The sequence below is a fragment of the Pseudonocardia adelaidensis genome (assembly GCF_039543345.1).
Lineage (GTDB): Bacteria > Actinomycetota > Actinomycetes > Mycobacteriales > Pseudonocardiaceae > Pseudonocardia > Pseudonocardia adelaidensis.
This window is the reverse complement of sequence record NZ_BAABJO010000049.1, coordinates 1-49,979: the sequence shown is the minus strand read 5'-3', so window position 1 is coordinate 49,979 and position 49,979 is coordinate 1. Positions and strand designations below refer to the sequence as shown.

Annotated in this window: 47 protein-coding genes; 32 read left to right on the top strand and 15 right to left on the bottom strand. The window is 74.7% G+C overall.

Features of this window, described 5'->3' with window-relative positions; translation table 11 throughout:
* Positions 1–588: 588 nt before the first annotated feature.
* Positions 589–2,025 (top strand): type VII secretion protein EccB, encoded by a 1,437-nt coding sequence (gene eccB / locus ABEA81_RS39525; protein ID WP_345612747.1) that lies wholly within the window; start codon positions 589–591, stop codon positions 2,023–2,025.
* On the opposite strand, the gene mycP is transcribed toward eccB, so the two are convergent.
* Both mycP and eccD read right to left on the bottom strand, forming a co-directional pair.
* Positions 1,948–3,213, bottom strand: coding sequence for a type VII secretion-associated serine protease mycosin (gene mycP, locus ABEA81_RS39520; RefSeq protein WP_345612745.1), 1,266 nt, complete (start codon positions 3,211–3,213; stop codon positions 1,948–1,950). The genes eccB and mycP overlap by 78 nt on opposite strands.
* A 248-nt stretch (positions 3,214–3,461) precedes the next feature.
* Entirely contained in the window at positions 3,462–4,844 is a 1,383-nt protein-coding gene (gene eccD / locus ABEA81_RS39515; protein WP_345612744.1) for a type VII secretion integral membrane protein EccD, read from the bottom strand.
* Positions 4,845–4,971: 127 nt separating this feature from the next.
* Here eccD and eccCa point away from each other — a divergent pair, with 127 nt between their 5' ends.
* From eccCa to glmM, 7 genes are all read left to right on the top strand, one after another.
* Positions 4,972–8,796 (top strand): type VII secretion protein EccCa, encoded by a 3,825-nt coding sequence (gene eccCa / locus ABEA81_RS39510; RefSeq protein WP_345612742.1) that lies wholly within the window; start codon positions 4,972–4,974, stop codon positions 8,794–8,796.
* Positions 8,793–10,148, top strand: a complete 1,356-nt coding sequence (locus ABEA81_RS39505) for a type VII secretion-associated protein (protein WP_345612740.1) — start codon at positions 8,793–8,795, stop codon at positions 10,146–10,148. Before eccCa ends, ABEA81_RS39505 begins: the two co-directional genes overlap by 4 nt.
* 90 nt (positions 10,149–10,238) lie before the next feature.
* Complete coding sequence (locus ABEA81_RS39500; RefSeq protein ID WP_345612738.1) at positions 10,239–10,550, top strand: WXG100 family type VII secretion target; 312 nt, start codon at positions 10,239–10,241, stop codon at positions 10,548–10,550.
* Between the two features lie 11 nt (positions 10,551–10,561).
* Positions 10,562–10,849 (top strand): WXG100 family type VII secretion target, encoded by a 288-nt coding sequence (locus ABEA81_RS39495; RefSeq protein WP_345612736.1) that lies wholly within the window; start codon positions 10,562–10,564, stop codon positions 10,847–10,849.
* Positions 10,850–11,051: 202 nt separating this feature from the next.
* Positions 11,052–11,495, top strand: coding sequence for a 50S ribosomal protein L13 (gene rplM, locus ABEA81_RS39490; RefSeq protein WP_345612734.1), 444 nt, complete (start codon positions 11,052–11,054; stop codon positions 11,493–11,495).
* Positions 11,496–11,548: 53 nt separating this feature from the next.
* Positions 11,549–12,079, top strand: coding sequence for a 30S ribosomal protein S9 (rpsI, locus tag ABEA81_RS39485; protein WP_425570852.1), 531 nt, complete (start codon positions 11,549–11,551; stop codon positions 12,077–12,079).
* Positions 12,080–12,083: 4 nt separating this feature from the next.
* The gene (gene glmM / locus ABEA81_RS39480; protein ID WP_345612732.1) at positions 12,084–13,427 is read left to right on the top strand and encodes a phosphoglucosamine mutase; all 1,344 of its coding nucleotides are present in this window, start codon (positions 12,084–12,086) and stop codon (positions 13,425–13,427) included.
* Positions 13,428–13,955: 528 nt separating this feature from the next.
* Here glmM and ABEA81_RS39475 read toward each other — a convergent pair.
* A complete protein-coding gene (locus ABEA81_RS39475) occupies positions 13,956–15,137 on the bottom strand; it encodes an FAD-dependent oxidoreductase (RefSeq protein ID WP_345612730.1) in 1,182 nt (393 codons plus the stop codon).
* 84 nt (positions 15,138–15,221) lie between these two features.
* On the opposite strand from ABEA81_RS39475, the gene ABEA81_RS39470 reads away from it, so the two are divergent.
* Positions 15,222–15,488, top strand: a complete 267-nt coding sequence (locus tag ABEA81_RS39470; protein ID WP_345612728.1) for a hypothetical protein — start codon at positions 15,222–15,224, stop codon at positions 15,486–15,488.
* A complete protein-coding gene (locus tag ABEA81_RS39465) occupies positions 15,485–15,808 on the top strand; it encodes a hypothetical protein (protein ID WP_345612727.1) in 324 nt (107 codons plus the stop codon). The genes ABEA81_RS39470 and ABEA81_RS39465 overlap by 4 nt, the downstream gene beginning before the upstream one ends.
* 21 nt (positions 15,809–15,829) lie before the next feature.
* Here the strand turns inward: ABEA81_RS39465 and ABEA81_RS39460 are convergent, their stop codons facing one another.
* On the bottom strand, positions 15,830–16,669 hold the full coding sequence (locus ABEA81_RS39460; protein WP_345612725.1) for a dienelactone hydrolase family protein: 840 nt from the start codon (positions 16,667–16,669) through the stop codon (positions 15,830–15,832).
* A 67-nt stretch (positions 16,670–16,736) separates the two neighbouring features.
* Here ABEA81_RS39460 and ABEA81_RS39455 point away from each other — a divergent pair, with 67 nt between their 5' ends.
* The 8 genes from ABEA81_RS39455 (at position 16,737) to tsaD (ending at position 24,006) form a co-directional block, all read left to right on the top strand.
* Positions 16,737–18,182: an NAD(P)H-hydrate dehydratase gene (locus tag ABEA81_RS39455; RefSeq protein ID WP_345612723.1), complete on the top strand. Its 1,446-nt coding sequence runs from the start codon at positions 16,737–16,739 to the stop codon at positions 18,180–18,182.
* A gap of 77 nt (positions 18,183–18,259) precedes the next feature.
* Positions 18,260–19,432, top strand: coding sequence for an alanine racemase (gene alr, locus ABEA81_RS39450; protein WP_345612721.1), 1,173 nt, complete (start codon positions 18,260–18,262; stop codon positions 19,430–19,432).
* The gene (locus ABEA81_RS39445) at positions 19,429–20,532 is read left to right on the top strand and encodes an alpha/beta fold hydrolase (protein WP_345612719.1); all 1,104 of its coding nucleotides are present in this window, start codon (positions 19,429–19,431) and stop codon (positions 20,530–20,532) included. Before alr ends, ABEA81_RS39445 begins: the two co-directional genes overlap by 4 nt.
* Positions 20,529–20,993 carry a tRNA (adenosine(37)-N6)-threonylcarbamoyltransferase complex ATPase subunit type 1 TsaE gene (gene tsaE / locus ABEA81_RS39440; protein WP_345612717.1) on the top strand — a complete coding sequence of 155 codons (465 nt, stop codon included), beginning with the start codon at positions 20,529–20,531 and terminating at the stop codon, positions 20,991–20,993. The genes ABEA81_RS39445 and tsaE overlap by 4 nt, the downstream gene beginning before the upstream one ends.
* Positions 20,990–21,712 carry an HAD family hydrolase gene (locus ABEA81_RS39435; protein WP_345612715.1) on the top strand — a complete coding sequence of 241 codons (723 nt, stop codon included), beginning with the start codon at positions 20,990–20,992 and terminating at the stop codon, positions 21,710–21,712. Before tsaE ends, ABEA81_RS39435 begins: the two co-directional genes overlap by 4 nt.
* 115 nt (positions 21,713–21,827) lie before the next feature.
* Complete coding sequence (tsaB, locus tag ABEA81_RS39430; protein WP_345612713.1) at positions 21,828–22,490, top strand: tRNA (adenosine(37)-N6)-threonylcarbamoyltransferase complex dimerization subunit type 1 TsaB; 663 nt, start codon at positions 21,828–21,830, stop codon at positions 22,488–22,490.
* A 26-nt stretch (positions 22,491–22,516) separates the two neighbouring features.
* A complete protein-coding gene (rimI, locus tag ABEA81_RS39425; protein WP_345612711.1) occupies positions 22,517–22,969 on the top strand; it encodes a ribosomal protein S18-alanine N-acetyltransferase in 453 nt (150 codons plus the stop codon).
* On the top strand, positions 22,966–24,006 hold the full coding sequence (gene tsaD, locus ABEA81_RS39420; protein WP_345612709.1) for a tRNA (adenosine(37)-N6)-threonylcarbamoyltransferase complex transferase subunit TsaD: 1,041 nt from the start codon (positions 22,966–22,968) through the stop codon (positions 24,004–24,006). The genes rimI and tsaD overlap by 4 nt, the downstream gene beginning before the upstream one ends.
* A 346-nt stretch (positions 24,007–24,352) precedes the next feature.
* On the opposite strand, the gene ABEA81_RS39415 is transcribed toward tsaD, so the two are convergent.
* Positions 24,353–25,285, bottom strand: a complete 933-nt coding sequence (locus ABEA81_RS39415; protein WP_345612708.1) for an aldo/keto reductase — start codon at positions 25,283–25,285, stop codon at positions 24,353–24,355.
* Between the two features lie 197 nt (positions 25,286–25,482).
* On the opposite strand from ABEA81_RS39415, the gene groES reads away from it, so the two are divergent.
* The 7 genes from groES to ABEA81_RS39380 all read left to right on the top strand — a co-directional run bounded on the left by groES (position 25,483) and on the right by ABEA81_RS39380 (position 32,487).
* On the top strand, positions 25,483–25,773 hold the full coding sequence (gene groES, locus ABEA81_RS39410) for a co-chaperone GroES (RefSeq protein ID WP_345612706.1): 291 nt from the start codon (positions 25,483–25,485) through the stop codon (positions 25,771–25,773).
* Between the two features lie 90 nt (positions 25,774–25,863).
* A complete protein-coding gene (gene groL / locus ABEA81_RS39405; protein ID WP_345612704.1) occupies positions 25,864–27,486 on the top strand; it encodes a chaperonin GroEL in 1,623 nt (540 codons plus the stop codon).
* 101 nt (positions 27,487–27,587) lie between these two features.
* Positions 27,588–28,529: a MerR family transcriptional regulator gene (locus ABEA81_RS39400; RefSeq protein WP_345612702.1), complete on the top strand. Its 942-nt coding sequence runs from the start codon at positions 27,588–27,590 to the stop codon at positions 28,527–28,529.
* Positions 28,526–29,467 (top strand): hypothetical protein, encoded by a 942-nt coding sequence (locus tag ABEA81_RS39395; RefSeq protein WP_345612700.1) that lies wholly within the window; start codon positions 28,526–28,528, stop codon positions 29,465–29,467. Before ABEA81_RS39400 ends, ABEA81_RS39395 begins: the two co-directional genes overlap by 4 nt.
* A 166-nt stretch (positions 29,468–29,633) precedes the next feature.
* Complete coding sequence (locus ABEA81_RS39390) at positions 29,634–30,230, top strand: response regulator transcription factor (RefSeq protein WP_075942692.1); 597 nt, start codon at positions 29,634–29,636, stop codon at positions 30,228–30,230.
* A 514-nt stretch (positions 30,231–30,744) separates the two neighbouring features.
* Positions 30,745–31,317, top strand: coding sequence for a sigma-70 family RNA polymerase sigma factor (locus ABEA81_RS39385; RefSeq protein WP_345612698.1), 573 nt, complete (start codon positions 30,745–30,747; stop codon positions 31,315–31,317).
* 87 nt (positions 31,318–31,404) lie between these two features.
* The gene (locus ABEA81_RS39380; protein WP_345612696.1) at positions 31,405–32,487 is read left to right on the top strand and encodes an anti-sigma-D factor RsdA; all 1,083 of its coding nucleotides are present in this window, start codon (positions 31,405–31,407) and stop codon (positions 32,485–32,487) included.
* 67 nt (positions 32,488–32,554) lie between these two features.
* Here ABEA81_RS39380 and ABEA81_RS39375 read toward each other — a convergent pair whose 3' ends face one another.
* Entirely contained in the window at positions 32,555–32,941 is a 387-nt protein-coding gene (locus ABEA81_RS39375; RefSeq protein WP_345612694.1) for a DUF5319 domain-containing protein, read from the bottom strand.
* Positions 32,942–33,126: 185 nt separating this feature from the next.
* On the opposite strand from ABEA81_RS39375, the gene guaB reads away from it, so the two are divergent.
* The gene (gene guaB, locus ABEA81_RS39370; protein WP_345612751.1) at positions 33,127–34,638 is read left to right on the top strand and encodes an IMP dehydrogenase; all 1,512 of its coding nucleotides are present in this window, start codon (positions 33,127–33,129) and stop codon (positions 34,636–34,638) included.
* Positions 34,639–34,661: 23 nt separating this feature from the next.
* Positions 34,662–35,786 carry a GuaB3 family IMP dehydrogenase-related protein gene (locus ABEA81_RS39365; protein WP_345612692.1) on the top strand — a complete coding sequence of 375 codons (1,125 nt, stop codon included), beginning with the start codon at positions 34,662–34,664 and terminating at the stop codon, positions 35,784–35,786.
* Here ABEA81_RS39365 and ABEA81_RS42875 read toward each other — a convergent pair.
* Entirely contained in the window at positions 35,735–35,983 is a 249-nt protein-coding gene (locus ABEA81_RS42875; protein ID WP_425570854.1) for a DUF559 domain-containing protein, read from the bottom strand. The two genes, ABEA81_RS39365 and ABEA81_RS42875, sit on opposite strands and share 52 nt — an antisense overlap.
* A 105-nt stretch (positions 35,984–36,088) precedes the next feature.
* Positions 36,089–36,913, bottom strand: coding sequence for an SAM-dependent methyltransferase (locus ABEA81_RS39360; RefSeq protein WP_345612690.1), 825 nt, complete (start codon positions 36,911–36,913; stop codon positions 36,089–36,091).
* Between the two features lie 105 nt (positions 36,914–37,018).
* Here ABEA81_RS39360 and guaA point away from each other — a divergent pair, with 105 nt between their 5' ends.
* On the top strand, positions 37,019–38,566 hold the full coding sequence (gene guaA / locus ABEA81_RS39355; protein ID WP_345612688.1) for a glutamine-hydrolyzing GMP synthase: 1,548 nt from the start codon (positions 37,019–37,021) through the stop codon (positions 38,564–38,566).
* A 66-nt stretch (positions 38,567–38,632) separates the two neighbouring features.
* Here guaA and ABEA81_RS39350 read toward each other — a convergent pair whose 3' ends face one another.
* Together ABEA81_RS39350 and ABEA81_RS39345 are read right to left on the bottom strand one after the other, a co-directional pair.
* The gene (locus ABEA81_RS39350) at positions 38,633–38,845 is read right to left on the bottom strand and encodes a hypothetical protein (protein ID WP_345612686.1); all 213 of its coding nucleotides are present in this window, start codon (positions 38,843–38,845) and stop codon (positions 38,633–38,635) included.
* Positions 38,838–40,067 carry a PspC domain-containing protein gene (locus ABEA81_RS39345; RefSeq protein WP_345612684.1) on the bottom strand — a complete coding sequence of 410 codons (1,230 nt, stop codon included), beginning with the start codon at positions 40,065–40,067 and terminating at the stop codon, positions 38,838–38,840. Before ABEA81_RS39345 ends, ABEA81_RS39350 begins: the two co-directional genes overlap by 8 nt.
* A gap of 110 nt (positions 40,068–40,177) precedes the next feature.
* On the opposite strand from ABEA81_RS39345, the gene ABEA81_RS39340 reads away from it, so the two are divergent.
* Entirely contained in the window at positions 40,178–41,509 is a 1,332-nt protein-coding gene (locus ABEA81_RS39340) for an ATP-binding protein (RefSeq protein ID WP_345612682.1), read from the top strand.
* Positions 41,506–42,177, top strand: a complete 672-nt coding sequence (locus ABEA81_RS39335; RefSeq protein WP_142106547.1) for a response regulator — start codon at positions 41,506–41,508, stop codon at positions 42,175–42,177. The genes ABEA81_RS39340 and ABEA81_RS39335 overlap by 4 nt, the downstream gene beginning before the upstream one ends.
* 30 nt (positions 42,178–42,207) lie before the next feature.
* Here the strand turns inward: ABEA81_RS39335 and ABEA81_RS39330 are convergent, their stop codons facing one another.
* From ABEA81_RS39330 to ABEA81_RS39320, 3 genes are all read right to left on the bottom strand, one after another.
* Positions 42,208–43,299 (bottom strand): hypothetical protein, encoded by a 1,092-nt coding sequence (locus ABEA81_RS39330; protein WP_345612679.1) that lies wholly within the window; start codon positions 43,297–43,299, stop codon positions 42,208–42,210.
* Between the two features lie 320 nt (positions 43,300–43,619).
* The gene (locus ABEA81_RS39325; RefSeq protein ID WP_345612677.1) at positions 43,620–43,940 is read right to left on the bottom strand and encodes a hypothetical protein; all 321 of its coding nucleotides are present in this window, start codon (positions 43,938–43,940) and stop codon (positions 43,620–43,622) included.
* Positions 43,941–43,996: 56 nt separating this feature from the next.
* On the bottom strand, positions 43,997–44,290 hold the full coding sequence (locus ABEA81_RS39320) for a chorismate mutase (RefSeq protein WP_345612749.1): 294 nt from the start codon (positions 44,288–44,290) through the stop codon (positions 43,997–43,999).
* Between the two features lie 213 nt (positions 44,291–44,503).
* Between ABEA81_RS39320 and pcrA the strand changes: the two genes are divergently transcribed.
* Positions 44,504–46,834, top strand: coding sequence for a DNA helicase PcrA (gene pcrA / locus ABEA81_RS39315; protein ID WP_345612675.1), 2,331 nt, complete (start codon positions 44,504–44,506; stop codon positions 46,832–46,834).
* Between the two features lie 177 nt (positions 46,835–47,011).
* Here the strand turns inward: pcrA and ABEA81_RS39310 are convergent, their stop codons facing one another.
* Together ABEA81_RS39310 and ABEA81_RS39305 are read right to left on the bottom strand one after the other, a co-directional pair.
* The gene (locus ABEA81_RS39310) at positions 47,012–47,722 is read right to left on the bottom strand and encodes a M23 family metallopeptidase (protein WP_345612673.1); all 711 of its coding nucleotides are present in this window, start codon (positions 47,720–47,722) and stop codon (positions 47,012–47,014) included.
* Between the two features lie 289 nt (positions 47,723–48,011).
* Positions 48,012–49,016 (bottom strand): esterase/lipase family protein, encoded by a 1,005-nt coding sequence (locus tag ABEA81_RS39305; protein WP_345612671.1) that lies wholly within the window; start codon positions 49,014–49,016, stop codon positions 48,012–48,014.
* A 191-nt stretch (positions 49,017–49,207) separates the two neighbouring features.
* Between ABEA81_RS39305 and ABEA81_RS39300 the strand changes: the two genes are divergently transcribed.
* A partial coding sequence (locus ABEA81_RS39300) for an ATP-grasp domain-containing protein (RefSeq protein WP_345612669.1) occupies positions 49,208–49,979 on the top strand: 772 nt, incomplete at its 3' end.

Sequence of the window (49,979 nt, the reverse complement as noted above, 5' to 3'; positions counted from 1 at the left end):
CTGAGCGCACCGGCGAACCGGCCGAGTACGCCCGGTACGAGGCCGGCTCGCCGGCGCACTCAGCGAGAACCTGGATCCGCCGATATACGCACCGAACTTCCGACTCGGGACACTAGCGTCCCGGACCGAAACTCCGCGCGTTCCGCTGAACGCTGCAGTGGTGTCCACGGCCTCGACATCGACGTGACGGGTCTCAGCTCAGACTCACTCCTCACACGCCCCGACGAACGCGCCGGCCGAGACCGGTGCGCCGGGCCACCATGGAGACCGCCCGGGATCGGCGTCGTCGCACGCCCGATTCGGCAACACCATCCATGCCGGACGCCAGGTCCCGCTTCCGCCGATCACGCCTCATCCGGCCCCCGCCGCCACGACTCCCGCCACCACGAGCAGGACACCACCGCCGTGCCACCGCCGTGACGGGCTGATCGGTCGGGCGCCGCCGCCCCGGTCGCGGCGAGCAGCACCTCACCGCAGCCGGCACCACCGCGGAGTACTGCTGATCACCGTCCCGACCGTCAACGCCCTCCGGCCGAGGATTCCTCCGAACGCCCACGCCGGAGCGGGGCCCGCGGCTACCGTCGGCTCGTGTCCCGCCGTGCGAACGCCGTGCCGGCGCCGGCCACCCGCGACCAGGCCGATGCCTACCGCTTCGGCCTCCGGCGGCTCGAGGCGGCGCTGGTGCGGGGCGACCCGGTGCCGCTGCACGAGCAGATCCGGTCGCAGCGGCGCGCCGCGCTGGCCGGGGTGGTGCTCGGGCTGCTCGGTCTCTGCGGGGCCGCGGTGCTCGCGGCGGTGTCGCCGCAGCCGGACTGGACCCACCAGGCCGTGGTCGTCGGCGCGAGCTCCGGCGCCATGTACGCGGTGGCGCACGACCCGGACCGGCTCGTCCCGGTGGCGAACCTGCCCGCCGCCCGGCTCGTGCTCGCGGCGCTGCGGGCAGGCGGGAGCACCGACGTCGACCCCGCGGGCGCCGTCCCCGTCCGGGTCCCGGACCCCGTGCTCGACGGGGCCCCGCGCACGCCCGCGGCGGCCGTCCCCGGCGCGCTGGCCGTGCGCCCGGGTGGGCCGCCGGTGCCGCCGAGCTGGGCCGTCTGCGACTCCGTCACGTCCGACGGGGCGCTCGCGGGCACCACCGTGATCGGCGGTGCCGCGCCGCCTGCGCCCGACCGGCCCGAGGACGGCGTGCTGCTTGACGCGGGCGGGGCCACCTGGCTCGTCACGGCGGGCAGGCGGCACCGCGTCGACACCGCGGACGGGCGGGCGACCGCGGCGCTGGGGATCACCGGCCGGGCGCCGCGGGCGGCGTCGCCTGCCCTGCTGTCGCTGCTGCCCGAGGGGCCACCGCTGGTCAACCCGGCCGTGCCGGGCCGCGGCCTGCGAGCGCCGGACGGGCTGCCGGGCCGCGTCGGGGACGTGCTCGTCGCACGCCCTCCCGGTGGCGCCGCGCAGCACTACGTCGTACTCGCCGGCGGCGTGCAGGAGGTGCCTGCGGTGCTGGCCGAGCTGCTGGTCGCGGCCTCCGGGTCGCGCGAGCCGCGGCCGGTCGGCGCCGCGGACCTGGCCGGTGCGGCCGTCGTCGACGAGCTCCCCGTCGCCGGATGGCCGGACGTCGCCCCGCGGGTGGTGGAGGGCGCCGATGCACCCGTCCTCTGCTGGACGTGGGCCGCCGGTGGCGACCCGGCCGGCGCCGTCGGGACGGGCCCGGCGCTGCCGCTCGCGGGGCGGGTCCCGGTGCAGCTCGCGCAGGCCGACGGGCCCGGCGACCGGCTCGACGCCGCGGCAGTGGGGCCGGGCGGCGCGGTGCGGGAGACCGGCCCGGGCGGCGAGCCGGACCCCGGGCGGCTGTGGCTCGTGTCGGGCAGCGGTGTGGCCCACCGGGTGGCCGACGAGGCCACCGCGGCCGCGCTCGGGATCACCGCGGCCGAGCCGGCACCCGAGGGCGCCCTACGCCTGCTCCCGACCGGACCCACCCTGGACCTGGCCGCCGCGGGTCGGGTGGTCGACGTGCTCCCCGTCCCGTAGCCGCACCCGGCCCGGGCGGCGGAGCAGCACGACAGCAACGAAGGCAGCGGCGAGGAGGACCGCCGCCGCAAGCAGGTCCAGCGGGCTGTCGGGGGCCCGCGGCGCGTCGCGAACGAGCCGGGTGCCGGGGAGCTCGGCCACGAGCGCCGCCGCGTCCGCCGGCCCCTCCGGCGCGGGGACGAGCCGCGCGGGCAGGGCGGTGAGCGCGGCGACCGGGTCCACCACGCCGTGGCCCAGCGTGCCGCCGTCGCCGGGCGAGCTGCGCGCGGTGGCCAGGATGCGGTCCACGACCTCGGGCGCGGTGAGCTCCGGGAACCGCTCGCGGACCAGCGCGGCGAGCCCGGCCACCCACGGCGCCGCGAAGCTGGTGCCGTCCAGCCCGCCGGTGGTGCCGCCGCCCACGGCGAGCGAGCGCAGCCCGGTGCCGGGCGCCGCCACGTCGACCCACGGGCCGGGCATCGTGAACGGTGCCGGCGCGTCGCCGGGGCCGACCGCGCCGACCGTCAGCACGTCGGCGTCGTACCAGCCGGGGAGGGCGACCTGGTCCCGCTCGCCGGCGGTGCAGGAGCCGGACCCGACGTTGCCCGCGGCGGCGACCACCACGACGTCCGCCGCGGCGGCGGCCTGCAACGCGGCCTGGAGCGGGGCGCCGGCCGCGGCGGCGCGGGCCGCCGGCAGGCAGACGGCCTCCGAGATGTTGACGACGTCGGCGCCCGAGCGGATGGCGAGCACGACCGCCTCCGCGAGCGTGGTGGTGTCGCCCGCCGCGCGCCGCCCACCGTCCGGCGCGGGCACGTCGAACGAGGGGCTGGACTGCCGGATCGCGAGCAGCCGCGCCTGCGGGGCGATGCCGACGGGCGTGGCGGTGCGCCCGGCGCCGGCCGGGCCTGCGGCGATCAGCCCGGCGACGGCGGTGCCGTGGCCGTCGCAGTCCTCGAGGCCGTCGCCGCCGGTGAGGTAGTCGCCACCCCCGCGCAGCCGGGAGCCGAGCAACGGGTGCGGGGCGACCCCGGTGTCGATCACCGCGACCACCTGGCCGAGCCCGGTGGCGAGCAGCTGGAGGTCGTCGAGGCGCATCCGGGCGGCGACCGTGCCCGCGCCCGATGCGTCGGCGCGCGGCGGCGTGCAACGCCGGGTCGCTCGGATCCCCGGGGCCGGATCCGGCCGCAGCCCGCGGGGCGGTGCCATGCGGACGACGAGCGGCGGCCCGGGCGGCGCGGGATCGCCGGTGGGGCCGGGGGCGGCGGGCCACGCCAGGGAGGCCGGGCCGATCGGGGCCGGTGCGGCGTGCGGTACACCGGCGATCGGGGCGACCGCCGCGAGGGCCGCTGCCGCGAACCCGAGCCGGACCCGCGACCGCCGGTGATCGTTGCGAGACCGGACGGATCGTCCACGCCGGGGCGCCGAGCGCGATCGCGGATCGATCACCGACGGGCTCACAGCCCGCGGACGAGCCGGAAGAGGTCCATCGCGGCGAGTGCCAGCGGCACGGCGGCGGCGACGAGGACCATGTCGAGCAGGTCGATCGCGCGCCGCGACACCGGGGAGCCCGCCGGGCCGCTGCGCCCGATGGTGACGAGCCCGAGCCCGGCCACCGCGAGCAGGACCCCGACCGCGACCAGCCGCGGCAGCGGCTCGGGTCGGACGGCGGTGAGGGCCGCGAGCCCCGCAAGGCCGACGGCAGCGCAGCCGAGCAGCGTGCGCGCCGGCGCGGGGTCGGCGAAGCCGCGGGCCCGCAGGGCGAGCACCGCGACGATCACGCAGGCCAGCGCGGGCCCGGCCCACCCGCCCGCGGCCGCGGCCGGGAGCGCCGCCACGACGGCCACGGCGGCGCATCCGCCTGCCATCCCGGCGAGGTAGCCGCGGGCGAGGTCGGAGCGCTCGGCGAACTCGTCGGGCGGCAGGATGTCCGGGCCGTGGTCGGCCGCCACGAGTTCGATGCCGTCGGCAGGCACCACCGGGCGGGGCAGACCGGACAGGCGGAGCGCGACGCGGGGCAGCAGCGGCCCGACCACCACGGCGAGCGCCCCGACCGCCGCCGCGACCGCCGGTGGCGGGCTCCCGAACCGCGCTACGGCCAGCGCGCCCAACCCCACGGGTACAGCGGCCACCACGACGGCGACGAGTGCGGGTGCCACCACCCGGAGCGCGACCTGGGCGGCCGCGGCCACCGTGCCTGCTGCCGCTGCGGCGAGCAGCAGCCGCGCCGCCGGGGACGACCCGGGGAGCGCCGCCCACCCGGCCGCGACGGCGAACGGCACGGCCGCGAGCGCCGCGGTGCGCCCGGCGAGGTGGGTGTGGAGGCCCGGCTCCACGCGGGCCGCCCGCGCCGCGAGGCCCACCGCCCCCGCAGCCGCGAGTGCGGCGACCGCCGCCCGCACCGCCGCGGTGCCGGGACCGCCCACGGTGAGCAGGGCGGCCCCGGCCGTGGCGACCAGCAGCACCGCGGCGGCGGGGAACCTTCGGTCGTCGCCGCCCGTGCCCCCTGCACGGGAGGCGAGCGCGTCGACCGGGTCGTCGAAGACGGGCGGCGGCGGTGGCGGGACGTCCGGCGCGAGCCGCAGCAGCTCGCCGTCGGGCACCCCCAGCTCGGCGAGCGACGCTCCGGGTGGGAGCGGCGCGCCCGCCGCCGCCGTGAGCCGCCACGGCACCGGCCGCATGCCGAACACCGGCTCGCCGACCAGGTCGAGCATCATCGGGACCAGCTCGGCCACCGGCACGTCGGCGGGGAGCGCCAGGTCGACGGTGGCCCGCGGCGCGAGCACGGTGAGCCGGCGGTAGGGCGCGCGGTGTGCCGCCTCCTGGCCTGCGGTGAGCATCGTGGGTCCCCTCCGCGTCGCCGGCGCGAGTTCTGCGAAACGGCCCCGGCGTCACCCGTCGGCTGCCTAGCATCGCAGCGCCGATGGCCCAGTGGGGGCGTTTCGAGTGAACTCGTGGGGGCCGAAGATGCCGCGACCCGCACCACCCCCGATGCCGGGCGGCGAGCTCGTGCTCGAACCGCCACCCGAGCCCGAGCGGCTCGTCCCGGCGGGCGTGCTGCAGCGGGTGCTGCCCCTGGTCGTGCTGGTCGGTTCCGTGGGCTTCGTCGCCGTGGCCGGGGTGGACCAGCCGACCTCGTGGCTCTTCGGCGGGATGTTCGCGATCTCCTCGCTCGGGATGCTGCTCACCGGTAGCGGTCGCGCGGGCGGCGGCCGCACCGCCGACATCGACGAGGACCGCCGCGACTACCTGCGGTACCTGTCCGTGCTGCGGGGGCGGGTGCGCGGCATCGCGGCCGAGCAGCGCGCGGCGCTGGAGTGGTCGCACCCGGAACCGTCCGCGTGGCCGGCGGTGCTGCGGGCGGGCCGGATGTGGGAGCGCAGCCCGGCGGACCCCGACTTCGCCCACGTCCGCATCGGGCGCGGCGCGCAGCGCATCGCCACCCGGCTCGTGCCACCGCAGACCGGGCCGGTCGACGGCCTCGAACCGGTCACCGCGCTCGCGCTGCGCCGCTTCCTGCTGGGCCACTCGGTCGTCCCGGATCTGCCGGTGGCGCTGTCGCTGCGGGCGAGCGGGATGGTGTGGCTGGAACCGGCGGGTGGGGCCGGCATGGACCACGTGCGCGCGCTGGCCCGGGCCGCCGTCGCCCAGTACGCGCTGTGGCACGCGCCTGCCGACGCGCTGCTCGCCGTGGTGGCGCCGCCGTCGCTCGCCCACGAGTGGGAGTGGGTGAAGTGGCTGCCGCACGCGGGACACCCGCGCCGCCGCGACGTGGTGGGGCCGCTGCGGATGATCACCGCCGAGGCCGGCGACGTGCGGCACTGGTGGCTCACCGAGCTCACCGGCCGCCCGCCCGGCCCGGGGATCGGGGAGCCGCACCTGCTCGTGGTGGTCGACGGCGTGGCCGAGGGGCCGGGGGCGTGGGCTGGTGTCGCGGGCGTCACCGTGCTGCGCGTCGGCGCACCGCAGGCCAGGCGCGCTGCGCCCTCGGTGGTGCGGCTGCTGGTGGCGCCGGAACTCCTGCTGCGCGGCAGCGGCGCCGAGCGGCCCGCCGTGATCGGGCGTCCGGACGGGCTCACGGTCGCGGAGGCCACGGCGCTCGCCCGCAGGCTCGCCCGGCACCGCGCGGCGGATCTCACGACGGGAGGCGATGCGGCGCCGGCGGGGCCTGCGGGCCTGCCCGCGTTGCTCGGCCTCGCGCCCGGCCCGGCCGGGATCGCCGCACTGCGGGCCCGCTGGGCGGGCTCGGACGCCGATCGGCTGCGGGTGCCGATCGGTGTCGACGAGAGCGGTGGCGCCGTCACCCTCGACCTCAAGGAGGCGGCGCTGGGGGGCAGCGGCCCGCACGGGCTGTGCGTCGGCGCCACCGGATCGGGCAAGAGCGAGCTGCTGCGCACGCTCGTGCTCGGCCTGGCCGCCACCCACTCCTCGGACGAGCTGAACCTCGTTCTCGTCGACTTCAAGGGCGGCGCCACGTTCCTCGGGCTCGCCGGCCTCCCGCACGTCTCCGCGGTGATCACGAACCTCGCCGACGAGCTCGGTCTCGTCGACCGGATGGCCGACGCGCTGGCCGGCGAGATCACCCGCAGGCAGGAGCTGCTGCGCGCGGCGGGCAACCTCGTCGGCGTCACCGAGTACGCCGCGGCCCGGCGGGCGGGCGCCGATCTGCCGCCGCTGCCCGCCCTGTTCGTCGTGGTCGACGAGTTCTCCGAGCTGCTCGCGCAACGGCCGGAGCTGATCGACCTCCTCGTCACGATCGGCAGGCTGGGGCGCTCGCTGGGGCTGCACCTGCTACTGGCGTCGCAACGCCTCGACGAGGGGCGGTTGCGGGGCCTCGAGTCGCACCTGTCCTACCGGATCGCGCTGCGCACGTTCTCCGCAGCGGAGTCACGCGCCGTGCTCGGCGTGCCGGACGCCCACCAGCTGCCGTCCGCGCCCGGATCGGCGTTCCTCGCCACCGGCACCGGGGAGCTCCTCCGGTTCCGCTCCGCGTACGTGTCGGGCCCGGACGCGGCGCCGAGCGCGCCGGCCCCGGCGCCGCGCCGCCCACGGGCCCACCCGTTCCGGGTCGCACCCGTGCGGGTGCCCGACGCACCACCTCCGCCCGACGAGGACGTCGCGGACGGGCCCAGCGTCTTCGACACCGTGATCGCGGCGATGACCGGCACCGGCCCGCCCGCCCACCGGGTCTGGCTACCCCCGCTGGGCGACCCACCGCCGCTGGACGAGGTGCGCCGGCCCGCCCCCGCCCCGCTGGTGGTGTCCGTCGGGCTGGTCGACCGGCCCTACCAGCAGCGCCGCGACCCGCTCGTCGTCGACCTGGCCGGTGGGCACCTCGCCGTCGTCGGTGCCCCGCGCACCGGGAAGTCCTCCGCGCTCGCCACCACCGTGCTGGCGCTCGCACTCGCCTGCCCACCCGGCGAGCTCGGCGTGCACGTGCTCGACTTCGGCGGCGGCGCGCTCTCGGCGCTGGCCGGGCTCCCGCACGTCGGCACGGTCGCCGACCGGCAGCAGCCGGACCTCGTGCGCCGGGTCGTCGCCGAGTTCGCCGCCGTGCTGGCGCGGCGCGAGCAGCTGTTCCGGGAGCACGGGATCGCGTCGGTCGAGGAGTTCCGGGCCCGCCGGGCCGCGGGGGCGTTCCCCGACGAACCGGCCACCGACGTCCTGCTCGTCGTCGACGGCTACCTCGTCCTGCGGGGCGAGTTCGACGACCTGGAGGCGCGACTGCTGCCGCTGGCGGCGCAGGGCCTGTCCTACGGGCTGCACCTCGCGCTGTCGGCCACCCGCTGGAGCGAGCTGCGCCCCGCGCTGAAGGACCTGGTCGGCGGGCGGATCGAGCTGCGGCTGGGGGAGGCCGCCGAGTCGGAGGTCGACCGGCGCCGGGCCGCAGCCGTACCCGTTCGCCCCGGGCACGGGCTCGCGGCCGACGGCGCGCCCGCCGTGCTCGCCGCGCCGCGGCTCTCCACCGCCGACCTGCCGGCGCTCGTGGCCGGGATCGTGGCCGACCGGCCCGGCCCGGGGTTCGCCGAGGTGCGGCTGTTGCCCGACCGCATCGACCTCGGCCGGCTGCCGCCGGGTGCCGCGGGCATCCCGCTCGGAGTGGACGAGGAGCGGCTCGCCCGCGTGGTGTTCGACCCCGCCGTCGACCCCCACCTGGTGTGCTTCGCCGACGCGGAGAGCGGCAAGACCGCGCTGCTGCGGCTCGTCACGCACGGCGTCGTCACCGGGTTCGCGCCGGAAGAGGCGCGCATCGTGGTGGTCGACCACCGGCGCACCCTCCTCGGCGCGGTGCCGGACACCCACCTGATCGGCCACACCAGCACGCTCGACGCCACGGCCGAGGCCGCCCGCGAGGTGGCCGCCTCGCTGCGCGGGCGGCTGCCCGGCCCGGACGTCACGCCACGGGAGCTGCGGGAGCGCAGCTGGTGGAGCGGGCCCGACGTGTACGTCCTCGTCGACGACTACGACCTCGTCGCACCCGGGTCCGGCACGGCGAACCCGCTGCTCCCGCTCGTGGAGTTCCTCGCGCAGGCCAAGGACGTCGGGCTGCACGTCGTGGTCGCCCGGAGGTGCGGTGGCGCCGCGCGTGCGCTGTACGACCCGGTGCTCGGGCGGCTGCGTGAGCTCGCCACCCCCGGCCTCGTCATGAACGGCAACCCCGACGAGGGAGCCCTGATCGGCGCGGTCAAGCCCGCCTCCGAGCCGCCGGGGCGTGGCGTGCTGGTCGACCGGCGCCGCACCGCCCGCCGGGTTCAGCTCGCGTGGCTACCGCCGCAGGACGACGGCGCGTGACGGGCACCCCGGTTCGCGTCGCGGTCCAGGAGGGCGCGGGGTCGGTCCGCGTCGCGGGCGCGGAGATGGACGGCCCGCCGTGGCTCATCGCCGAGCTGCCGGCGCCGGGGCCCGGGGTCGCCGCACTCCTCGCCGAGCTCGTGGGGCCACCGCCGGATGAGCTGGTGCTCGTCCACCCCGCGCGGTGGCCACCCGCCCGAGCCGAGCGGTGGGCGCGGGACTGCGCCGGGCTGGCCGGCCGCGTACGCACCGTGCCCGCCCCGCTCGCGGCCGCAGGGCCGGGTGCGGTCGCGGTGCTCGACGTCGGGGCGTCGGTGGCGGAGGCGGCGCGCCTGGACCCCGCGGGCCACGTGCGGGCCGTGACCGCGGTGGAGGTGGGCGGGCGGCTCCTCGACGATCTCGTGGCCGCGCACACGGGCCGTGATCCGGCGGCGGCGCGGGCGGTGCGGGAGGCGCTGTCGCTGCTCCCGGCCGCGGACGGCGTCGAGGCCACGCACGTGCGGCGGCTGCTCGCCGAGGCGCTGACGGCCGCGGTGGCGGCGGTGCGCGACGTGCTGGCGGGCGCCCCCCGGGTCCTGCTCATCGGCGGCGTCGCCCGTTCCCCGTTGCTGGCCCGGGCGGTGGACGAGGCGGGCATCGCGCAGGTGGAGGTGGCGCCCCGCCCGGAGGCGGCCGCGGTCCTGGGTGCCCTCGAGAGCACCGTGGAGCCTCAGTGCCGTTCCGAGGGCCGTTCCGAGGGCCGTTCCGAGGGCCGCGGAGCAGCACCACGGCTCCAGGCTGCCGACCTCCTGCCCGCGACCGCCCGTCGGCGGCCTGGGCGGGGGGCAGCCCTCGGCGTTCTTGCTGCCGTTGCGTGCGTGGTGCTGCTCCTGATCGGGCGGCTCCTCGGGCCGGTCGCCGACGCGGAGCCGGCCGGCGTCCTCGTGCAGTACGGCTACCGGCTGGACGTGCCCGCGGGCTGGGAGCACACGGGCGGGCTGCCCGAGCGGCGCAGGGTGCTGCTCACACCGCTGGCGGCACCGGAGGGCAGCGACCTGATCGCGGTCGAGCGCTCCCCGCTCGGCTACGACACGGCCGCCGAGCCGCAGCGGGCACGGGCCGAGCTGCGCGCCGCGTTCGACACCGCCGTGACCGCCGGCTCGGCGTTCTCCGGCTACGACCCGGACGGGCGCTTCGCCGGGCGGCCGGTCACCACCTACCGGCAGGAGGAGCCCGGCGGCACGGTCGTCGAGTGGTTCGTCGTCCTCGAGCACGACGCGCAGCTGAGCGTCGGCTGCCGTCACACGCCCGCCGGCGCCGCGGCGGTGCGGGCGGCCTGCGCCGTGGTCGTGGCGTCGGTCCGCGGCGGGTGACGTTCACACCTGCGAACGATCTGCCGCGTTCCGCCCCGCAGGGCGGGTGCCGGTGCCAGCGTGACGGCATCCGCACGGAAGGAGACCGGCATGACCCAGGGGTTCGGCACCAGCGTCGAGGAGATGCAGGCGGCCGCGAAGCACGTGCTCGGCGTGAACGACGCGGTGCAGGCCGACCTGGCCACGCTGCGGGCCCGGCTCGCCCCGCTCGCAGGGGCGTGGCGGGGCGCAGCGGCCGCGGAGTTCGGGAAGCTCATGCTGCGGTGGGACACCGACGCGAAGGCGCTGAACGACGCCCTGCGCGGCATCGGCGAGTCGATCCAGGGCAGCGGCGCGAGCTACCAGGCGCAGGAGGACCGGCACAGCGGCGACCTGTCCGCGATCCGCGCGGCGCTGGGCTGAGGGGGGCCGGGATGACCGAGATCAGGGTCACGTTCGCGGCGCTCGAGGCCGCGCAGTCCGACGTCACGGGCGTCGCCACCCGCATGACCGGTCGGCTGGAGGACCTCAAGCGGTTCCTCGCGCCGCTGGTCGCCACGTGGGACGGCCAGGCAGCCGCCGACTACCAGGTCAAACAGCGCCAGTGGGACACCGCGGCCGCGAACCTCGCGACGGTTCTGGGGCAGATCGGGGTCGCGCTCGCGGCGGCGAACGAGAGCTACCGGAGGGTCGAACAGGCCAATGCGGCACGCTGGAGATGAGGCCCCGCGTCGGCGGGGAGGGGGCGTTTTGACCCTCCTCGGACGCGGCGGGTACCCTCGTTATTCGATGTGCGGCGGGTGGACACCCGCGGCCGTGCCACACGGCCCGCACGGCCCGGCCCACGGGCCCGGCGCCCCAGCATGCCGCACTCGCGCACCGAAGGCAGCTCCCACGAGCAGACGACAGCGACGAGGTAGGTCCGTGCCCACGTACAGCCCCAAGCCCGGCGAGATCACCCGCGCCTGGCACGTGATCGACGCCACCGACGTGGTGCTCGGCCGCCTCGCCACGCACGCCGCCACCCTGCTGCGCGGGAAGCACAAGCCCACCTACGCCCCGCACATGGACACGGGCGACTTCGTCGTCATCGTCAACGCCGAGAAGATCGCCGTCTCGGGCACCAAGCGGGACGACAAGTTCGTCTACCGCCACAGCGGCTACCCGGGCGGCCTGAAGCAGCGCACCGTGGGCGAGATGATCGAGAAGCACCCGGACCGGCTCGTCGAGAAGGCGATCAAGGGCATGCTCCCGAAGAACCGCCTCGGTCGGGCGATGGCCAAGAAGCTCAAGGTCTACGCCGGCCCCGAGCACCCGCACGCCGCGCAGAAGCCGGCCGCGTTCGAGATCACCCAGGTCGCCCAGTGACGAATCCCGAGGCGACCACGCCAGACGCGACCACACCAGAAGAGGGACAGCCCGTGACCACCCCCGAGTCCGAGATCGAGGCCGTCGAGGAGGCCGCGGTCGACGCCGAGGCCACCGAGATCGCCGACGCCGCCGACGAGTTCGACACCGACATCGCCGCGGACGTCGCGCTGCCGGAGATCCCGGCCGTCTTCTCCGACCGGCCGATCCAGACCGTCGGCCGCCGCAAGGAGGCCGTGGTCCGCGTCCGGCTGATGCCCGGGTCCGGCGCCTTCCGCCTCAACGGCAAGTCGCTCGAGGAGTACTTCCCGAACAAGCTGCACCAGCAGCTGATCCGGGAGCCGCTCGTCACGGTCGAGAAGACCGAGCGCTTCGACATCTTCGCCAACCTCAAGGGCGGCGGCACCTCCGGCCAGGCCGGTGCGCTGCGGCTGGCCATCGCCCGTGCGCTCGTGGAGGCCGACTCCGAGGACCGCCCGCCGCTCAAGAAGGCAGGCTTCCTCACCCGCGACCCGCGCGTCATCGAGCGCAAGAAGTACGGTCTCAAGAAGGCCCGCAAGGCGCCCCAGTACAGCAAGCGCTGACGTTTTGAGCGCACGGCGTCTGTTCGGCACCGACGGCGTCCGCGGACTGGCCAACGGCGAGCTCCTCACCCCGGAGCTCGCCGTGGCGCTCTCGGCGTCGGCCGCCCGGGTGCTGGCCGAGCGGGACCGTTCGCGCCGCCCGGTCGCCGTCGTCGGGCGTGACCCGCGGGCGAGCGGTGAGATGCTCGAGGCCGCGGTCGTCGCGGGGCTCACGTCCGCCGGTGCCGACGCGGTGCGCGTCGGGGTCCTGCCCACGCCCGCGGTGGCGTACCTGGTCGGTGACCTCGGGGCCGACCTCGGCGTGATGATCTCCGCGTCGCACAACCCGATGCCGGACAACGGCATCAAGCTGTTCGCCGCCGGCGGCCACAAGCTCCCGGACGCCGTGGAGAGCGCCGTCGAGGACGGCCTGGGTGCCGCGGCGGTCCGGGCCACCGGCGCGGCGATCGGCCGGGTGCGCGATCTCGGCGACGCCGCCGCCCGCTACCGCGATCACCTGCTCGCCGCGACACCGGCTCCGCTGTCCGGGCTGCGTGTTGTGGTCGACTGCGCGCACGGTGCCGCCTCCACGGTGGCCCCCGAGGCGTACCGGCGTGCGGGTGCCGAGGTGGTCGCCCTGCACGCGGAGCCGGACGGGCTCAACATCAACGACGGTGTCGGCTCCACCCATCTCGGCCTGTTGCGCGAGGCCGTCCGTGCTCATGGTGCCCACCTGGGTATCGCCCACGACGGCGACGCCGACCGCTGCCTCGCCGTCGACGCCACCGGCGCGGAGGTCGACGGCGACCGGATCATGGCCGTGCTCGCCATCGCCCTGCGCGAGGCGGGCGAGCTGGCCGCCGACACCCTCGTCGCCACGGTCATGAGCAACCTCGGCCTGCACCTGGCGATGCGCGAGGCCGGCATCACGGTGCGCACCACCGCCGTCGGCGACCGGTACGTGCTCGAGGAGCTGCGCGAGGGCGGGTTCAGCCTCGGCGGCGAGCAGTCGGGGCACGTCGTGATGCCGCGGTACTCCACCACCGGCGACGGCCTGCTCACCGCGCTGCGGCTGATGGCGCGCATGGCGGCCACCGGGCGGTCGCTCGCCGAGCTCGCCGCGGTCGTCACGCCGCTGCCGCAGGTGCTGCAGAACGTGCGGGTGGCCGACAAGGCCGCGGTGGCCGGGTCCGCCGCCGTCCGCGAGGCGGTCGAGAAGGCCGAGGTCGAGCTCGCGGGGTCCGGGCGGGTGCTGCTGCGGCCGTCGGGCACCGAGCAGCTCGTGCGGGTGATGGTCGAGGCGCCCACGGCCGAGCAGGCGCAGGCCACCGCCGTCCGGCTGGCCGAGGTCGTCGCCGCGGTCCACTAACTAGACGGTTTATTCCCATGGGCAAGCCCGTGGGGTCCTTCTCCGGGCCTCCTGGCGGCGCCGCGCGGTGTGCGAGGCCGCCCCTCGCAGCTCGAGGGCGCCTCCGGCGTCGCTGCGCGATCCGTGACCTCCGAGCCTCTGCGGCCCCTACGGGCAGCACCGCGGGCAGGCCCGGGGTCTGCCCGAGGGGGCGCGCAGCGCCGCCGGGAGGCGGTCCCACCGACGGGGGCGGCGCGCGGCGATCAAGGGCAAATGGTTGCTTTGCAGCCGTGACCAAGGGCAAATGGTCGCTCCCGGAGATCATTTGGCCAGCATTTCCCCTTGATCGGCGATCCGGTGCGCGTGCGGCACCTCGGACGACACCACGTGCATGGCGGGCCCGGGTGTCACCTTCGTGCGTCCCGCCCGCCGCGACGACGCCCACGGTTGAGCGCTCCCCGACCGCCCTCGACCACTGAGAACCCGGGAATAACCATCCAGTGGCCGGCGGCCGGTGCGGACTTTCGCCCGCCGATGACGGACCGGGCGTCAGGGGGAGCTGTCGACCCCGGCGTAGGCGTGCGCGAACCAGCGCGCGAGCAGCGGGTCGCCGAGCAGTGCCGCGAGCCAGCCCTCCCGCAGGCCGGTGGCGAACCCGCCCGGCGCCGCGCCGGGGGTCTCGGTGCCGTTGCGGAAGCCGGACATGAGCACGCGCAGGTACCACATCGAGAACGCCTCGGTGCGCCAGATCGCGGGCAGGCGGGTGTCGGAGTACGCCGCGAGCCGGCGGCCGTCCCCCGCCGGCCCGAACCGGTCCACCAGCCCCGCGGCCAGCTCGACCGCGTCCTGGATGGCGAGGTTCATCCCCTTGCCGGCGGCGGCGGTGATGAGGTGAGCCGAGTCGCCCGCGAGGAAGAGCCTGCCGTCCTGCATCGGCTCGACGACCCGGACGCGGAGGTCGACCAGGGTCGGCTCGCCGAACGGCACGGCATCGAGCTTGCCGTGGATGTCCAGGCGGTGCGCCAGCTCGGCGCGGATCCGGTCCTCCGGCCAGTCGGCGAGCGTGTCCGTGCCCGGCACCTCCACGTAGTAGCGGGTCTGGTGGGGTCCCCGGCGCATCTGCCCCGCGAAGCCGCGCGGGTGCAGCCCGTAGATCGTGTGCTCCTCCATCGGAGGGGCGTCGGCGATCACCGCGACGATGCGGGCGGGCAGGTCCTCCTCGCTCGTTCGCAGGCCCGTCATCGCGGCGGCGACCACGCTGTGCGAGCCCTCGCACCCGACCACGGCCCGGCAGGCCACCTCGGCGCCGCCGGCCGGCGTGACGACGGCGCCGTCCGCGTCCTGCCGCACCGCCGTGACCGGGGTGCCGAATCGCACGTCGACGCCCGAGGCGACCAGCGCGTCGCTGAGGGCTCCGACCAACAGGTGCTGCGGGTAGATGTAGTTCGGGCGGTCGCCGGTCAGCAGGCCGTAGTCGAAGATGGTGGACGCGGTCGGTGTCCGGAACTCCATGCGCCCGTTCCGCATCGTGAAGTCGAGGTCCACGTCGGCGATTCCCGCGGCCCGCAGCAGCTCCACCGTCCGGTACTCGATCAGGCCCGCGCCCGGCCTTGCCGTCAGCTCTTCCCGGGACCGGCGTTCGAACACCGTGACCGGGATCCCGGCCTGCTGGAGCAGGCGGGCGAGCACCAGGCCGGCCGGACCGGCACCGACGACAACGACATCCCCCATGACGTCCCCCTCGACATCGCCCGCCCCCGCGGTGATTTCCGCGTTCGCCCCCCGGCGGATGGGCGGTGAGGGCACGATCGTCGCATGCCCTCCGAGCTGCATCTACGTCCCGAGCGGCTGCGCGACCACGCCCGTTCGGCGTCCGGGCTGGCGGACGAGCTGTTCGCCGCCCTGCGCGGCGCGCCCGTGGGCTTCGACGCCGAGCGGTTGCAGGGCGCGGTCCGGGCGGCGGTGTCCGAGCTCGCGGAGCTCGCCGCCGCGCTCCACGGTGCCGCGGCCGCCGGGAGCGCGGCCGATGCGGAGGTGTCGGCGACGATCACCCGCCTCCGGGACGTTCTGGAGCGGCCGTGACCGACGACGCGCTCCACGAGGCGGCGCGGTGGTGCGCGCGGCTCGCCGAGGTGCTCGGCGACGTCGGGCGCCGGGCCGGGGAGCTCGGGCAGCTGGTGGCCCGCGACTGGCCGGACTCCCGCGGTCGCGAGTGGGCGGAGCGCACCTCGGCGCTCGGCGCCCTGCTCGGCCGGGAGGCGACGGCCGCTGCCGAGCTCGGTGGGTCGTACGCGCGCGCCGACCGGCGCACCGGGATGCGTCTCGGCGGCACCGACGCCCAGCGCGTCGACGACGCGCGCGGCATGCGGATCGCCGAGCTCGATCCACCGGCACCCGGTTGAGGCGGCCTGCGGGCCCCGCGGTCAGTGCACGGGGCCGGAGCGCGCGGTCAGGGTGGTGCCGGGCACCTTGCCGTCGACGAGCACGTCGACGCGGTCCTCGCCCTGGAGGTGGTGCAGCAGGAACGCCGTGACGAGCGCGCGGGCGAGGCGGCGCGTCTTGGCGTCCGGGCTGCCGGAGAGCACGAAGTCGCTCCAGTGCACGCCCTCGAGGAAGCCCGTGTGGGAGGCCTTGGTGAGCGTGCGCAGCCAGACCGGGCCGCCCGCCGACGCCGCGACCGGCTCGGCGTTGCCGGCCGCGGGTGCCACCGTGTCGCGGCCTGCAGCGAGGTGCAGCACGGGTACCGTGACCGACCGCGCCGCGTCGAGGACGGCCGCGTGGGTCTGCGCAGGCGCGATCGTGACGACGGCCGCCACCCGCGGGTGGGCCTGCGCGGCCATGAGCGCGACCCCGCCGCCGATCCCGTGGCCCGCGAACGCGGTGCGGCGGGCGTCGACGCTGATCCGCCCGTCGCCGAGGCGCACGCCTGCGCACACGTCGATGGTGGTGCGCAGGTCGGCGGCGAAGCCGGCGTGGCTGGGCAGCGGCCCGCGGTGGCTGCCGGGGGCGGCGGCGACGATGCCCCAGGACGCCAGGTGGCGCAGCAGGTCGGCGTAGCGCTCGGGCGGCTGCAGCCAGTCGTGCCCGAACGCGACGGCGGGCAGCCCGAGGCCTTCCGCGGGCGCGAAGACGACGCCGGGGAGGCCGACCATGCCGAGGTCGCCGCGCAGAACGGTGTGCGGGCCGGGCCGCGACAGCTGCTCGACGGCGTCCTTGGCACCGCGCACCTCGGGCGGTCGGGCTGCGGAGCGGGTGCGGGTCACACGCGCACGTTAGCCGCCCCGGCGTGACGAGGCGACGGGACGCGCGCGGCCGTCCTACGCTCGGCGCATGAGGGGTGTCTGGACCGCCCGGCAGGTGCGGGATGCCGAAGCCGTGCTGCTGGCCCGCACCCCGGAGGGCGCGCTGATGCGGCGGGCCGCGTTCGGGCTCGCGGTGCACGCGCGCCGGATGCTCGCTGAGAACGGGCGGGTCGCCGGGCGGCGGGTCGTGCTGCTCGTCGGGGCGGGCAACAACGGCGGTGACGCGCTGTGGGCCGGCATGGAGCTGCGCAGGCGCGGCGTGGGCGTCACCGCGGTGCTGCTCGACCCGGCGCGGGCGCACCCGGAGGGGCTCGCCGCCCTGCTGCGCGCAGGCGGGCGCGTGGTGGACGCCGAGGCGGGGCTGGTGGCCGTGGCCGGCGCCGACCTGGTGGTCGACGGCGTCGTCGGCATCTCCGGCCGGGGCGCGCTGCGCGAGCCGGCTGCCCGGCTGGTCGCGGCCGTCGAGCACGCAGGCGTTCCGGTGCTGGCGGTGGACCTCCCCAGCGGGGTCGACCCGGACACCGGCGCCGTCGACGGTCCCGCTGTCACGGCTGCCGCCACCGTGACCTTCGGCGCGCTCAAGCCGGTGCACGTGCTCGCCGCCGCCCGCTGCGGACCGGTGCACCTCGTCGACATCGGGCTCACCCCGCTCCTGCCCGAGCCGCACGCCCGCGTGCTGGACGCCCCCGACGTGGCTCGGCGCTGGCCGGTGCCCGGCCCGGGCGACGACAAGTACACGCAGGGCGTCGCGGGGATCGCGGCCGGGTCGGCGACGTACCCCGGGGCTGCCGTGCTGGCCAGCGGGGCCGCCGCGCTCGCCACCAGCGGCATGGTCCGGTTCGCCGGCAGCGCCGCGCCCGGCGTGCGCGACCACTGGCCGGAGGTGGTCGCCTCCGGGTCGATCGAGGAGGCCGGGCGCGTGCAGGCCTGGGCGGTGGGGCCGGGCATCGGCACCGACGACGCCGGGCGCGCGGTGCTGGCGGCGGCGATCGCCGCCGAGGTTCCGCTCTGCGTGGACGCCGATGCGGTCACGCTCCTCGCCGCCCACAAGGACCTCAGGGACGCGCTGCGGGGACGGCCCGTGGTGCTGACCCCCCACGACCGCGAGTTCGCCCGGGTAGCGGGCGATGTCGGCACCGACCGGATCGGCGCCGCCCGCCGGGCCGCGGCCGACCTCGGCGTCACCGTGCTGCTCAAGGGCAACGCCACCGTGGTCGCCGACCCGGACGGGCGCGCGCTCGTGCACCCCGCGACCTCGTCCTGGGCGGCCACGGCCGGGTCCGGCGACGTCCTGACCGGCATGATCGGCGCCCTGCTCGCCGCGGGCCTCGAGCCGTGGTGGGCTGCTGGTTGCGCCGCGCACGTGCACGGACTGGCGGCGGATCTGGCCGCGCGCGGCGCCCCGGCCCCGGCGTCGCGGCTGCAGGCCGCGCTCCCGGCGGCGATCCGCTCCGTCCGGGCCTCTCGGCGCTAGCGGGACGACCGGGGATGCCCGCTCCCGGGGTGGCCGGAGGTCGGGCCAGCCGGGATGCGCAACTCGTGGCGAATGCGATGATTGACCACGTGGAGTCTCCGTCGAGCGCGCCGCGGGCCGAGGCCCTCGTCGACCTCGCCGCCGTCCGCCACAACGTCGCGGTTCTCCGGGCAGCCGCCCCTGGCGCCGAGCTGATGGCAGTGGTCAAGGCCGACGGTTACGGGCACGGGGCGGTGCCGGTGGCGGAGGCGGCGCTGGCCGCGGGCGCGTCGTGGCTGGGCGTGTGCACCCTCGACGAGGCCGCCGAGCTGCGCGCGGCCGGGATCACCGCGCCCTTGTTGTCGTGGCTGCACCTGCCGGACGACGACTTCACCGATGCGGTCACCACCGGCGTGGACCTCTCGGTCGCCTCGAAGGCGCACCTCGCGGCCGTCGTCGCGGGTGTCCGGCGCGCGGGCCGTCCGGCGCGGGTGCACCTGAAGGTCGACACGGGGCTCTCCCGGGGCGGGGCGCAGCCCGCGGAGTGGGACGACCTGCTCGACGACGTCGAGAAGGCGGCTGCCGACGGACGGGTGGAGGTCCTGGCGGTCTGGTCGCACCTGGCCAACGCCGACGTCCCCGGCCACCCCTCGCTGGACGTGCAGGCTGCTCGGCTCACCGCGGCGTGGGAGGCGGCTCGCGAGCGCGGGTTCACCCCCATCCGGCACCTGGCGAACGCCGCGGCCACGCTCACGCGGCGCGACCTGCACTTCGACCTGGTGCGGCCGGGTATCGCGGTGTACGGGCTCGACCCGCTGGGGCGCCCGCCCGCCGAAACGTCGCTGCGGCCGGCGATGACACTGCGCGGCCGGGTGGCGCTGGTCAAGCGGGTTCCGGCGGGGGAGGGCGTGTCGTACGGGCACGAGTGGACCACCCCGCGCGACACCACGCTCGCCCTCGTGCCGGTCGGGTACGCCGACGGCGTGCCGCGGCGGCTGGGCGGCCGGATGCGCGTGTGGCTCGGCGGCGCCCTGCGGCCGGTCGTCGGCCGGGTGAGCATGGATCAGGTCGTGGTGGACTGCGGGGACGACGCGGGCGTCCGGGAGGGTGACACAGCGGTGTTCTTCGGGCCCGGCGACGATGGGGAGCCGACCGCACAGGAGTGGGCGGACGAGCTCGGCACCATCCACTACGAGATCGTGACGGGCGTGCACAGCAGGCGAGTGATCCGTACGTACACCGGGGCCGCCCGTACCGGGGTCACAGCGTGAGACGAGGGCAGATCTGGGGCGCCGTGGCCGGAGCGGCGGGCGCGGCGGTCACCGGCGTCGCCGTCGGCGTGGCCGCCCGGAAGCACTCCCGGGTCGCGGCGGATCGCAGGCGGCTGGAGACGCAGCTGTCGGAGAAGCCGCCGCTGCTGGCAGGGCTGCCGGAGAGCGAGCCGTCGTCGGTCACCGCCGACGACGGGGTGCGGATCTCCTGCGAGGAGATCGAGGCGAAGGACGGGAACCCGGCCCTCACCGTCGTGCTCGTCCACGGGTTCGCGCTCGACCGGCGCACGTGGCACTTCCAGCGCCAGTCGCTGCCCGCGCTCACCGACCCGTCGATCAGGGTCGTGCTGTACGACCAGCGCAGCCATGGTCGTTCCGAGCGGGCCCCGCGCGAGAGCTGCACGATCGAGCAGCTCGGCCACGACCTCGACGCGGTGATCAGGGCGCTGGCCCCCGACGGCCCGCTGGTGCTCGTCGGCCACTCCATGGGCGGCATGACGATCATGGCCCTGGCCGAGCAGAACCCGGAGCTGTTCACCGAGCGGGTGGTCGGCGTGGCGCTGGTGGCGACGTCGGCGGGCGAGGTGGGGAGCGCGGGGCTGCCGGGCACGCTGCTCTCGCGGCACAACCCGCTCACCCGCGGCGTCGGCCTGCTCGCGCGGGTGCAGCCCACGCTCGTGGAGACCGCGCGGCGGGCGCTCGGCGACGTCATCTGGTCGCTCACCCGCAGCTTCGCCTACGGCGACCGCAACGTCGCGCCGTGGCTGGTCGACCTCGTCGACACGATGATCAGCACCAACGCGGTCGGCGCCCTGATCGACTTCGCCGACACCGTGAACAGCCACAACCGGGTGGCCGCGCTGCCCGCACTGGCCGGCTGCGAGGTGCTCGTAGCGGCGGGCGACGCCGACCGCGTCATCCCCTCCACGCACAGCGATGTGATCGCGGCCGAGCTGCCGGACGCCAGGCTCGTCCGCTTCCCCGGCGTCGGGCACCTGCCGATGCTCGAGCAGCCTGCGGCGATGGACGAGGCCCTCGTCGATCTCATCCGGCGCAGCGCCGACCGCGTCCGTCCCCGCCGGTTCCGGTGGCGCGCATGACCACGGGACTGGAGCTGGACACCGAGTTGGTGCTGCCCGAGCCCGCCGACACGGAGGCGCTCGGCGAGCGGCTCGCCGCCGAGCTGGGGCCCGGCGACCTCGTCGTGCTCTCGGGTCCGCTGGGTGCGGGCAAGACGGTGCTCGTGCGGGGCATCGCCCGCGGGCTCGGGGTGGCCGGCCCGGTCACGTCGCCGACGTTCGTGATCGCCCGCGAGCACCGCCCCCTGCCCGGCGGTCGCGGCGTGCCGCTCGTGCACGTCGACGCCTACCGCATCGGCGGCGCCGCGGAGCTGGACGACCTCGACCTCGACACCGATCTCGCCGAGGCGGTCGTCGCCGTCGAGTGGGGCGAGGGTGTCGCGGAGCGGCTTGCCGAGCGGCACCTGCTCGTGCGGCTGCAACGGCAGCCCGACGACGCGCGCACGGCCACGGTCTCCCGCATGGAGGAACAGGTTCGGTGATCGAGGCGGTGATCTTCGACTGGGGCGGCACGCTCAGCCCGTGGAAGACGGTGGACAACCTCGCGGGCTGGCGCCTGCTCGCCGACGTCCTGCACGAGGGCGACGAGGAGCGGGCCGCCGCGCTCGCCGACGCACTGCTCGCCGCCGAGGACGCCCGTTGGGCCGCGGTGCGCGACGAGCACCGGGCGTTCACCATCGCGCAGGTGCTGGCCGATGCCGCCACCCACCACCCGGCCGACGTGCCTGCGGCGGTGCACGAGGCCGCGCTCGCCGTCCACCGCGAGTTCTGGCTCGGCCAGCTCCCCACCGACCCCGACGCCGCCCCGGTGCTGCGCACCCTGCGCGAGCGCAGGCTGAGGCTCGGGGTGCTGTCGTCCACCTCGTGGCCGCGCGACTGGCACGAGGACCGGTTCCGGACCGACGGCGTCCTGGACCTCTTCGACGCCTGCGTGTGGTCGAGCGACCTGGAGTGGACCAAGCCGCACCCCTCGGCGTTCCGGGCCGCGATGGACGCCGTGGGCGTCGACGACCCCGCGCGGTGCGTCTACGTGGGCGACCGGCCCTACGACGACATCAGCGGCGCCAAGGCCGTGGGCATGCGGGCGGTGTTCGTGCCGCACTCGACCATCCCCGTCGCACAGCAGGTGCCGGTGGACGTGCACCCCGACGCCGTGCTCCACCGCCTCACCGACCTGCCGGACCTGATCGCGGACTGGTGAGGAGGCCGTCCACCGGAGCGAGCGGCACCTCGGCCCGCACCTGGCGCGCGGGTGGCCCGTTCGCTCGTGGGACCCACGTCGACCGCCGGAACCGCCCCGCTCGTAGGCTCGAAGTGTGCTGGTCCTGGCCATCGACACCGCAACGCCCGCCGTCACCGCGGGAGTGGTCGAGCTGACCGCGGACGCCGTCCTGCTGCGCGCCGCGCGGGTGGAGCAGGACGCCCGCAAGCACGCCGAGCTGCTGATGCCGGCCGTGCACGCGGTGTGCACCGATGCCGGCACCTCGTTGCGCGGGATCGACGCGATCGTCGTGGGTGCCGGTCCGGGTCCGTTCACCGGACTGCGGGTCGGCATGGTCACCGCCGCAGCGCTGGGCGACGCGCTCGCCGTGCCGGTGCACGGCGTGTGCTCGCTGGACGCGATCGCGATCGAGGCGGCGGGGGAGGGCCCGCTGCTCGTCGTCACGGACGCCCGGCGCCGTGAGGTCTACTGGGCCGCGTACGACGAGGCGGGGGAGCGGGCCGACGGGCCGCACGTGCAGGCACCGGCCCCGGTCGTCGAGCGGGCCCGCGAGCTGGGCGCGGTGGCGGCGGCCGGTGGGTCGGCGGCGCTCGTGGGGCTGCCGGTGCGCCCGCCGGAGTCGCCGTCGCCGACCGGTCTCGTCGCGGTCGCGGCACCGGCCCTGCGCGCGGGCACGGCGCCGGACCCGCTCGTCCCGCTGTACCTGCGCCGCCCCGACGCCGTGGAGCCCGGCGCCCGGAAGCGGGTGAGCGCCTGATGCCCGCCCCGGCGCCCCATAGCTCGGTGCAGATCGACCTGCTGCGCGAGTCCGACGCCGCGCGCTGCGCGGAGCTGGAGCGGCTGCTCTTCCCCGGCGACGACCCGTGGAGCGAGCGCGCGTTCCGCGAGGAGCTGCGGGCCGGGCACCCGTACCTGGCCGCGCGGGACGGCGAGCTGCTCGTCGGGTACGCGGGGCTCGGGTTCGTGGCCGGGCCGCCGGAGGCCGAGGCGGAGATCCACACGATCGGCGTCGATCCCGCCCACCAGCGGCGCGGCATCGGCCGTGCCCTGCTGCGCGGGCTGCTCACGGTGGCCGACGAGCTGGGCGCCACCGTGTTCCTCGAGGTCCGCACCGACAACGAGGCCGCGCGGACGCTCTACGAGGCGGAGGGCTTCGCCGTCGTGGGCCTGCGCAAGCGCTACTACCAGCCCAGCGGCGCCGATGCGTACACCATGCGGCGGGGATCGAGTTCATGATCGTTCTGGGGATCGAGACGTCCTGCGACGAGACCGGCGTGGGCGTGGTGCGGCTCGCCGACGACGGGGGCGTCAGGTTGCTGGCCAACGAGGTGGCGTCGTCGGTGGACGAGCACGCCCGCTTCGGCGGCGTCGTGCCCGAGGTGGCGTCGCGAGCGCACCTGCAGGCGATGGTGCCCGCCGTGCGCCGCGCGCTCGCCACGGCGGGCGTCACCGGGCGGGACGTCGAGGCGGTCGCGGTCACCGCGGGGCCCGGGCTCACCGGCGCCCTGCTCGTCGGGGTCGCCGCCGCGAAGGCCTACGCCGCCGCATGGGACGTGCCGCTCTACGGGGTGAACCACCTCGCCGCGCACGTCGCCGTCGACACGCTGCAGCACGGCCCGCTGCCGCCGGCGCTCGCGCTGCTCGTCTCGGGCGGGCACTCGAGCCTGCTGGACGTGCCCGACCTCGCCGGTCCGGTCACCCCGCTCGGCGCCACGATCGACGACGCCGCGGGGGAGGCATTCGACAAGGTCGCGCGCCTGCTCGGGCTCCCGTTCCCCGGCGGGCCGCACATCGACCGCGTGGCCCGCGACGGCGACCCGGCCGCGATCGCGTTCCCCCGCGGCCTCACCGGCCCGCGGGACGCGCCCTTCGACTTCTCCTTCTCCGGCCTGAAGACGGCCGTCGCCCGCCACGTCGAGGCCCTCGAGCGGGCGGGTACCCCGGTGCCGGTGGCCGACGTGGCCGCGAGCTTCCAGGAGGCGGTCGTCGACGTCCTGACGGCCAAGGCCGTGCGCGCGGCCCGGGAGCGCGGGATGGAGACGCTGCTCCTCGGCGGCGGGGTGGCGGCCAACTCGCGGCTGCGCGCGCTGGCCGAGGAGCGCTGCGCGGCGGCCGGCATCCTGCTGCGGCTGCCCCGTCCCGCGCTGTGCACGGACAACGGGGCGATGGTGGCCGCGCTGGGCGCCCACCTCGTCGCGGCGGGCGCGAAGCCCAGCCCGGCAGATCTGCCGGCCGACTCCGCGCTCCCGGTCACCGAGGTGTTGGTCGGCTGACCCCCGCTCACACACGAACTCCGGCGCCGGCACACCAACTGCAGTTGGTGTGCGACGACATCAGTTGGTGTGTGAGCCGGGCTCAGCGGCTCGTCGCCGTGCTCGCCGTGCCCCTGTCCGGGCAGCCCGTGAAGCCGCAGACCGTCGCCGGCTTCGCCCTCACGCCGGCCGGTGTGGCGCTGGTGCAGCGCGCGTGGGTCCGCCCGCTCACCTGGACGTCGGCATGGTGGCTGCGCCTTCCCCGGCGAGCCCCCCGCCTTGCTTCGCCGCGGCGGTGGCTCCCCGGAAGTGCGTTTGGGCCGGCACAACACGGCAGTGAGGCCACCATGCCGGCGCCCCGCACCGGCTACTCCGCGACGCGGGACAGCAGGCGCACCTCGTCGTCCGTCAGCTGCAGCTCCAGCATCGGCAGCAGGGCGGCGAGCTGCTCGGGGGTCCGCGCGCTCGCGATCGGCGCAGTGACGGTCGGCTGGGCGGCGAGCCATGCCAGTGCGACGGCCGGCACCGGGACCCCGTGGCCCGCGGCGATCTCGTCCAACACCGCGAGCACGGCGCGGCCGCGGTCGTCGAGGTAGGCGAGCGCCCCCTCGGAGCGCTCGCTCTCGACCTGCGTGTCGGGCCGGTACTTGCCGGTGAGGAAGCCCTTCGCGAGCGCGTAGTACGGCATGCAGGCCAGGCCCTCGCTCGCGACGAGCGGGGCGAGCGCGTTCTCGTACTCCTCGCGCTCCACGAGGTTGTAGTGCGGCTGCAGCGCCACGTAGGGGGCGAGGCCGTCCCGGGCGGAGATCTCCAGGGCCGATCGCAGCCGCTCGGCGGTGAAGTTGGAGGCGCCGAGCGCACGCACCTTGCCCGCCTTCACGAGCGCATCGAACGCGTCGGCGGTCTCCTCCTGCGGGACGTCGGGGTCGTCGCGGTGGGCGTAGTAGAGGTCGATGTGGTCGGTGCGCAGCCGCCGGAGCGAGTCGTCCACGGCCTCGGCGATGTTCTTCGCGGAGAGCCCCTTGCGCTGCGGCCACGAGCCCACCTTCGTGGCGACGACGACGTCGTCGCGGTTGCCGCGGGAGGCCATCCACTCCCCGATGAGCGCCTCGGACTCGCCGCCCGAGTTGCCCGGGGCGCGCCAGAAATAGGAGTCGGCCGTGTCGACGAAGTTCCCGCCTGCCGCGACGTACGCGTCGAGCACGGCGAAGGACGTATCGCGGTCGGCCGTCCAGCCGAAGACGTTGCCGCCGAGGCACAACCGGGTGACGTCGAGGTCGCTCGAGCCGATCTTCACCATGGTTCGCAAGCCTACGAGCAGCAGCGACGGGACGCAGACGCGGTTGGGGTGCCGCCGTTGAGCGTTGGCACTCTCATGGGTAGAGTGCCAACGGAACGGCCCGGGCGTTCCGGCACCCGCGACGACGGGGCGCCCGCGCGCTGTCCACCAGAACCCATTCAGCGAGTGCACGCACCCCAGGAAGGGGAGGTCATCAAGTGGCGAACATCAAGCCGCTCGAGGACAAGATCGTCGTCCAGGCCAGCGAGGCCGAGACCACCACCGCGTCGGGGATCGTCATCCCGGACACGGCCAAGGAGAAGCCCCAGGAGGGCAAGGTCCTCGCAGTGGGGCCGGGTCGCGTCGACGACAACGGCAACCGGATCCCGCTCGACGTGAACGTCGGCGACGTCGTCATCTACTCGAAGTACGGCGGCACCGAGGTCAAGTACAACGGCGAGGAGTACCTCATCCTCTCCGCCCGCGACGTGCTCGCGGTCGTCAACTGACCCACCTCGTATCGCCGCCGCCCCGGTGGTCCCTCGACCGAGCGGGCCGCCGGGGCGGTGGCGTGTTCAGCTGAGAAGAGAGAGGCAGGCATGCCGAAGCAGATCAGCTTCGACGAGACGGCGCGCCGCGCGCTGGAGCGCGGGGTGAACCAGCTGGCCGACGCGGTCAAGGTCACCCTCGGTCCGCGCGGCCGCCACGTCGTGCTGGACAAGAAGTTCGGTGGGCCGACCGTCACCAACGACGGCGTCACCATCGCACGTGAGATCGACCTGGAAGACCCGTTCGAGAACCTGGGCGCCCAGCTCGCGAAGACCGTCGCCACCAAGACCAACGACGTGGCGGGCGACGGCACCACCACCGCCACCGTGCTGGCCCAGGCGATGGTGGCCGCAGGTCTGCGCAACGTCGCGGCCGGCGCCAACCCGACCGCCCTCGGCAAGGGCATCTCGCTCGCCGCCGAGAAGGTGGCCGAGGTGCTCAAGGAGAAGGCCATCCCGGTCGAGGGGAAGGCCATCGCGCAGGTCGGCACCATCGCCTCCCGCGAGGAGGAGATCGGCGCGCTGATCAGCGAGGCGCTGTCGAAGGTCGGCACCGATGGTGTCATCACCGTCGAGGAGGGCTCCACGCTCGCCACCGAGCTGGAGATCACCGAGGGCCTGCAGTTCGACAAGGGCTACCTCTCGCCGTACTTCGTCACCGACGCCGAGTCGATGGAGGCGGTGCTCGAGGACGCCTACGTCCTGCTGCACCAGGAGAAGATCGGCGCGATCGCCGACCTGCTCCCGCTGCTGGAGAAGGTGCTCGGCGAGGGCAAGCCGCTCCTGATCGTGGCCGAGGACGTCGAGGGCGAGGCGCTGTCCACCCTCGTGGTCAACTCGATCCGCAAGACGGTCAAGGTCGCCGCGGTCAAGTCGCCGTTCTTCGGTGACCGCCGCAAGGCGTTCATGGACGACCTCGCGATCGCCACCGGCGGCACGGTCATCAAGCCGGAGGTCGGGCTGAAGCTGGCCGAGGCCGGGCTGGACCTGCTGGGCCGGGTCCGCCGCGTCGTCGTCACGAAGGACACCACCACCCTCGTCGAGGGCGCGGGTGCCAAGGACGCCATCGACGGACGCATCGCCCAGCTGAAGCGCGAGATCGAGGAGACCGACTCCGACTGGGACCGCGAGAAGCTGCAGGAGCGGCTCGCGAAGCTCTCCGGCGGCGTCGCCGTCATCAAGGCCGGTGCCGCCACCGAGACCGCCCTCAAGGAGCGCAAGCACCGCATCGAGGACGCCGTCTCGGCCACGCGTGCCGCGGTCGAGGAGGGCATCGTCCCCGGCGGTGGGTCCGCGCTGGTCCAGGCGGCCAAGTCCTTGGAGGGCGGCCTCGACCTCACCGGTGACGAGGCCACCGGCGTCGCCATCGTGCAGCGCGCGCTGTCCGCGCCGCTCTTCTGGATCGCCGCCAACGGCGGCCAGGAGGGCGCGGTCGTCGTCGGCCGGGTCGCGCAGCAGGAGTGGGGTCAGGGCTTCAACGCCGCCACCGTCACCTACGGCGACCTGCTCGCCGACGGCGTGATCGACCCGGTCAAGGTCACCCGGTCCGCCGTGGTGAACGCGGCGTCGATCGCCCGGATGGTGCTCACCACCGAGAGCTCGGTCGTCGACAAGCCGGAGCCGCCGGCGCCCGCGGCCGGGGGTCACGGCCACGGTCACGGCCACGGCCACTGAGCGATTCCCCACCGACGAACGGCACCCTCGCCCGCGAGGGTGCCGTTCGTCCGTATAGGGCCCGCTTGCCCCGGCCCCGAAGCGGCGTCGACGATGGGGCGGTGGCCCATACCGCGCACGTGCCGGGGCTCACGGTGGCTGCCACGGCGCGCCGGCTCGGGGTTGCCCCCGGCACGCTCCGCACCTGGGACCGCCGCTACGGGATCGGCCCGAGCGATCACGCGCCCGGACGCCACCGCCGCTACTCCACCGCCGACGTCGCCCGCCTCGAGCTCATGCAGCGGGCTCTCGTGCGCGGGGTGTCCCCGGCCGACGCGGCGCGCTACGCGCTGTCCGTCCCGGAGCCCGAACGCGCGCCGCACCACGCGGGCCCCGAGGCGGGCGATGGACGCCCCCGGGCCGGCGGGCGCGTGCTGCCGCTGCCCGGCGCGGACGGCCGCGCCCGCGGCCTGGGCCGGGCCGCGTCCGCCCTCGACTCCGTGGCGGTGTCGGACCTGCTCGCCGAGTCGGTGCGCTGTGCCGGGGTCGAGACCACGTGGGACGAGGTCGTGCGGCCGGTCCTCGGGGCCGTCGGTGCCCGGTGGGCCGACACGGCCACCGGCGTGGAGGTCGAGCACCTCGTCACCGCGTGCGTGAGCGCCGTCTTCGGGTCGCTGCTGGGCGGAGCGGGGGACGGCGCACGTGGTGTGCGTCCCGTGCTGCTCGCGGCGGTGCCGGGAGAACAGCACACGCTGCCCATCCTCGCGCTCGCCGCCGCGCTGCGCGTGCACGGCGTCGCCCACCGGTACCTCGGAGCGGACCTGCCGGCCGACGCGCTCGCGGCGGCGGCCCGGCGCACGGCCCCGGTCGCGGTGGTGCTCTGGTCGCTGATGCCGGAGACCGCCGACCCGGGGATGCTCACCACGATGCCCCGCACGCGCCCCCGCTGCCGCACCTTCGCCGCGGGCCCCGGGTGGGTGGGCACCGCGCTCCCGCAGCGCACCGGGCGGTTGACGTCGCTCGGCACGGCCGTCGCGACGATCAGCGCCGCCGTGCTCCTGTGACGCCGGACCTCCGCGCCGCGGCGTTCGGCGCTCAGCCGGACGCCGCCGTGCGCGTGCGGCCCGGGATGTCGGCCGCCGACCGGTGGCTGGTGGCCGTGACCCTCGGCGGCCAGGGCCGGTACGCCGCGGCCGCCACCGTCCTCGAGGACCTGGTGACCGCGCCGCGGGTGCCGCCCGCGGTCACCGCCCACGCCGCCGTCACGCTGGCGGCGCACCGCCGCCAGCTCGGTGGGCACGCCACGGCCCGCCGCCTCGATGCACTGGGCCTGCGGCTCGCGACCGCGGTGCGCCCGGGCCCGCTCGACGCCGACGGCACCGACGCGCGCGCCGCCCGCGTCGACGCGTTGGTCGGGCTGGCCGCCGACGCGGTCGGCTCGGGCGCGGTGGGCCATGCGCAGCGGCTGCTCGACGCCGCGGCCGACGCGATGCGCGGGCACCCGGCATGGCGTCCGGCCGCCCGGCTGTGCTGGGTGCGCGCGGAGCTGGCGCTCCTGCGCGGCGACGCGGCGGCGGCCGTCGCACCGTCCCGCACCGCCCTCGAGCTCGCGACGGCTGGTGGATCGGCGCGGCACGTGGTCAAGTCGCGGATCATCCACGCCGTCGCGGGGGCGGTCGCGGGCGGTGACGCCGCCGCGGCGATCGCCGAGCTCGACGCCGCGGCTGATCATGCCGACCGGGCCGGGCTGCTGTCCCTCGTCTGGCCCGCCCGGTACGCCGCAGCGGACCTCTCGGAAGAGGCCCCGAACGGAGTCTGGACAGCAAACGACTCGGCCGCCCGAACGGCGCAGCGGTCGGTGAACGGCCGGCCGAGCGACGCGCCACGCCGACGACACGCCGGGACCGCCACGCTGAGCGTCATCCTGCGGCGATGTGACCCGGTTGGGAGGCGCCTGATGAGGGAGGGTCTGGGCCTCCCTGCTCGGCTCCCGGTAACCTAACTACTCCGTTCGGTCCTACGTCACCCACATGACGAGTGCCACTTGGCGCAACACTCCCGAATGGAGGGCACAAACCGGCCCTGATCGTGTCAAGGTGAGCTTGTCACCCGCCGATGAGGGGGGTGACACATCACCCGGCTGCAGGAAGCTGCAGGAAGGAATCGTCGTGACGACGGTACTCATCTGCGACGATCGTCGCAGCGTCCGCGAAGGCCTGACCCGCGTGATGTCCGCGGTGCCGGGGGTGCACCGGATCGATTGCGTTGCGCATGGGGACGAGTTGCTGGCGAGGTTCTCCCGGCAGCCGGTGGACGTGGTTCTGGTCGGTACCCAGCGTGCGGTGCCCACCGGGGTCGAGGCCACGCGGCGGCTGGTCGCCGCCCACCCGCAGGCCAACGTCATCGTCTTCGGCGCCCCCGACGACGCGGGCAGCATCGCTGCCGCGATCGCCGGTGGAGCGCGCGGCTACCTCCGTTGGGACGCCTCGCGTCCCGAGCTGGTGGCTGCGCTCGCCCACACGCTGGCGAGCACGGCCGTGCCGACGCCCCGTGCCCCCACCGACCCCGGCGTGCAGCTCACCGAGCGCGAGCTCCAGGTGCTGCGCGGCATGAGCCAGGGCAAGAGCAACGGCCAGATCGGTCGCGAGCTCTACCTGTCGGAGGACACGGTGAAGACCCACGCCCGTCGGCTGTTCCGCAAGCTCGGCGTGCGTGACCGGGCCCAGGCGGTCGCCCACGGCTTCCGCAGGGGTCTCGTCTCCTGACGTCCGGCTCCACCGAGCCGGACCCGACGAGCGCGGGGAGCGGCGCCTCGGTGCGCCGTTCCCGCTCGCGCTCTGCGCTCCGGCGGTTCGGGCCCGCTGACGGGCCATCCGGCCCCTCCAGCGCTCCTCCGCTCGTCCCCCCTCCGGCGTGCCTCCCGGCAGATGGGCCTCGGCAGGCCGAGGATCCCCCTCATGCCTGCTCCAGCGGGCGTCGTCGTCCGCTCCTCCGACCCACCACGCCGCCGCTCGCGCTCCGTGAGCGACCATGCGGCCCTCACCCCGCGGTGTCGTACCCCGCGGCGGTTCGGCACCCGATCGGGTGGTCATCATCCTGATTCGGCAACCCGGTGTCCCGTTCGTGCGTCTACCTCTGCAGACGAAGTAGCCCATCCCGGTCCGCCGAGCGGCTTCGCTACGGTGGTCCGCAATGAGGCACGGTTGAACACTCTCCGTGGTCAGCCTCACGAACGGATGATGCCGAACATGTTCCGTAACGCGCGAACCACGGTCCGCGATGAGTGAGCAGACAGACGTACCCGACGAACTGGTGGCCCGCGCCATGACGGGCGACCCCCAGGCCGTCGGGGCCGTGATTGCCCTCATCCGGCCCATGGTCGTGCGCTACTGCCGGGCACGCCTGGGCCGAGTGGACAGGTCGTCGGTCTCCGCCGACGACGTTGCGCAGGAGGTGTGTTTGGCCGTGCTCACGGCCTTGCCCGGGTACCGAGTGCAGGGACGCCCGTTCCTCGCATTCGTGTACGGGATCGCCTCCCACAAGGTGATCGACGCACACCGGGCGGCCACCCGGAACCGGTCGGAACCGGTCGCGGACATCCCCGACGCGGTCGAGTCGGCCGACGGACCGGAGCAGCGCGCGCTGCGGATCGAGTTGTCGAGCGAGATGGGAAAACTGCTCGACACGCTCCCCGAGAAGCAGCGGGAGATCCTCGTGCTGCGCGTGGTCGTCGGCCTCTCGGCCGAGGAGACGGCGGAGGCCGTCGGCTCCACGCCGGGAGCGGTCCGGGTGGCGCAGCACAGGGCGCTCGCGCGCCTGAGGAAGTCGATGCCCGAGGAGGAGGTGGTCTGAGTGCCCGACGACACGCGCCACCCCTTCGGCGGTTACAACGGCCACGGTGGAAGTCACAACGGCACCAACGGGTCGCGGCCTCATCAGATGGAGGCGCAACCGGTGGCCTTCGACGAGCTCTCCGAGCCGGTCGACCTGGTCGCCGTGCAGGCCGACGACGAGCTCATCAACGCGCTCGCCGCCGGGATGTCCGTGTCGGCGCCGGGCGTCGGGGGCTATGACGCCGACGATCGCGTCGCCGCGATCCTCGCCGCGTGGAAGGCCGACGTCGACGCCGATCCGATCCCGGAGCTCGTCGACGTCGACACGGCCGTGTCCACGGTGCGCGCCGCACGGCCCCCGTCCGGGCGCATCCGGCATCTGGTCCCCGTCGCGGCGGCAGCCGCGTTCCTGGTGCTCGCGATCGGCGGGGTGTCGGTCAGCTCCTACAACGCCCAGCCGGACGACGCCCTGTGGGGCATCTCCAAGGTGCTCTACAGCGAGCGCGCCGAGTCGGTGGAGGCGGCGGCACGAGTCGAGGAGCGGATCGACAACGCCAAGGACGCGCTCTCCGCCGGGCAGCCGGTGCTCGCCGCGCGGGAGCTCGCGCAGGCCCAGAAGGACCTCGCGGCAGTGCGTCCCCAGGAGGGGCAGAGCGAGCTCGCGGAGGCGCAGGACTTCCTCCGGGCGAAGGCCGCCGAGACCCCCGAGGGCAAGAAGGTGAACCCGGCGTCGCCGCTCGCCACCCAGCCCTCCCGTGAGGTGCCGGAGAGCGTGCGGGAGCCGCGGCCGTCGAACTCCGAGGACGCCGACGCCACCACCGAGGAACCGGACTCCTCGTCCGCCACCCCGGAGGGTGAGCCGGGCCCCGAGGTCGCCAGGACACCCGACGACCCCACCGGCACCGGCACCACCCACCCCACCGCCGACCCGCGTCGCGCGGTCGCTCCCGAACAGGGGAGCTCGACGCCCACGAGCAGCCCGAGCAGCCCCGCGCCCGGCAACGGGCACGGGGAGGGCAAGCCGGACACGCCGACGAGCGGGAACAACCCGCCGGCCACCTCGGAGGGCAGGCCCGACCCCACCACGTCACCGGCGCCGCCGCCGCGCGGCGACGAGGGCGGGGGCGACTCGCCCGACCCCAGTGGCCCGAGCGCTTCCGGGGAGGAAGCCCCGGCCACCGGCAACTGACGCGAACACGACGAAGCCCCCCGATCCCAACGGATCGGGGGGCTTCGTCGTGTGGTCGGTGCTGGTGTCAGGAGTCGGACAGCACCGCGTCGGCGTAACCGCGGCAGTACTCCCAGGTGACGTAGTTCGTCGGGTCGGGGTCGAAGGCCGGCTCGTGCGGGCGCATCTGGCCCTCGTCGAGCAACTGCTGGAGGCTGGAGCGCAACAGGCTCCACTCGTGGAAGTGCTGCTCGCCGCAGTCACCGCAGTCGACGACGATGCCGCGCACGCCGCGTGCCTCCAGGAGAGCCTGGTAGACCGCGAGATCGGCGAGGTCGGCCACGACCTCGTCGCGCTCGGCCTCGCTCAGCGAATCCTGTTCGACGGTCTCCGGGCGGTCGAGCGACAGCGCGGGGTCGTGCGGATCCCCGGCGAACGGGTCCGGTGGCAGCGCATCACGTGACACGGAACTCACGATACTCGCACGTGAGACGCTCCGACTCCACCGCACGGCGATCGCCGGTACCAGCGGGTGATCACGCCCGGGGCAACGGCGTGGATCGGTGTGGGCGGGGCCTCCCACGACCCGCGCGGCCGGCGGGACACCCGCAGATACGATGGGTGGGAGGGGTCGTGAAGGGGCGAGACGGGATGGTGGCGATGACGACCGAGGCCGCGAGCCGGGAACTGGCCCCCAAGTTCGCGATGCTGGGCCTGACCTTCGACGACGTGCTGTTGCTACCCGCGGAGTCGGACGTCGTGCCGAGTGCGGCCGACACGAGCACGCAGGTCACCCGGCGCGTCCGGTTGAAGGTGCCGATCGTGTCCTCGCCGATGGACACGGTCACCGAGTCACGGATGGCGATCGCGATGGCCCGGGCCGGCGGGCTGGGGGTGCTGCACCGCAACCTGTCGCCGGAGGAGCAGGCCGCGCAGGCCGAGGTCGTGAAGCGGTCGGAGGCCGGGATGGTCACCGACCCGGTCACGTGCTCGCCCGACGACACGCTGGCCGACGTCGATGCGCTGTGCGCCAAGTTCCGGATCTCCGGTGTGCCGGTCACCGACGCGGCCGGGCACCTGGTCGGGATCATCACGAACCGGGACATGCGGTTCGAGATGGACCACTCGCGCCCGGTCCACGAGGTGATGACCCACGCGCCGTTGATCACGGCGCGGGTCGGCGTCACCGCCGAGGCCGCGCTCGGGCTGCTGCGCCGCCACAAGCTGGAGAAGCTGCCGATCATCGACGGCGACGGCATCCTGCGCGGGCTCATCACCATCAAGGACTTCAACAAGACGGAGAAGTACCCCCTCGCCACGAAGGACCCGGACGGGCGCCTCGTGGTCGCGGCCGCGGTGGGCGTCGGTGACGACGGGTACGCGCGCGCGATGAACCTGGTCGACGCCGGGGTCGACGTGCTGATCGTCGACACCGCCCACGGCCACTCCCGCCGGGTGCTGGAGACCGTCGCCAAGCTCAGGGCCGAGGTCGGGCACAACGTCGACGTGGTCGGCGGCAACGTCGCCACCCGGGCGGGTGCCGCGGCTCTCGTCGAGGCCGGTGCGGACGCGGTGAAGGTCGGGGTGGGCCCCGGGTCGATCTGCACCACGCGCGTGGTGGCCGGCGTCGGCGCACCGCAGATCACCGCCATCTACGAGGCCACGCAGGCGTGCGCCCCGGCGGGTGTGCCGGTGATCGGCGACGGCGGCATCCAGTACTCGGGGGACATCACCAAGGCGATCGTCGCCGGCGCGTCCACGGTGATGCTGGGGAGCCTGCTCGCGGGCACGGCGGAGTCCCCGGGTGAGGTGGTCCTCGTCGGCGGCAAGCAGTTCAAGACCTACCGCGGCATGGGCTCGATCGGGGCGATGCGCTCGCGCGGCGACGCCCGTTCGTACTCGAAGGACCGCTACGCCCAGGACGACGTGCTGAGCGAGGACAAGCTCGTGCCGGAGGGCATCGAGGGCCGCATCCCGTTCCGCGGGCCGCTCGCGCAGGTGGTGCACCAGCTGGTCGGCGGGCTGCGCTCCGGGATGGGCTACGCAGGCGCCCAGACGATCGAGCAGCTCCAGCAGGCCCAGCTCGTGCGGATCACGGCCGCGGGGCTCAAGGAGAGCCACCCGCACGACATCACCATGACGGTCGAGGCGCCCAACTACTCCGCCCGCTGAACGGCTCTCTAGGCTGGTCACCCGTGCGTGACCTCGTGGAGATCGGGATGGGCCGGGAGGCCCGTCGTAGCTACGACCTGACCCAGGTCGAGATCGTGCCGTCCCGGCGGACGCGGAGCTCCCAGGAGGTCTCGACCGCCTGGCAGCTCGACGCGTACCACTTCGGGATCCCCCTCGTCACCCATCCCACCGACGCGATCGTGTCGCCCGCCACCGCGGCGCGGATCGGCGGGCTGGGTGGGCTCGCGGTGCTCAACGCGGAGGGCCTGTGGGCCCGCCACGCCGACGCCGAGGGGGCGCTGGAGCAGGTCGTCACCGCCGCGGACGACGACGACCCGCTCGCCGCCGTCCGGCTGCTGCAGGAGCTGCACTCCGCCCCGATCCAGCCCGCGCTGCTCACCGAGGCGCTCAAGACCATGCGCGAGGCCGGCGTCACCGTCGCCGCCCGGGTGAGCCCGCAGCACGCCCGCGAGCTCACTCCCGACCTGCTCGCAGGCGGCGTCGAGATCCTGTTCGTGCAGGGCACGATCATCTCCGCCGAGCATGTGTCCGGCGGGGAGCCGCTCAACCTCAAGGAGTTCATCAACTCCCTCGACGTCCCCGTGGTCGCGGGTGGGTGCGGCGACTACCGCACGGCGATGCACCTCATGCGCACCGGCGCGGCCGGCGTGATCGTCGGGTACGGCGAGTCGTCGGCCACCACAACCGACGACGTCCTCGGCATCGGCGTGCCCATGGCCACCGCGATCGTCGACGCCGCCGCGGCCCGCCGCGACTACCTCGACGAGACCGGTGGCCGGTACGTCCACGTGATCGCCGACGGGGGCATGGCGGGGTCCGGTGACATGGCCAAGGCGATCGCCTGCGGCGCCGACGCCGTGATGCTGGGCGAGCAGCTCGCCGGCGCGGCCGAGAGCCCCGGCCGCGGCCTGTACTGGACGTCGGCGGTGGCGCACCCGTCGCTCCCGCGCTCGGAGATCACCGGCTTCCTCCAGGGCGAGATCGACCTGGAGACCCTGCTCTTCGGCCCGACCCGCAGCCCGTACGGCACCGTCAACCTCTTCGGCGCCCTCCGGCGGGCGATGGCGAAGACGGGCTACTCGGACCTGAAGGAGTTCCAGCGCGTCGGGCTGACCGTCCGCGGCTGACCCGCCGATGATCGCGTCGGGTCGTGCCGCAGCGTCGTGCGGACCCGGGCCGCCACCAGGTCCGGGTGCCGGATGATGAGGTAGGCCCCGAAGCGCAGCATGGTCCAGCCCGCAGCCGTGACGTACGCCTCGCGCTCCACGTCGCGCCGCGCGCGATCGGGGTCGAGGTGGTCGCGCCCGTTGTACTCGACCGCGATGCGGGCTACGGGCCTCGCCGAGCGGGGTGCGGCGGGCGCTCTGGTGGGAACGTCCCGGTGCTGCTCGTGACGATCACCGCCCCTGGCAGTGGGCCGACGGCGTGGTCAGGGCTTCCGGGCGACGGCGCCCGTGGTCTCCGGAAGGGGCACGACGCTTCCGATGTCGGTGGGGTCGGGCCGCCATTCGGTGATGGACACCACGCCCGGTTCGACCATCTCCATGCCTTCGAAGTAGCTGCGGATCTGCTCGATGGGCTGCGGGATGTAGGGCACCGCTCCCGTCGACTTGTAGTTCTCGCACAGGGTGACGAAGTCGGGGTTGAGGTCGTTGGAGTCGTTCACGGCGAGGTAGCTGCCCGGGGGCACGGCGTCCATGATGTGCGCCACGACCTCACGTGCGGCGTCGAAGCTGCGTGCGTGACCGAGCACGCCCATGAACAGGACCGCGATCGGCTTCTCGAAGTCGAGGACCTCACGGGCACCGGAGATGATCAACTCCGGGTGGTGGTAGTCCGCGTCGATGTACGTGGTCACGCCGTCAGGGCTGGTGTTGGTCAGCAACGCGCGCGCGTGTGCCAGCACGATCGGGTCGTTGTCCACGTAGACGATCCGCGACTCCGGCGCGATCGACTGGGCGATCTCGTGGGTGTTCTGCATGGTGGGCAGGCCGGTGCCCACGTCGAGGAACTGCCGGATACCGGCCTCGCCGGCCAGGAACCGCACGACGCGGATGAGGAACTGCCGCGACTGCTTGGCGACCGTGGCCATGTCGAACAGCTGCAGTGCGGCGTCACCGGCTTCCCAGTCGGCCTTGTAGTTGTCCTTGCCGCCCAGCCAGTAGTTCCAGATGCGGGCAGCGCCCGGGATGTCGGGCCTGATCCGGTGGTTCGGTTCCTGGTCGTCCCGCACGTCCACCACGTGGAAGCTCACCCCTGAGTTCTCGTCCCGCCTGGGCCTCGCCCGACGGAGGGTACGCCATTCGTGGTTGCCGTCACCCCGGCCACGGCGAGGCGAACCGGCATTTACGCTGGACCCGTGCAGCCCCCCACCGTCCTCGTCGTCGACTACGGCGCGCAGTACGCCCAGCTCATCGCCCGCCGGGTACGGGAGGCGCAGGTCTACTCGGAGATCGTGCCGGGGGACCTGCCGGTGGCCGAGATCGTCGCCCGCAAGCCCGCGGCGCTGATCCTCTCCGGCGGGCCGTCGAGCGTGTACGAGCCGGGGGCGCCGGCCGTCGACCCCGAGCTGTTCCGCACCGGCATCCCGGTGCTGGGGCTGTGCTACGGGTTCCAGGCGATGGCGCGGGCGCTCGGTGGGGAGGTGGCGCCGGACGGCACCCGCGAGTACGGCCGCACCGAGCTCTCGCTGTGCGGGGGCAGCGTCCTGCACGACGGGCTGCCGGAGCGGCACCCGGTGTGGATGAGCCACGGCGACTCGGTCGTGCGCGCCCCGGAGGGTTTCACGGTCACGGCCTCGTCGGAGCGCGCGGCGGTGGCGGCGTTCGAGGACCCGGTGCGGCGGCTGGCCGGGGTGCAGTACCACCCCGAGGTCGGGCACTCCCCGCACGGGCAGGAGGTGTTGCGCCGGTTCCTGCACGAGGTCGCGGGCATCACGCCGGGCTGGACCACGTCCTCGATCATCGACGACACGATCGACGCCGTGCGCGCCCAGGTCGGGGACGGGCGGGCGATCTGCGGCCTCTCCGGCGGGGTCGACTCGGCGGTCGCGGCTGCCCTCGTGCAGCGCGCCATCGGCGAGCGGCTCACGTGCGTGTTCGTCGACCACGGCCTGCTGCGGTCCGGCGAGCGCGAGCAGGTGGAGCGCGACTTCGTGGCCGCCACGGGCGCGAAGCTGCACACGGTGGACGCCCGGGGCCGCTTCCTCGACGCCCTCGCCGGGGTCAGCGACCCCGAGGAGAAGCGCAAGATCATCGGCCGCGAGTTCATCCGGGTCTTCGAGGCCGCCACCGCCGACGTCGCCGCGGAGGAGCACGTCGGCTTCCTCGTCCAGGGCACGCTCTACCCGGACGTCGTCGAGTCCGGCGGCGGGTCCGGCACGGCCACGATCAAGAGCCATCACAACGTCGGCGGGCTGCCGGACGACCTCGAGTTCGAGCTGGTGGAGCCGCTGCGGGCGCTGTTCAAGGACGAGGTGCGCCGCGTGGGCGCCGAGCTGGGCCTGCCCGAGACGATCGTGCACCGCCAGCCGTTCCCCGGGCCCGGCCTCGGCATCCGGATCATCGGTGAGGTCACGGCCGACCGGCTGGCCACGCTGCGGGCCGCCGACGCGATCGCCCGCGAGGAGCTCACCTACGCGGGGCTCGACCGCGACATCTGGCAGTGCCCGGTGGTGCTGCTGGCCGACGTCCGCAGCGTCGGCGTCCAGGGCGACGGGCGCACCTACGGCCACCCCGTGGTCCTGCGCCCCGTCTCCAGCGAGGACGCGATGACCGCCGACTGGACGCGGCTCCCGTACGACCTGCTCGAGCGCATCTCCACGCGCATCACCAACGAGGTGGCCGAGGTCAACCGGGTGGTCCTGGACGTCACGAGCAAGCCGCCGGGCACCATCGAGTGGGAATAGCCGTGAGTGGCTACGAGTGCTCCGGCACTCGTAGCCACTCACGGCCTGTGTTGGGACGGCCTTCTGCTAGCGGCGGCGTCCCCGCAGGCTCCCCACGAGCAGCAGCAGCCCGATCACGGCCGCACCCGCCGCCAGCAGCCACCTGGCGTCGAGGCCGGCGAGCGACGGCACCTCGCCGACGAACGCGCTCGCGGCCATCCCCAGCGTGAGGAGCCCGACGACCAGCGCCAGCGGGTCGGGCCCGCGCCTGCGCGTTTCCTTCTTCACCAGCTCAGCCACGGCGCACCTCCACGTCAGCCAGACCTGCATCGATGTCGATCGCGAGCGGGCGCCCGCTGCGCACGCCGTCGGTGCCGAGGTCGTCGATCACCTGCACGTGCGCGTCCGGCCCGTCGTCCTCGAGGCGGTCGAACCGGACGTCACCGAGCCCGGCCCGCGCGGTGACGGTGACGTCGGCCGCGGGCGGCACCCGAACCGTCACGTCGCCCGCGCCCATCGAGATCCGGGTGCGCACCGGGCTCGTGTTCCCGTCCGGCGGCACGGCGAGGTCGAGGTTGCGCAGGTCGAGGTCGATCTCGCCGGCCCCGCGCTCGTAGCTGGGCTGCAGCGCCGCGACCGTGGTGGGTGCGGCGACCAGCTCGCCGTAACCATCGCCCTGCCAGCGGTCCAGCGGGGCAGCCACGAGAGCCCAGGTGAGCGCGCTCAGCAGCAGCGCGAACGGGATGAGGCCGCGCCCGGTGCGCAGGAACGCCCCCACGACCAGGCCGGCGCCGAGCACCGCGAGCACGACGCCGCACAGCACGTCGAGGTTCGCGAGGGTCAGCATGCCCCCGAGCATCATGATCACCGCCGTGGCGCTGCCCGCGATCAGCGCGACGCCGAGCGTCACCGGTGTGACCGGCAGCCTGCGGGGCGGTGGCTCGGCCGGAGGGGGCGACGGCTCCGGCAGGTCCCATGCGAAGGGCGCGGCGCCGAGCGGGTCCCACGCCGGCGGGGCCACCGGCGGCTCGGTGCTGCCGGCCGCACCGGTGCCGTCCGCCACGGGCGACGGGCCGGGCGCGGTCATCGGGGTGGCGACCGTGGGCGCGTCCGCCGTCCGCGTGGCGCGATCGCCGCGGCTGCGGTGCAGCAGGTACAGCAGCGCGGCCACCACCAGCAGCGGCAGGATCACGTCCGGGCCGTTGCCCCCGAACACGGTGCCCATGGTGATCGCGGCGGCGATGGCCAGCGCGATGACGAGCCAGGTGCGCGGCCGCCCCGCCCGCGGGGCCGCCGGGTCGGCGGGCCCGTCGGGCAGCAGGATCCAGCCCGCGATGTAGAGGGCCGCCCCGATCCCGGAGAACGCCGCCACCACGAACCCGACCCGCACCAGGACGGGGTCGATGTCGTAGCGGCGCGCGATGCCCGCCGCGACCCCCGCCACCTGACGGCCGTCCCTCGGGCGGGCGGGGCGCGTCTCCCACATCTCCCGCAGTGTCTCGCCGACGTCCGTACGACTCATGACGCTCAGAGTGCCCGGCGCCGCGCACCCGTGGATGGGGGATGGCCCCGAGCCGTCCCGGAGGTTTCCCCGATGTCCTCCCTTCCCGCGCGTGTGACCATGGACGTGTGATGGGAGTTCCCGCGGCAGGTGCGCCGGCGCCGTTGCCTTCCGGCGCGCCGCCGCTCACCCGCAGGCGCAGCGCCCGCTTCGTGGCGGGCGTCGCGGGCGGCGTGGCCGACCACCTCGGTGTCAACGTGCTGTGGGTGCGCACCGCGTTCGTCGTGCTCGCCGCGATCAACGGTGCCGGTGTCATCGCCTACGGCCTGCTGTGGATATTCGTGCGGCAGGAGCCGGCGGAGGTGCAGCGCCCGTTCGGGCGGGCCGAGCGCCAGCAGGCCCTCGGGCTGGCCGCGCTCGGCATCGGGGCGGGGCTCGCGGCCGCGGCACTCGGCAACACCGTGGTCGGCTGGATCGTCGGCCCGCTCGGGGTGGCGGCCGTCGGCGCAGCGGTCGTGTGGCGGGAGGCCGACGAGTCGCAACGCAGGCGCTGGACCGCCGGCGCGCGATCGGGCGTCACCGGTGTGACCGGTGGTGGCCGGGCCGCGCTGTGGCGCGTGCTGGCGGGCGCGCTGTTCGTCGCCACCGGGATCGGGGTGTTCCTGTTGGGCAACCTGGACCTCTCACAGGTGCAGTTCGGGATGCTCGCGGTGCTGGCCACGCTGCTCGGGGTCGGTGTGCTGACCATCCCGTGGTGGGTGCGTCTGATGCGCGAGCTCTCCGAAGAGCGCCGCGAGCGCATCATCGAGACCGAGCGCGCCGAGATCGCTGCTCACCTGCACGACTCCGTGCTGCAGACGCTGGCGCTCATCCAGCGCCAGTCCGACCAGCCCCGCGAGGTGCTGAGGCTCGCCCGCGGCCAGGAGCGCGAGCTGCGCCACTGGTTGTACGGCCCCACCGGATACGGCCGATCCGGGCGTGCGTCCGGTGATCCCGCGCTCTCGGAGGGGCTCGCCGACGCGATCACCACCGCCGCCGCCGAGGTGGAGGACACGTACGCGATCGACGTGCGGCCGGTCGTCGTCGGCGACCGCCCCCTCGACGACGGGCTCCGCGCGCTCGTGCTCGCCGCCCGCGAGGCGATGGTCAACGCCGCCAAGCACGCGCAGGTGGGCGAGGTCAGCGTCTACGTCGAGGTCGAGCCGGAGGAGGTGCACGTCTTCGTGCGCGACCGCGGTGTCGGCTTCGACCCCGATACCGTCCCGGGCGACCGCCACGGCCTGGCCGACTCGGTGCACGGCAGGATGGAGCGGCACGGCGGCGCCGTGCGGCTGCGCAGCACGCCCGGTGAGGGCACCGAGGTGCACCTCTCCATGACCCTCGAGGGGCCGGCCGACGGGCACACCGCCGAGCAGGACGAACCCGCACCCCCGGTGCGGGCGCAGGAGGAATCCAACACATGACCACTGAATCGACCGACGCGCCCATCCGCGTCTTCCTGGTCGACGACCACGGCCTCTTCCGGTCCGGGGTGCGCGCCGAGCTCGACCGGCACGTCCCGGACGTCACCGTGGTGGGCGAGGCGGGCTCGGTCGACGAGGCCGTGGCCGCCATCCGGCACCTGCGTCCCGACGTGGTGCTGCTGGACGTCCACATGCCGGACGGCGGTGGCGCCGAGGTGCTGCGGCAGCTGCGCCCCGAGCTCCCGGACGTGGTGTTCCTGGCGCTGTCGGTCTCGGACGCCGCGGAGGACGTCATCGCGGTCATCCGTGCGGGCGCCCGCGGCTACGTCACGAAGACGATCTCCGGCCGGGAGCTCGCCGACGCAGTGCGGCGGGTGAAGTCGGGTGACGCGGTGTTCTCGCCACGGCTGGCCGGCTTCGTGCTGGACGTGTTCTCCGACCGGCCCGGCGCCGCCCCGCCGGGCGACCCGGAGCTGGACCTGCTCACCCGCCGGGAGCGCGACGTGCTGCGCCTGCTCGCGCGTGGTTACGCGTACAAGGAGATCGCGGGAGAGCTGTTCATCTCGGTCAAGACGGTGGAGACCCACGTCTCGAGCGTGCTGCGCAAGACCCAGCTGTCGAACCGCTACGAGCTCTCGCGGTGGGCGTCGGACCGGCGCCTCGTCTAGGAGGACACCGGTCCGACGCCGGCGACGGCGTCAGCCGAGCAGGCCACCGACGGTGTCGCTGACGGTGTCGACGAGGCCACCATCGCCGTCGTCGTCACCACCGTCGTCGCTGTCGCTGCCCTCGGAGTCGTCGCTGTCGCCGCTCTTGGCGTCGCTACCGGACTCCGAGTCGTCCTCGTCTTGGGGAGCGGACGAGTCTTCTTCACCTTCATCGGCGGAGAGGAGGCGCATGGACCGGGAGTCCTTGTCGTCGTCCTCGTCGCCGTCGTTCTTGCTGTTGCTCTTCTTGCTGTCGCTCTCGTCGTCGTCATCGCCGAGGCCGAGCACGCCACCGACGGTGTCGACGAGCCCACCGACGAGGCCGTGGTCGCCGTCGTCGTCGGAGTCGTCGTCGTTCGAGCTGCCGGAGTCGTGGCGGGCGTCGGAGTCGCGGCTCGAACCGCCGGCCGAGCTGCCGCTCGACGACGAGTCGCTGCTGCTGGACGACCTGGCGGTCTTGTCGTCGTCGTCGGAGGAGGCGAGCGAGCCCGACTTGCCGTCGTCGCCGGAGCTTCCGCTGGAACCGCCACCGTCGGTGCCGCCGCCGTCGGTGCCGCCGGTGTCCTCGGTGCCGGTGCCGCCGCCGGCCAGTGCACCGGGGAAGGCCACCGGGACCCAGTCGGACGGGGCGGGGGTGCCGGGGTCGAGCGGGTCGCGCGCCGCGGCCTGGTCGATCATGACGCTGTCCGGGGGCGCGGCGACCGGGCCCTCGGGGTCGAGCAGACCCTGGCCGGGGTATGGGGCGTCGTCCTCGGCGCCGCCGGGTGCCGGGGTCTGGTTGGCGGTGGGGGTGACGTCGGTGAGCAGCGCGGCCCCGAGGACGGAGCCCGCGGCCAGGAGCGTGCCCGCGGCGATGGCGCCGCGGCGCACCAGGACGCTCCGGTCGGAGCCGCCCTCGTCGTCACGCGCGGCCTGCTGGCGGGGGCGGGGCTGCAGCGGGCGGTCGGCGGCGCGAGGAGCGCGGCCCTCGCGCCGCAGGAGGGCGCCGACGGAGATGCCCTCGGTGTCCGGCTCGATGTCCGGGTCGGCCTCTCTGAACGGAGCGGGCGCGTTGCGGCTCAGCAGGTCGGCAACGGTGATCACTTCCGTCGCAGGTGCATCTGATCCATCGCGGTACAGGATCTGAGCCACAGCGAGACGTCCTCCCTTGGAGTGAACGGACGCTCGAATGTCTACCGGATGCCGATGACGGGTACCAAGTGTCATTCATCCGCTCGTCGCACGTCACACGAATGGTCTATTTCCGCTCAACGATGATTACCGACCGCTCGGCCGACCGGGCTGCCGCCCGGCGATTCGCTGATCCGCTCGTCGGGCCCGTACCGCCGCTCGACCAGTGAGCGCGCTGCGGTGGGTGGAGCGCGTCGTGATCTTCCCGAGATCGGGAGATCGACGGTTTTCGATCAGGGCAGGGCGCGGAAACGCGAGCGGGTGGAGTCGAGCGCCTGCTTGGCGTAGATGCCGGCACCACCGCCGAGCAGCAGCCCGACGAGATCGATCGGCACCGAGTTGCCTGCGGTGAGCAGCAGCCCGAGCAGCGCGACGCCCGCCGTGCCGCCCGCGACCTTCCACCGGCTGTTCACGTAGTCGGTGGTGGTGCCGCCGGACAGCCCCTTCTTCTTCGCCGCGTTGCCGAGCAACGCCAGGTAGCCGACGTGCCCGAGCGCGACGACCAGGCCGACCAGGGCGATCACTGCTGCAACGATCCCGAACACCGCACCCATGGCACCAGAGTGCCACGGAACGGGGGCTCGTGCGCCCGCGATCGCGCGTATCCGGCTCAGGCGCCGCCGAGGCGTCCCCGGCCCAGCCGCAGGAGGAGCAGTGCGAGGTCACGGCCCTCGCTGCCGAGCTCGCGGAAGCGGGCGAGCACGGCCATCTCCCGGCTGTAGACGATGCGGGGCCCACCGGCGGCCATCCGCGCCTTGCCGATGGTCCTCGACACCTCGGTGCGTCGTTTGACCAGACGCAGGATCTCCGCGTCGAGGTGGTCGATCTCGACCCGCAGGGCGGCGATGTCGGCAGCCGTGGTGTCGGCAGCGGTGGTGTCGGCGGGGGTGTTCTCACTCGTCACGGTCACGGTCTCTTCCTCGCAAAGTGCCCGGCCCGGTCCCGTGACGCGCGAACGCCCCGGGTCCGAAGGACTCCGGGGCGTCGTGGGGGCTGGTCAGCTGGCCACGGGCACCGGTGTCCGGTACCCGTAGAAAAATCGTCCGCTGATCACTGGCACCCCGGCAGTGTGCCACACCGGGGGCTGTCGGGGAGCGGCGGTACCCTTTCGAACACGATGAGTGCGCTGTTCGAACTGCCTACTGACGACCCCGTCCGGCCTCGCACGGAGCGGGGGGCGGCGCTGCTGGAAGGGCTCAACCCACGCCAGCGCGAGGCGGTGGTCCACGCCGGGTCGCCGCTCCTGATCGTCGCCGGGGCGGGCTCGGGCAAGACCCGCGTGCTCACCCACCGCATCGCGTGGCTGCTCGCCGAGCGCGGGGTGCACCCCGGCGAGATCATGTCGATCACCTTCACCAACAAGGCCGCCGCCGAGATGAAGGAGCGGGTCGACGCGCTCGTCGGCCGGCGGGCGAACGCGATGTGGGTGTCCACGTTCCACTCGATGTGCGTGCGCATCCTCCGGCGCGAGGCCAAGCACCTGGGCGTGCGCAGCGCGTTCTCCGTCTACGACGCCGACGACACGCGCCGGCTGGTCGGGCTGGTCGTGCGCGACCTGGAGCTGGATCCGAAGAAGTTCTCCGCCCGCGGGGTGGCCGCCCAGATCTCCAACCTCAAGAACGAGCTGCTGTCGGCCGACGACGCCGCCGAGCGGGCCGCCAACGACTTCGAGCGCAAGGTCGCCGAGGTCTACGCGGTGTACCAGGCCCGGCTGCACACGGCCAACGCGTTCGACTTCGACGACCTGATCATGGAGACGGTCTCGCTGCTGCAGCGGCTGCCGGCCGTGGCGGAGTACTACCGGCGGCGGTTCCGGCACGTGCTCGTCGACGAGTACCAGGACACCAACCACGCCCAGTACGTGCTGGTGCGCGAGCTGGTGGCGCCGGCGGCCGACGGCGTGGAGCCGGGCGAGCTGTGCGTGGTGGGCGACTCCGACCAGTCGATCTACGCGTTCCGCGGGGCGAGCATCCGCAACATCATCGAGTTCGAGCTCGACTTCCCCGACGCCCGCACGATCATGCTGGAGCAGAACTACCGCTCCACCCAGCACATCCTCTCGGCCGCCAACGCCGTCATCGCGCGCAACCCGGACCGGCGCGACAAGCGGCTGTGGTCCGACCAGGGCGACGGTGCCAAGGTGGTCGGGTACGTCGCCGACAACGAGCACGACGAGGCCGCGTTCGTCGCGCAGGAGATCGACCGGCTCGTCGATTCCGGCGAGGTCCGCAACTCGGACGTCGCCGTCTTCTACCGCACCAACTCGCAGTCGCGGGTGTTCGAGGACGTGTTCCTGCGGGTCGGGCTGCCGTACAAGGTCGTCGGCGGGGTGCGCTTCTACGAGCGCAAGGAGGTGCGTGACGCGCTGGCGTACCTGCGGGTGCTGTCCAACCCGGAGGACACCGTCAGCCTGCGCCGCATCCTCAACGTCCCCAAGCGGGGCATCGGCGAGCGCGCCGAGGAGCTGGTGGCCACCTACGCCGACCGGGAGCGCATCTCGTTCGCCGCGGCGCTGCGGATCGCGGCCGATCAGCCGGAGAAGATCCCCGGCCTGGTCACGCGCTCCCAGCGCTGCATCGCCTCGTTCGTCCGGCTGCTCGACGAGCTGAACGAGCTGGTGGAGCGCGGTGAGGAGACCGCGGAGATCCTCGAGGCCGTCTACGCGCGCACCGGCTACACGGCCGAGCTGGAGGCGAGCGACGACCCGCAGGACGGCTCGCGCCGGGAGAACCTCGCCGAGCTCGTCACGGTGGCCCGCGAGTTCGCGGGCGACGCCGCGGTGGCCGACCTGGACGACTCCGACGTGGAGGTCGGTGCGCCGGCGCCCGGCTCGCTGGCCGCATTCCTGGAGCGGGTGGCGCTGGTGGCCGACGCCGACTCCATCCCGGACAACGACGAGGGCATGGTCACGCTGATGACCCTGCACACGGCGAAGGGACTGGAGTTCCCGGTCGTGTTCCTCACCGGCTGGGAGGACGGCGTGTTCCCGCACATGCGGGCCATGGGCGACCCGGCCGAGCTGGCCGAGGAGCGGCGGCTCGCCTACGTCGGCATCACGCGCGCACAGCAGCGGCTGTACCTGTCGCGGGCGATGATCCGGTCCTCGTTCGGCCAACCCAACGCCAACCCGGCCTCGCGCTTCCTGGCCGAGGTGCCCGACGACCTGGTCGACTGGCGGCGCGCCGAGCCGGAGCGCTCGGCCCCGGTCGGGCGGTTCGGGTTCGGCCGCAGGCCCACCGCCACCGACCGCGGCAGCTGGAACGTGCCGAAGGCGGCGCTCAAGGCATCGATCTCCCTCGACGTGGGCGACCGCGTCAACCACGACAAGTACGGCCTCGGCACCGTGATCGAGTCCGACAAGGCCACCCAGCGGGTGCTGATCGACTTCGGGAGCGCGGGCACGGTGCGGCTGATGCTCATCGGCGGGGTGCCGCTGCAAAAGCTGTGAGCGGACGTGGTGGTGGCCGGCGCCGGGTTGGACGTCCTCCACGTGGGAATCGGTGACGTCGTGCTCCTGGCCGAGGTCACCTCACCAGGGAATTCCGGCAGGACCGGATCGTGAAGCACGGCGACTACGCGGAGGCGGGCTTCCCGAGGCCGACCGGTGGGCACTGGCACGCGGGCGTCAGTACTCGATCCCGCGCTTGCGCAGCCATGGGCTCGGGTTGATCTTCGTGCCGTCCGCGCTCCAGATCTCCAGGTGCAGGTGCGGGCCCGTGGAGTAGCCGCGGTTGCCGATCTCGGCGATCTTCTCGCCGGCCTTCACCCGCTCGCCCTCGTCGACGAACATCCGGTTCACGTGCCCGTACACGCTCTGCGTCCCGTCGGTGTGGCGCAGCACCACCCAGAGCCCGAAGCCGGTGGCCGGACCGGCTTCCTCGACCACGCCGTCGGTCAGGGCGTAGATCGGGGTGCCGATCGGGCCCGCGATGTCGATGCCCTGGTGCGAGGTGCCCCAGCGGCTGCCGAACAGGGACGTGAGGTGCCCGACGGCGGGCATGACGTACACGGACTCGCCGTAGAGGAACGCCTCGGGCGCGCCGCCGGCGAGGGCCGCCTCGACCTTCGCCGCCTGCTGGGCGAGCTCCCGCCCGATGTCCACGGCCTTGGCGAGGTTCTGGACGTCCACCTGGGAGGCCGGGTCGAGCGCGTCGACCGCGAGCGGGTCGGGTAGTAGCTGATCGCCTCCGATCGCCCCTTCGAGGGAGGCGGTGGTGGCGTCGGCGGGCGCGTCCTTCACCTGGGCGACGGGCTGCAGTGCAGCGACCGCGTGCGCGCTGTCGAAGAACGTCGTGGCCGCCGTCTGGCCGCCGGCCACCACCGCACCAGCGGCCACCGCGGCGACGGTCGCGCGTCCGCGCACCGACGCAGCAGGTGGCGCCGGGAGACGGTGCACGCCTGGAACGTCGACGACGCGCAGGGGCGTCGTGCGTCCCGGGTCGTCCGCCTGGGCGCCGCTGGGGGAGCGGTGGCGCGCCAAGACCTGCCCTTCTCGACTGACCGGGGTGCCGCGACCGGGCCGGGCGGCGTGGGCTGGGGATCCCGCGGTGGCGCTCGGGGACGCCTCCGGTGCCGCTGTGATCGGCCTGTGACACGGACCGACGGACGGTAGCGAGACGGGTGCGCTAGCGGCAACTCCTCGCTCGGCGTGGCGAGGTGATCGACGGAGCGTCAGGATGTGGGTCGGCCGCGGCCGCGGTGCGCGCTGAAGTAACCCGTGAGTAGGGCTGACCTGGGCAGAACGGGTGAACGTCCCGGGCCGTTCGGCCCAACACCGTGGCTACCCAATGCACCGCCCGCCCGTCGATCGGGAGCGCCAAGTGACCGACGTCACGTATTTCGAGCTCCTCGACGTCCAGGTCGGGGTGGCGGAGCCGCCCGTTGCGCTGCGGCAGGACCATCTGATCCATCCGGCTCCAGACCACGAGGAAGCGCGTGTCGCACGACGGCGCGGGCCGGGCGAGCTCGGCGATCACGTCCGACCCGGGACGGAGCTGGCGGGCGAGCGGTGTGGGGAGGAGGTGGGCGGCCAGCGTGCCGCCGTGCGGCGTACCGAGCGTGACGAGCGTGTCGACGGCGGCGGCGCCGCCCATCCGCTGCACGTAGTAGCGGGCGATCATCCCGCCGAGCGAGTGGCCGACGATGTGGATCCGCTCCGCGCCCGCGAGCTCGCGCAGCTCCTCGACCTGCTCGTGCAGGCGGTGCGCCGCCGTGCGGATGTCCCCGGTGAACACGCTGTAGTTCACGGCGTGCACGACGCCGAACCCGCGGCGTCGCAACGCACGCCGGAACACCGTGAACACCGAGCGGTTGTCCATGATCCCGTGCAACAGCAGGATCGGGGTGCCGGCAGCCTCGACATCGGTGACCACGAGGCTGCGGCGCAACGGCGGCAGCGGGTCGGTGCGATGTCCGGTGGGGGTCTCCAGCTGCGTGCGCACGAGCCCGGCGGGGTAGACGGCGAGGTGCGCGGCGAGCCACGCCCATTCCACGGCCAGACCGCGGATGCCGGCCGGGCTGCCGAACGTCCGAGCGGCGTAGGCGCCGGCGCGGGAGACGTCCACCGCAGCGGCCTGCGCCGCTCCGGCCGCTCGGGCCAGGCGGTCCACCCCTGTATGGACCGGCGCCATACGAGAACGGTAGGTGAGGATCGTCGATGCCGCCCGTTCTGGGCCGGCCGGTGCAACGCGGGCGCTGCAGGGTGACTGCCGTCACCGGACCAGGTCAGGGCGGGTGTGGGGCGCGTCGCTAGGGTCGGCGAGGCAGCGGAATCGCGGGCCGGGCGCCCGCGACGCACAGCGGAGTGGGCAGGGAGACCCGAGTGGACCTCTACGAGTACCAGGCGAAGGAGCTCTTCGCCGCGCACGGAGTGCCGGTCCTGCCGGGCCGCACGGTCGACACGGCGGAGGAGGCCGGCGCCGCCGCCGCGGAGATCGGCACTGCCGTCGTGGTGAAGGCCCAGGTGAAGACCGGCGGGCGGGGCAAGGCCGGCGGCGTGAAGCTCGCCGAGACGCCCGAGGAGGCGAAGGAGAAGGCCTCCGCGATCCTCGGCATGGACATCAAGGGCCACACGGTGCACCAGGTGCTGGTCACCGAGGCCAGCGACATCGCCGAGGAGTACTACTTCTCGTTCCTGCTGGACCGCTCGAACCGCACGTTCCTGGCGATGTGCTCCGCAGAAGGCGGCATGGAGATCGAGCAGCTCGCCGTCGAGCGGCCTGAGGCCCTCGCCCGGGTCCCGGTCGACGCGATCGCCGGGGTCGACCGCGCGAAGGCGGCCGAGATCGTGGCCCAGGGGAAGATCCCGGCCGCAGTCGCCGACCAGGCCGCGGACGTGATCGTCAAGCTGTGGGAGACCTTCGTCTCGGAGGACGCCACCCTCGTCGAGGTCAACCCGCTGGTGCGCGACCCGCAGGACAGGGTCGTGGCGCTCGACGGCAAGGTGACCCTGGACGGGAACGCGGACTTCCGCCACCCCGGGCACGCGGACCTGGTGGACCAGCGCACCGAGGACCCCCTGGAAGCCAAGGCGAAGGCGAAGGACCTCAACTACGTCAAGCTCGACGGCGAGGTCGGGATCATCGGCAACGGCG

What these genes read in the sequence shown, in the direction of transcription:
- ABEA81_RS39470 (WP_345612728.1), top strand. Translation starts at nt 15,222, where the DNA reads ATGCCCTCCGAGCTGCATCTACGTCCCGAGCGGCTGCGCGACCACGCC.
- ABEA81_RS39455 (WP_345612723.1), top strand. Translation starts at nt 16,737, where the DNA reads ATGAGGGGTGTCTGGACCGCCCGGCAGGTGCGGGATGCCGAAGCCGTG.
- ABEA81_RS39385 (WP_345612698.1), top strand. Translation starts at nt 30,745, where the DNA reads ATGAGTGAGCAGACAGACGTACCCGACGAACTGGTGGCCCGCGCCATG.
- ABEA81_RS39500 (WP_345612738.1), top strand. Translation starts at nt 10,239, where the DNA reads ATGACCCAGGGGTTCGGCACCAGCGTCGAGGAGATGCAGGCGGCCGCG.
- mycP (WP_345612745.1), bottom strand. Translation starts at nt 3,213, where the DNA reads ATGGCACCGCCCCGCGGGCTGCGGCCGGATCCGGCCCCGGGGATCCGA.
- pcrA (WP_345612675.1), top strand. Translation starts at nt 44,504, where the DNA reads ATGAGTGCGCTGTTCGAACTGCCTACTGACGACCCCGTCCGGCCTCGC.
- eccCa (WP_345612742.1), top strand. Translation starts at nt 4,972, where the DNA reads ATGCCGCGACCCGCACCACCCCCGATGCCGGGCGGCGAGCTCGTGCTC.
- ABEA81_RS39415 (WP_345612708.1), bottom strand. Translation starts at nt 25,285, where the DNA reads ATGGTGAAGATCGGCTCGAGCGACCTCGACGTCACCCGGTTGTGCCTC.
- guaB (WP_345612751.1), top strand. Translation starts at nt 33,127, where the DNA reads ATGACGACCGAGGCCGCGAGCCGGGAACTGGCCCCCAAGTTCGCGATG.
- groL (WP_345612704.1), top strand. Translation starts at nt 25,864, where the DNA reads ATGCCGAAGCAGATCAGCTTCGACGAGACGGCGCGCCGCGCGCTGGAG.
- ABEA81_RS39380 (WP_345612696.1), top strand. Translation starts at nt 31,405, where the DNA reads ATGGAGGCGCAACCGGTGGCCTTCGACGAGCTCTCCGAGCCGGTCGAC.
- ABEA81_RS39335 (WP_142106547.1), top strand. Translation starts at nt 41,506, where the DNA reads ATGACCACTGAATCGACCGACGCGCCCATCCGCGTCTTCCTGGTCGAC.
- ABEA81_RS39495 (WP_345612736.1), top strand. Translation starts at nt 10,562, where the DNA reads ATGACCGAGATCAGGGTCACGTTCGCGGCGCTCGAGGCCGCGCAGTCC.
- tsaE (WP_345612717.1), top strand. Translation starts at nt 20,529, where the DNA reads ATGACCACGGGACTGGAGCTGGACACCGAGTTGGTGCTGCCCGAGCCC.
- ABEA81_RS39345 (WP_345612684.1), bottom strand. Translation starts at nt 40,067, where the DNA reads ATGAGTCGTACGGACGTCGGCGAGACACTGCGGGAGATGTGGGAGACG.
- ABEA81_RS39325 (WP_345612677.1), bottom strand. Translation starts at nt 43,940, where the DNA reads ATGGGTGCGGTGTTCGGGATCGTTGCAGCAGTGATCGCCCTGGTCGGC.
- ABEA81_RS39305 (WP_345612671.1), bottom strand. Translation starts at nt 49,016, where the DNA reads ATGGCGCCGGTCCATACAGGGGTGGACCGCCTGGCCCGAGCGGCCGGA.
- eccD (WP_345612744.1), bottom strand. Translation starts at nt 4,844, where the DNA reads ATGCTCACCGCAGGCCAGGAGGCGGCACACCGCGCGCCCTACCGCCGG.
- tsaD (WP_345612709.1), top strand. Translation starts at nt 22,966, where the DNA reads ATGATCGTTCTGGGGATCGAGACGTCCTGCGACGAGACCGGCGTGGGC.
- ABEA81_RS39340 (WP_345612682.1), top strand. Translation starts at nt 40,178, where the DNA reads ATGGGAGTTCCCGCGGCAGGTGCGCCGGCGCCGTTGCCTTCCGGCGCG.
- alr (WP_345612721.1), top strand. Translation starts at nt 18,260, where the DNA reads ATGATTGACCACGTGGAGTCTCCGTCGAGCGCGCCGCGGGCCGAGGCC.
- ABEA81_RS39475 (WP_345612730.1), bottom strand. Translation starts at nt 15,137, where the DNA reads ATGGGGGATGTCGTTGTCGTCGGTGCCGGTCCGGCCGGCCTGGTGCTC.